The organism is Niabella sp. (assembly GCF_030150205.1).
In the GTDB taxonomy this organism is placed as follows: Bacteria; Bacteroidota; Bacteroidia; order Chitinophagales; family Chitinophagaceae; genus Niabella.
Window position 1 is genome coordinate 115,344 of record NZ_JASLGT010000016.1, and the last position, 57,671, is coordinate 173,014.

38 protein-coding genes and 1 tRNA gene (2 of these 39 cut by a window edge) are annotated in these 57,671 nt (G+C 46.3%); 30 read left to right on the forward strand and 9 right to left on the reverse strand.

Translation table 11 applies throughout. The features are described from left to right. The 16 genes from Q1V85_RS13540 to Q1V85_RS13615 form a co-directional block, all read left to right on the forward strand. On the forward strand, positions 1–981 hold the end of the coding sequence (locus Q1V85_RS13540) for a two-component regulator propeller domain-containing protein (RefSeq protein ID WP_300600780.1). 3,129 nt of this gene lie to the left of the window's left edge; 981 of the gene's 4,110 nt are visible here — the last part of the coding sequence; the start codon falls outside the window, past its left edge; it ends in the stop codon at positions 979–981. 480 nt (positions 982–1,461) lie between these two features. After that, positions 1,462–4,314, forward strand: coding sequence for a TIM-barrel domain-containing protein (locus tag Q1V85_RS13545; protein ID WP_300600782.1), 2,853 nt, complete (start codon positions 1,462–1,464; stop codon positions 4,312–4,314). A 24-nt stretch (positions 4,315–4,338) separates the two neighbouring features. Continuing rightward, the gene (locus Q1V85_RS13550; protein WP_300600784.1) at positions 4,339–7,461 is read left to right on the forward strand and encodes a TonB-dependent receptor; all 3,123 of its coding nucleotides are present in this window, start codon (positions 4,339–4,341) and stop codon (positions 7,459–7,461) included. Between the two features lie 17 nt (positions 7,462–7,478). Further along, positions 7,479–9,098 carry a RagB/SusD family nutrient uptake outer membrane protein gene (locus Q1V85_RS13555; RefSeq protein WP_300600786.1) on the forward strand — a complete coding sequence of 540 codons (1,620 nt, stop codon included), beginning with the start codon at positions 7,479–7,481 and terminating at the stop codon, positions 9,096–9,098. Positions 9,099–9,125: 27 nt separating this feature from the next. Then, positions 9,126–9,950 (forward strand): hypothetical protein, encoded by an 825-nt coding sequence (locus Q1V85_RS13560; protein WP_300600788.1) that lies wholly within the window; start codon positions 9,126–9,128, stop codon positions 9,948–9,950. 39 nt (positions 9,951–9,989) lie between these two features. Then, positions 9,990–13,160: a TonB-dependent receptor gene (locus tag Q1V85_RS13565; RefSeq protein WP_300600790.1), complete on the forward strand. Its 3,171-nt coding sequence runs from the start codon at positions 9,990–9,992 to the stop codon at positions 13,158–13,160. A 168-nt stretch (positions 13,161–13,328) separates the two neighbouring features. Further along, positions 13,329–14,918 (forward strand): RagB/SusD family nutrient uptake outer membrane protein, encoded by a 1,590-nt coding sequence (locus Q1V85_RS13570; RefSeq protein WP_300600791.1) that lies wholly within the window; start codon positions 13,329–13,331, stop codon positions 14,916–14,918. A gap of 27 nt (positions 14,919–14,945) precedes the next feature. Further along, the gene (locus Q1V85_RS13575) at positions 14,946–16,469 is read left to right on the forward strand and encodes a glycan-binding surface protein (RefSeq protein WP_300600793.1); all 1,524 of its coding nucleotides are present in this window, start codon (positions 14,946–14,948) and stop codon (positions 16,467–16,469) included. Positions 16,470–16,638: 169 nt separating this feature from the next. Continuing rightward, complete coding sequence (locus tag Q1V85_RS13580; protein ID WP_300600795.1) at positions 16,639–18,087, forward strand: cellulase family glycosylhydrolase; 1,449 nt, start codon at positions 16,639–16,641, stop codon at positions 18,085–18,087. Between the two features lie 13 nt (positions 18,088–18,100). Then, a complete protein-coding gene (locus Q1V85_RS13585; protein WP_300600797.1) occupies positions 18,101–19,654 on the forward strand; it encodes a glycoside hydrolase in 1,554 nt (517 codons plus the stop codon). A gap of 130 nt (positions 19,655–19,784) precedes the next feature. After that, positions 19,785–19,952, forward strand: a complete 168-nt coding sequence (locus Q1V85_RS13590; protein WP_300600875.1) for a fibronectin type III-like domain-contianing protein — start codon at positions 19,785–19,787, stop codon at positions 19,950–19,952. A gap of 128 nt (positions 19,953–20,080) precedes the next feature. Next, entirely contained in the window at positions 20,081–21,721 is a 1,641-nt protein-coding gene (locus tag Q1V85_RS13595) for an alpha-L-fucosidase (protein WP_300600799.1), read from the forward strand. Positions 21,722–21,945: 224 nt separating this feature from the next. Further along, positions 21,946–23,889 (forward strand): sialate O-acetylesterase, encoded by a 1,944-nt coding sequence (locus Q1V85_RS13600; protein WP_300600801.1) that lies wholly within the window; start codon positions 21,946–21,948, stop codon positions 23,887–23,889. Between the two features lie 470 nt (positions 23,890–24,359). Continuing rightward, positions 24,360–26,294: a glycoside hydrolase family 97 protein gene (locus tag Q1V85_RS13605; protein WP_300600803.1), complete on the forward strand. Its 1,935-nt coding sequence runs from the start codon at positions 24,360–24,362 to the stop codon at positions 26,292–26,294. Between the two features lie 384 nt (positions 26,295–26,678). Then, positions 26,679–28,250 carry a carboxylesterase family protein gene (locus Q1V85_RS13610; RefSeq protein WP_300600804.1) on the forward strand — a complete coding sequence of 524 codons (1,572 nt, stop codon included), beginning with the start codon at positions 26,679–26,681 and terminating at the stop codon, positions 28,248–28,250. A 130-nt stretch (positions 28,251–28,380) separates the two neighbouring features. After that, positions 28,381–30,465, forward strand: a complete 2,085-nt coding sequence (locus Q1V85_RS13615; protein ID WP_300600806.1) for a beta-galactosidase — start codon at positions 28,381–28,383, stop codon at positions 30,463–30,465. A 605-nt stretch (positions 30,466–31,070) separates the two neighbouring features. Here the strand turns inward: Q1V85_RS13615 and Q1V85_RS13620 are convergent. The 4 genes from Q1V85_RS13620 to Q1V85_RS13635 form a co-directional block, all read right to left on the reverse strand. Then, a tRNA-Met gene (locus Q1V85_RS13620) sits at positions 31,071–31,144 on the reverse strand. A gap of 112 nt (positions 31,145–31,256) precedes the next feature. Continuing rightward, positions 31,257–31,586 (reverse strand): bacillithiol system redox-active protein YtxJ, encoded by a 330-nt coding sequence (gene ytxJ / locus Q1V85_RS13625; protein WP_300600808.1) that lies wholly within the window; start codon positions 31,584–31,586, stop codon positions 31,257–31,259. Between the two features lie 15 nt (positions 31,587–31,601). Continuing rightward, on the reverse strand, positions 31,602–32,324 hold the full coding sequence (locus Q1V85_RS13630; RefSeq protein ID WP_300600810.1) for a YebC/PmpR family DNA-binding transcriptional regulator: 723 nt from the start codon (positions 32,322–32,324) through the stop codon (positions 31,602–31,604). A gap of 121 nt (positions 32,325–32,445) precedes the next feature. Further along, entirely contained in the window at positions 32,446–34,128 is a 1,683-nt protein-coding gene (locus tag Q1V85_RS13635) for an amino acid permease (RefSeq protein WP_300600812.1), read from the reverse strand. 175 nt (positions 34,129–34,303) lie between these two features. On the opposite strand from Q1V85_RS13635, the gene Q1V85_RS13640 reads away from it, so the two are divergent. From Q1V85_RS13640 to Q1V85_RS13650, 3 genes are all read left to right on the forward strand, one after another. Next, a complete protein-coding gene (locus tag Q1V85_RS13640) occupies positions 34,304–35,776 on the forward strand; it encodes a cation:dicarboxylase symporter family transporter (RefSeq protein ID WP_300600814.1) in 1,473 nt (490 codons plus the stop codon). A 9-nt stretch (positions 35,777–35,785) separates the two neighbouring features. Continuing rightward, positions 35,786–36,577: a VTT domain-containing protein gene (locus Q1V85_RS13645; protein WP_300600816.1), complete on the forward strand. Its 792-nt coding sequence runs from the start codon at positions 35,786–35,788 to the stop codon at positions 36,575–36,577. A gap of 209 nt (positions 36,578–36,786) precedes the next feature. After that, positions 36,787–39,201 carry a glycoside hydrolase family 3 N-terminal domain-containing protein gene (locus Q1V85_RS13650; protein ID WP_300600818.1) on the forward strand — a complete coding sequence of 805 codons (2,415 nt, stop codon included), beginning with the start codon at positions 36,787–36,789 and terminating at the stop codon, positions 39,199–39,201. A 671-nt stretch (positions 39,202–39,872) separates the two neighbouring features. On the opposite strand, the gene Q1V85_RS13655 is transcribed toward Q1V85_RS13650, so the two are convergent. Further along, complete coding sequence (locus Q1V85_RS13655; RefSeq protein WP_300600820.1) at positions 39,873–40,931, reverse strand: RluA family pseudouridine synthase; 1,059 nt, start codon at positions 40,929–40,931, stop codon at positions 39,873–39,875. Positions 40,932–41,031: 100 nt separating this feature from the next. Between Q1V85_RS13655 and lipB the strand changes: the two genes are divergently transcribed. Then, positions 41,032–41,775 (forward strand): lipoyl(octanoyl) transferase LipB, encoded by a 744-nt coding sequence (gene lipB, locus Q1V85_RS13660; protein WP_300600822.1) that lies wholly within the window; start codon positions 41,032–41,034, stop codon positions 41,773–41,775. A 452-nt stretch (positions 41,776–42,227) separates the two neighbouring features. On the opposite strand, the gene Q1V85_RS13665 is transcribed toward lipB, so the two are convergent. Beyond that, the gene (locus Q1V85_RS13665) at positions 42,228–42,836 is read right to left on the reverse strand and encodes a DUF6624 domain-containing protein (protein ID WP_300600824.1); all 609 of its coding nucleotides are present in this window, start codon (positions 42,834–42,836) and stop codon (positions 42,228–42,230) included. A 438-nt stretch (positions 42,837–43,274) separates the two neighbouring features. Next, positions 43,275–44,957, reverse strand: a complete 1,683-nt coding sequence (locus Q1V85_RS13670; RefSeq protein WP_300600825.1) for a hypothetical protein — start codon at positions 44,955–44,957, stop codon at positions 43,275–43,277. A gap of 628 nt (positions 44,958–45,585) precedes the next feature. Here Q1V85_RS13670 and Q1V85_RS13675 point away from each other — a divergent pair. From Q1V85_RS13675 to Q1V85_RS13710, 8 genes are all read left to right on the forward strand, one after another. Further along, positions 45,586–46,440 carry a prephenate dehydratase gene (locus Q1V85_RS13675; protein WP_300600827.1) on the forward strand — a complete coding sequence of 285 codons (855 nt, stop codon included), beginning with the start codon at positions 45,586–45,588 and terminating at the stop codon, positions 46,438–46,440. After that, the gene (locus tag Q1V85_RS13680) at positions 46,431–47,600 is read left to right on the forward strand and encodes an aminotransferase class I/II-fold pyridoxal phosphate-dependent enzyme (RefSeq protein WP_300600829.1); all 1,170 of its coding nucleotides are present in this window, start codon (positions 46,431–46,433) and stop codon (positions 47,598–47,600) included. The genes Q1V85_RS13675 and Q1V85_RS13680 overlap by 10 nt, the downstream gene beginning before the upstream one ends. 61 nt (positions 47,601–47,661) lie before the next feature. Continuing rightward, the gene (locus Q1V85_RS13685; protein WP_300600831.1) at positions 47,662–48,513 is read left to right on the forward strand and encodes a prephenate dehydrogenase; all 852 of its coding nucleotides are present in this window, start codon (positions 47,662–47,664) and stop codon (positions 48,511–48,513) included. 37 nt (positions 48,514–48,550) lie between these two features. Next, a complete protein-coding gene (locus Q1V85_RS13690) occupies positions 48,551–49,642 on the forward strand; it encodes a chorismate mutase (RefSeq protein WP_300600832.1) in 1,092 nt (363 codons plus the stop codon). 97 nt (positions 49,643–49,739) lie between these two features. After that, on the forward strand, positions 49,740–50,756 hold the full coding sequence (gene aroB / locus Q1V85_RS13695; RefSeq protein WP_300600833.1) for a 3-dehydroquinate synthase: 1,017 nt from the start codon (positions 49,740–49,742) through the stop codon (positions 50,754–50,756). A gap of 106 nt (positions 50,757–50,862) precedes the next feature. Next, positions 50,863–52,209 (forward strand): 3-phosphoshikimate 1-carboxyvinyltransferase, encoded by a 1,347-nt coding sequence (aroA, locus tag Q1V85_RS13700; RefSeq protein WP_300600835.1) that lies wholly within the window; start codon positions 50,863–50,865, stop codon positions 52,207–52,209. A 174-nt stretch (positions 52,210–52,383) separates the two neighbouring features. Continuing rightward, the gene (locus Q1V85_RS13705) at positions 52,384–53,382 is read left to right on the forward strand and encodes a chorismate synthase (RefSeq protein WP_300600837.1); all 999 of its coding nucleotides are present in this window, start codon (positions 52,384–52,386) and stop codon (positions 53,380–53,382) included. A 111-nt stretch (positions 53,383–53,493) separates the two neighbouring features. Continuing rightward, entirely contained in the window at positions 53,494–53,760 is a 267-nt protein-coding gene (locus Q1V85_RS13710; RefSeq protein WP_300600839.1) for a GlsB/YeaQ/YmgE family stress response membrane protein, read from the forward strand. Between the two features lie 227 nt (positions 53,761–53,987). Here Q1V85_RS13710 and purU read toward each other — a convergent pair whose 3' ends face one another. Further along, positions 53,988–54,821, reverse strand: coding sequence for a formyltetrahydrofolate deformylase (purU, locus tag Q1V85_RS13715; RefSeq protein ID WP_300600840.1), 834 nt, complete (start codon positions 54,819–54,821; stop codon positions 53,988–53,990). 70 nt (positions 54,822–54,891) lie between these two features. On the opposite strand from purU, the gene bshC reads away from it, so the two are divergent. Beyond that, positions 54,892–56,493 carry a bacillithiol biosynthesis cysteine-adding enzyme BshC gene (gene bshC / locus Q1V85_RS13720; RefSeq protein ID WP_300600842.1) on the forward strand — a complete coding sequence of 534 codons (1,602 nt, stop codon included), beginning with the start codon at positions 54,892–54,894 and terminating at the stop codon, positions 56,491–56,493. A gap of 148 nt (positions 56,494–56,641) precedes the next feature. On the opposite strand, the gene purE is transcribed toward bshC, so the two are convergent. Beyond that, positions 56,642–57,157, reverse strand: coding sequence for a 5-(carboxyamino)imidazole ribonucleotide mutase (gene purE / locus Q1V85_RS13725; protein ID WP_300600844.1), 516 nt, complete (start codon positions 57,155–57,157; stop codon positions 56,642–56,644). A 176-nt stretch (positions 57,158–57,333) separates the two neighbouring features. Between purE and Q1V85_RS13730 the strand changes: the two genes are divergently transcribed. Then, a protein-coding gene (locus Q1V85_RS13730) for a hypothetical protein (RefSeq protein WP_300600846.1) crosses the window boundary here: on the forward strand, positions 57,334–57,671 show its 5' portion. The gene runs 136 nt beyond the window's last position; the window shows 338 of its 474 coding nt (coding positions 1–338); it begins with the start codon at positions 57,334–57,336; its stop codon lies off the right edge, out of view.

Genomic DNA, 57,671 nt, shown 5'->3' on the forward strand with positions numbered 1-57,671 from the left:
TTGGCGATCACAAAGGAATTTGTAAAACTGCATAAGGGCGTGATAACGGTTAAAAGCCTGCCCGGCCAGGGAACCACGTTCACCCTGTTAATTCCGGAGAAAAAAACACCGGATGCTTTTAATGAAGGAAAACCCGCAAGCGCCATTCCTGTGGATACCGAATCTGGTGCAACTGAAAAAGAGCTGAATGAAGCATATAAAAAGAAAGGGAAAAAAACAATACTGATTGCGGAGGATAATGAAGATATGCGCTTTTACCTCAAAGACAACCTTAAAGCGCATTACCAGGTGATAGAAGCGGCAAACGGCAAGGAGGCCTGGGACAAAATAAAAAACCAGGTACCGGATATGGTTGTGAGTGATTTAATGATGCCCGAAATGAATGGATTAGAGCTATCAAAAAAAATAAAAACGGAGAAAGAGACCGCGCATATCCCTGTTATTTTACTCACAGCAGTAGGCAGCGAAGAAAAACAGCTGGAGGGTCTTCAGATAGGGGTGAATGATTATATTACAAAGCCGTTTACATTTGAAATTCTCGCATCCAGGATCAATAATATTATTGCACAGCAGGAGTTACTGCACAAGCGTTTTCAAAAGCAGATAGAGGTAAACCCGAAAGAAATAGCCATTACCTCGGTGGATGAAAAATTTTTGGAAGACGCACTGGCCATTGTAGAAAAAAATATTGCCGATCCGGACTTTTCAGTTGAAAGTCTCAGCCAGGCATTATTTATGAGCAGGGTAACCTTATACCGGAAACTGCTAACACTCACCGGCAAAACACCCATCGACTTTTTAAAAACGATCCGGTTAAAAAAGGCGGCGTTGTTGCTTTCCAAAAGCGGAAAATCGATCGCCGAAATAGCCTATGAAACAGGCTTCAATAATCCCAAAAATTTCACCAAACAATTTAAGGAAGAATTTAATATCCTGCCCTCCCGATATATAAAGCAAGCTGCGGATGATGCCGCGAAATAATGCACGCACAGCCAGGAGTGATGCAAAATAATAGCCCTGGGCTTCGGCCCGGAGCAACAGATATATACAGGATGCGGCCCAGAAAGGGTCGAATGTGTTTGTTGAACGCAGCCGCCTTCCGAAACATTAAATATTCGGCCCCGGTGGCCGCGCGATCTACGCGTCCGTTGCCCCCGGCTGAAAGCCAGGGATATTCGCCTTACGTCCTACAGGCTATGTTTACCTTATTTCAAATGCGTCCACCCTGTTCACTCCCTTTGACTGTCATTAAGTCGCCCTTATTCAACATCTGGAAAAATTACCCACCAGGCCCCCCTGCCTGGATACAATGATGCTGGATAGGAGCAATATCTTCTATGAAAATCCTGTAATTAGTTGGTTTGCAACAAATGAGTACCTAATCTGTAACAAACCGGTACCCCCGTGGCAGGACTTAGACCCTACTTTTGAGCAGTATAAATCTAACGAATTACTTAGGGTATGAAAAAATTATGGCTATTGCTGGTATGGATGATCTTCAATTCTAATGCTGTCATTTTGGCGCAAAATAACGGTGTCTCCAAAACGGATGACGGGGTTATTGTTTATGTTGACCGGCCGGAAGGCGGCCAGCAAGCGATAAAAGCGGAAATAATATCCGACAATATTGTACATATTACTGCAGCGCCGAACAGGGAAATACGCCCTTTCTCCAGCCTGGTTACTTCTTATATAAAGAATAAAAATGTAGCCTGGACATCAGCTGTTGTGAACGGGAAACTGGTGATAAAAACCAAAAACCTGGTTACGGAAATTGACAAAAAAACCGGGGCGGTTTCCTTTTTTAATAAAAACGGAGCGCGGATCCTGGCCGAAAAAAATGTTGGCGGGCGGATTTTTAAACCGGTAATAATAGACGGGAAACCCAATTATCACCTGACCCAATCCTTTCAAACGGCAAACGATGAGGCCATATATGGATTGGGACAGCATCAAAGCGGTATCATCAATTATAAAGGACAGCAGGTTGAGTTTTTTCAAAACAACACAGAAGTTGCCATTCCGTTCCTGGTTTCCAATAAACGTTATGGCATATTGTGGGATAATTATTCACTCACCAAAGCAGGGGATGTGCGCCCGCTGCATCCGCTGGGTGACTACCAGTTGTTTTCAAAAAATGGCGAAGAAGGGTGGCTTACGGCATCTTACGCCAACGATAAAAACAAACCACAGGAAGTTGTCACGGAAAGAGCGGAAAGTAAAATTGATATGGAATTTTTGGGTGATAGTAAAATTCAGTTACCCAAAGAATTTAAACCCGAAACAGGCACCGTTACCTGGCAGGGGAGTATTGCCACCAACCTGTCGGGATTGCACCAGTTAAAGTTTGTATTTGGCGGTACCCTTAAAGTGTGGATCAACAATCAACCCGTACTCAACCGTTGGCGAAAAGCATGGAACCCTGCAACAGCGTTCGTACCGTTCACTGTAAAAAATAACGAAAAAATCCCGATCTGTATTGAATGGACACCGGAAGGAGGGGAATCCTATATCTCTGTAAAATGGCAGGAACCGCTTACAGCCGAAGCGAAAAATACGTTCAGCTTCTCATCCGAGGCAGGCAAACAAATGGACTACTATTTTGTGTACGGCGGTAATAATATGGACAGCGTTATTGCCGGCTACCGCTATCTTACCGGCAAGGCGCCCATTGTGCCCAAATGGGCTTTGGGCTTCTGGCAAAGCCGGGAGCGTTATAAAACGCAGGACGAGATCCTTGCCACGGTACATGAATTCAGGAAAAGACAACTACCGATCGATAATATTGTGCTGGACTGGAGTTACTGGCGCGAGCAGGAATGGGGAAGCCAGGAATTTGACAAAACCCGTTTCCCCTCGCCCGATAGTATGATTGATGCGCTGCATAAACAATATCATACGCAGATAATGATTTCGGTTTGGCCCAAGTTTTATGAAGGCATTACCACCTATAATGATTTTAATAAAAACGGCTGGCTGTATAAACGCAATATTGCCGACCGTCAGCGGGATTGGATCGGGCAAGGCTATACATCTACTTTTTATGATGCATTTAACGCGGATGCCCGGAAAGGTTTCTGGAACCTGATCGATAAAAAACTGTACAGCAAAGGAATCGATGCCTGGTGGATGGATGCCAGCGAGCCCGATATTCTTTCCAACGTCAGTCCCGGAAAAAGAAAGCTGCAAATGACGCCAACGGCCCTGGGCAGTGCGGCGGAATATCTAAATGCGTACCCGTTACAAAATGCAAAAGGGATCTATGAAGGACAACGGTCGGCCCATCCGGATCAGCGGGTGTTTTTATTAACCAGGAGCGCTTTCGCCGGTTCGCAACGGTACGCGGCTACGGTTTGGAGTGGCGATATCGGATCTACCTGGGAGGATATGAAAAACCAGGTAGCAGCAGGGGTTAATTATTCAATGTCGGGCCTGCCTTACTGGACAATGGATATCGGCGGTTTTGTAGTGCCCGAAAAATTTGAAAAACCCGATGCCGCAGCATTGGAAGAATGGCGGGAACTGAATGCCCGCTGGTACCAGTTCGGCGCATTTGTTCCGTTATTCCGGGCGCATGGCCAGTACCCGTATCGCGAAATATTCAATATCGCTCCCGAAGACCACCCCGCATACAAAAGCTTTGTTTTTTACGATCAGCTACGGTACCGGTTGTTGCCCTATATCTATTCCTGTGCCGGGGCCGCATATCATGATAACTACACCATCATGCGTGGTTTGGCAATGGACTTTCCCGATGATGCCTCGGCACACAACATTGCTGATGCATACATGTTTGGGAGTGCATTGCTCATCAATCCGGTATATCAATATAAACAAACCAGCCGGAGCGTGTACTTACCAAAAGGTGCCGGATGGTATGACTTGTATTCAGGCAAATTTTATGCTGCCGGGCAACATATAAATGCCGTTGCGCCTTACGAAAGAATACCTGTATTTGTAAAAGCAGGGTCCATTGTTCCTTTTGGACCTGCATTACAATATACCGCAGAGAAAAAAGCAGACACCATCATCTTAAATGTTTATACGGGTGCCGATGCAAGGTTTCATTTATACGAGGATGAAGGCACCAATTATAATTATGAAAATGGCCGTTATTCCATTATACCGGTTCAATACAATGAAGCGGCACATACGCTGACCTTTGAAGACCGGAAAGGAAGCTTTGAGGGCATGCCGGACAAAAGGGTATTCCTGGTAAATATTATTTCCAGTACACAATCAAAATTGCTGGATTTTAATCGCTACGACAAACTGGTACGGTATGAAGGCAAAAAAACAACCGTACAACTGTAATTTTTTATATAATAAATGCCATATATGAAAAGAATAAAAACGATTCGCTTGCAAATGCTACTGAAAGGTATGCTGTTTGTATGGCTCTTAGCAGGTGGTAGCACGGCAGCTTTTGCGCAAACAAAAATCAGCGGCACGGTTACCCATCAAAACAAGCCCGTTGCCGGTGCTACGGTACAGGTTGTAAAAACGGCCCGCTATACCACTACCAATGATGCAGGTCATTTCAGCATTGAAGCAAAAACGGGCGACCATATCGCGATCACCCGTGTTGGCTATCTGCAAAAGGAAGTAACAGTTACTTCGGATAACCTGGATGTTCAATTGGAAATAGCCGACAACCAATTGGAGAATGTAGTAGTCATCGGTTATGGTTCCCAAAAGAAAAAACTGGTAACCGGGGCAAACGTACAGGTAAAAGGTGAGGATATCCAGAAACAAAGTACTACAGATCCCTTGCAGGCATTGCAGGGCCAGGCTCCCGGTGTTCAGATCACTTCATCGTCTGGTCAGCCGGGATCCGGAATGGTGGTGGTTATCCGCGGTAAAGGAACCATTGGCAGTTTTTCCCCGTTATATGTGGTGGATGGTGTACAGGTGGGTGGCGATATTTCCTACCTGAATCCCAACGATATTGAATCCATAGATGTGTTGAAAGATGCCGCCTCTGCGGCTATCTATGGATCACAGGCGGCCAACGGCGTAATATTGGTGACTACAAAGTCTGGAAAATTAAACCGCAGGCCCCAGGTAACTTTCGATGCGTATTACGGCTGGCAGAATGTGGCGCGAAAAGCGCAATTACTCAATGCCAAAGAATATGCGACCATAGTAAATGAGGCGGCAGTGAACTCGGGAAAGGATCCCTATTTCACCAATGACGTGATCAACAACCTGAAAGTAAACACCAACTGGATGGACCAGATGTTTGCAAAAAATGTACCGACCCAGAATTATGTATTGGGTGTTTCTGGAGGTAGTGCCGCTTCTGTATATTCCTTATCTCTGGGATATACCGGCCAGGGGGGAATCGTAGGCGGGGCTAAGTTCTCCAATTTTGACCGGTATACATTCCGGGTAAACTCCGAGCACAATCTGTATAATAATATTGTAAAGCTCGGTCAGCATCTTACATTTAATTACCAGAACAATCATGGGCTGGCCGTTGGGGGCATTTATGGCAATACCTTGCGCAGCGCCTATAACACGAGCCCGTTCTTGCCCATGTATGATTCAGCGGGGGCTTATTTTAATGCGGCTAATAACGGGTGGTATCCCGGCGACCCGGGCCGGGCCTGGAATACAGGCGAGTCCAATCCTTATGCCGGGATGGATTATACCACGCGCGCTGCCAATAGTAATCAGAAATTATTCGGCGACATATATGCGGTGATCGAGCCCATAAAAGGACTACGATTCCGGAGTGCATTGGGTGTAAATTATACGCCAGGCCAGGCGCATGGTTACCTGCCGCCTTACAAATTGTCGGTTTATGCGTTTAATGATACGGCTACTGTATGGCAGTCGATGAATGCCGGCCTGGGTATTCAATTCGATAACCAGTTAAGTTATGACTTTAAAGTGGAGAGTGGCCATGATTTTAGCGTGATGGCGGGTAGTTCCGCGTTAAAAACGAAAGGGACCAACATATACGGCAGCAATTTCAATTTACGTGTTGCAGATCTGGCGTATGCTTATCTTTCTGTTGCGCAGAATACGACACAGGCAAACAAGATGGGCATCAGCGGCGGCCCGTACGAATCGGCCCTGTTGTCTTATTTTGGAAGGCTTCAATATAATTACCAGGAGAAATATTTGCTGAACCTTACATTCCGCGGCGATGGATCTTCCAATTTTGCCCCTGCGCATCGTTGGGGATATTTCCCGTCCGTTGCTGCGGGGTGGATCGTGTCAAAAGAAAAATTCATGACCGCTGTCAGCGGGATTAACTTTTTAAAGATCCGTGCAACCTGGGGGCGTGTCGGAAACCAGAACGTAGCCCCCTATCAATACCTGGCCCCGATAAGCTTTATAAACGCACGGTATAATTTTGGCAGTACAGAAGGTAACAATGTTGCCGGTGCCTTCCCAAGCCGGCTGGCCAATCCTGATATTAAATGGGAAACCTCCGAACAAAGCAATATCGGCTTTGATGCGCTTATCTTACATAACCTGAATATAACGGTTGACTACTATAATAAAAAGACAAAAGACTGGTTAATTAAAGCGCCCATACTGGCAACAGCGGGTGCGGAAGCTCCCACCATCAACGGTGGAGATGTTACCAATACGGGCTTCGAGGCCTCCTTCTCCTATCACAACACAATCGGTAAGTTACAGTATACGGTTAATGCCAACGGCGCCTATAACAAAAACCAGGTGGGCAATATCCCCACCAGGGATCATATTATTCATGGAAATACCAATGTTTTATTTAATAACGGACCAGAGTTTTACAGGGCCGAGAACGGTTTCCCCATTGGTTATTTCTGGGGGTATAAAACGGCGGGCATCTTTCAGACCGAAGCAGATGTGCTGAATTATAAGAATACGGCCGGCCAGCTCATTCAACCCAATGCACAGCCGGGGGATGTGCGGTATGTGGATCTTAATAACGATGGTATAATCGATGATAAAGATAAAACCCGGATAGGGGATCCGAACCCGCATTATACATTTGGGTTTGGCGTATCGCTCGAATACAAGGGATTTGATTTCCTGGTGCAGGCATCCGGGGTGGCCGGCAACAGCATTGTACAGTCGTGGCACGATCCTGCAGGGCCTTTTGGCAACTGGAGCAAAGACATCTTAAACAGATGGCATGGCGAGAGTACCTCTGACAGGCTACCGCGTGTAACGGAGGATAACCGTAACTGGACGGGCTTTTCAGACCTGTATCTTCAAAAAGGAGATTTTTTAAGGATCAATACGATGACCCTGGGCTATGATCTTTCAAAATCCGTTCGTACAGGCATTTTTAGCAGGGCCCGGGTATATGCTTCGGTGCTCAATGCCTTCACCTTTACCCGGTATAACGGTATGGACCCTGAAATAGGTTTTAATGCGGGCGACTTTACACAAGGTGTGGATGTTGGGTATTATCCGCGCCCCAGAACCCTGCTGGTTGGCGCCAATATTCGTTTGTAAATTTTAAATAATCAGAAATGAACAAGTTCAAACTATATATAACGATTGCTGCGGTATCCGTATTGGCATCCTGCAGCAAATCCTTTCTCGATACAAAGGACGTAACCACTGGTTCAGAAGAAAATTTTTATAAAACACCTGCGGATGCGTTTAAAGCGCTTACCGGTGTGTATGCCGGGTTAAAAACCGCTGTTTCAAATGGAGGAGGAATCGTATCCATGTCGGAAGTGATGTCTGACAATGCCTTCGGCGCTACCGGAAATGGCGATGGATGGGGATGGACAATGGTCGATGAGTTTAATAAGTTGCGCTCTCCCGCCGATATGGATATGTATTCCGGCCCCTGGGCCGATTATTATAAAGCCATTTACCGGGCCAATATGCTGCTGAAAAATATCGGCCAGGTCAACTGGTCGGGCACTGCCGATGCAAGCAACGCCTATATAGCCGAAACCCGGTTTATACGGGCCTATTGCTATTTCGACCTGGTAAGATTGTTTGGCAATATCCCTTTGCTTACGGCACCTTCTGCTGATAATATTCCACAGGCAGGCGCTGATAGTGTTTATAACTTAATAGCGCAGGATTTAAAATATGCCATTGACAATCTTTCTGCAATCAGCTATCCCAGCCAGGATAAAGCTACTTATGGTCGTGCCACTAAATGGGCTGCAGAAGCGTTAATGGCGCGGGTATATCTTTATTACACCGGCTATTATGGCAAGCCTGATCTGGCCGGGGTAATAACCAAAGCCGATGCATTGAAGTATACGGAAGATGTAATTGCCAACAGCGGCCACGGCCTGGTCGACAATTTTGCCAACCTGTGGCCCGCGGCTTCCCTGGACAACTATGCCGGTGAAAATAATAAGGAAACGGTTTTTGGAGTTAAATACACGTTTACCGGCGATTATAATGGAAATACGGATGGTAACCAGTGGATGGTGATGTTTGGCATACGCTATGGTGTAAACAGCCAGATTACACCCTATGGCCAGGGCTGGGGGGGCGCCACCGTTAATCCCAGGCTATGGAACGCATACAGCCTTGTTGATTCGGTAAGACAAAAGGCCACCATTATCTCCATTGCCGGTGAGGAATTGCCCAAAGGAGGCTCCGTATCGGATATCCAGAAAGACCAACGGGAATATACCGGGTACTATTGGAAAAAATATACACCAATGTCTGATGCGGCAGGTAAAAGTTTAGCTGAAAAACTGGGCAGCCCAAGTTTTCAGATAGGACAATACCAGGACTATGTGGCTATCCGGTATGCAGATGTGTTGTTGATGGCGGCAGAATTAGGGTCCGCTAATGCACAAGCCGATTTCGATGCAGTGCGTAAAAGAGCATTGGGTGCCGGCTTTGTTCAAACCCCGGTAAGCCAGGCCGGCATTATGGCCGAAAGAAGACTGGAGTTTGCCGGTGAGGGCATCCGTTACTGGGATCTGCTCCGGCAGGGGGTAGACGCAGCAGCTTCAACGATCGCTGAAACTACAACGCTGCTCAATGGAGGGGCGCCGGCAACCGTAACCATTGCTGCGGATAATATAAAAGCTACAAAGGGACTGTCTCAAATACCCAATAACCAGATCTCATTGTCAAATGGGGTCCTGAAACAAAATGCCGGCTGGTAATTCGTTGAACCAATAAAATTGTTTGTCATGAAAAAAATATCCAGGATATCTCTCTTTTTTTTAGGGCTCATCATGCTGTTTACGGCTTGTAAACCAGATGTTGCAGGCCTGGGCCCTGTATTAAATAAAACGGATCTTAAATTTTCCGTAACACCCGATCCGGCAAATCCCAATAATTTCATTTTACAAAGCCTTACGCCCAATGTAACGCCCTATTGGGTAACCCCAACCGGTAAGTCGATCCGCGTAACAGATACGATGAATTTTCCTTTCCCGGGTACAGATACCATTTATTACAGTGTTGAAAGCGCAGGTGGAATGGTAACCGCAGATCCTTATGTAGTGACTGTTTCCACTATTGATGCCCAAACGGTAAGCGACCCGATGTGGATCAATCTTACCGGGGGGCTGGGAAAATCTAAAACATGGAAGCTGGATGTAAATGCAGCCGGTGCCAGTAAATATTTTAATGGGCCCGTCTATTTTGCAGGAGCGAATTATAGCTGGGAATGGGACGCCAGCTGGTTCGACTGGGTAATGCCTGCGGGTGATTATGGCACCATGACATTTGATTTAATAGGCAATGCCAATTTAAAGGTGAATAATACAATGGCGCCCGCTTTATCAGGAACAGGAAAGTTTATGCTGAATGTCAAAAACAAAACCCTGTCCACTTTTGGCACAGATGTGCTTCATGATCAAAAAAATCAGGGTAACCAAATACCGAACTGGAGAGGTGGTTTGCTGGTTAAATCACTGACGGCTGATCAATTGCAACTGGTTGCTGTCAATAAAGACGGAACCTGGGTGATCTATAACTACATTTCCCAAAACTATTATGATACACATTAGAAAAGCATTTCATTAACCACCATTTCTAAAAGAGCTTGTATGGAAAAAGAAACGATACGCTTGTTAAAACGCCTGCCGGCAGCTATTTTATGCATATTGCTGCTGGTGGGTACCACGGCATTTGCGCAAACAAAGATCAGCGGAACGGTTACCGATAACCTGAAGAAACCCATTGCCAGCGCTACCATTCACGTGGTAAAAACCACGCGTTATACCACAACAGATAGCACCGGTAGCTTCAGTATTGAAGCCGGCAAAGGCGAGGTCATTGTCATCAGCCATATTGGCTATACACAAAAGGAAGTGCCGGTTACCTCGAACAGGCTGAATATTCAGCTGGAAACAACCGATAACCAATTGGAGAATTTAGTGGTAATTGGCTATGGAAAAGTCAGGAGAAAGGATCTTACCGGATCGATTTCTTCCATCTCCGGGGATGAATTGCGCAAAACGCAGCCGTCTACATTCGACCAGGCTTTGCAGGGAAAAGTAGCAGGGGTAATGGTACAGCAGATCTCCGGTCAGCCCGGAGGGGGCGTATCTATACAGATTCACGGCGTTTCATCTGTAAACGGAAACAATTCTCCTTTATATGTGATCGACGGAGTGGTGATTGCACCACCGGGTAATCCGGGTGCTGGTTCAAACCCTTTAAATACAATCAACCCTTCCGAAATTGAATCGATCGATGTATTAAAAGATGCTTCGGCAACGGCCATCTATGGTTCGCAGGCAACCAATGGTGTTGTTGTTATTTCAACAAAACGGGGCAGGTCCGGTCCGCCCACCATCACCTACGATAACTATTTTGGTTATCAGCAATTGCCCAAAAGATTACCGGTGGTTGATCTGCCGCAGTTTGCCTCATTACTGAATGCCAGGGCTGCGGTTTGGGGTTTTGATGCCCGTCCGGAATTTGCCAATCCCAAATATTTAGGAGCCGGCACCGATTGGCAGGAGGCATTATTCCGCAGCGCGCCGATGCAAAATCATAACCTGGCTATAAACGGGGGCGACGCAAGAACGCAATATTTATTATCATTATCCTATTTCAACCAGGATGGCATAGCGCTTGGGTCAAACTTTAAAAGATATTCGGTGCGCCTGAATCTGGATAACAAAACCACCAGCTGGCTTAAAATAGGAACCAGTTTGCAATTGGCGCATATAAACGAAGCGGTATCTACCACATCAAACAGTGTCATCAATACCGCGCTTAGTTTAACACCGGATATTCCCGTAAAAAATCTCGACGGCAGCTGGGGCGGCGTTACCAATACTTCGGGATGGGTAACGCCCGTGCCCAACCCCGTAGGGCTTGCTGCTTTAAATTCGGATAACAGGAGAAGAAACCAGTTGTTTGGTAATGTGTATGCTGAAATCCAGTTTTACAAGGACCTGTCTTTAAGAAATGAGGCGTCCGGTAATTTTGATTTTGCAACTGAAGACATTTTTCATCCAACCTACACGTTTGGAAAAGTACAGAATACCGTTAATTCCGCATCCTATGCTTCCAATCAGAATATTTACACAGTTGTACGAAATTATTTTAACTACAATCATTTATTTAACAAGCGATACAATATAAGCGCCACAGCCGGGCACGAAGCGCAGTTAACGACCTTCGAAAATGTTTCCGCTTCAAGGCAGAATTTTCCTTCCAATAATGTAAAATCCATCAGTGCAGGAGATGCCACTACCGCTGCCAATAGCGGGGTAAAAGGCTCGGGCCCAGCACTGGAATCTTATTTTGGGCGCTTAAGCCTTACGGTGAACGATAAATACCTGCTTACGGGGAACCTGCGTCGTGATGGGTCTTCCAACTTTGCCGAAGGCAGGCGTTGGGTTACCACCTACTCAGGTGCCTTCGCGTGGAAGCTGAATAATGAACGCTTTTTAAAGAGCGTGTCATTTATCAATGAATTAAAACTGCGCTTGGGTTATGGCGTTACCAATAACCAGAACATACCTCCTAATATGTACACCACGTTGCTTACAGCTGTACAAACTGCCTTATCGGGTGCGTCGCAGTTCCAGTCCAATTTAGCCAACCCCTTTATTTCCTGGGAAAAAACAAACAATGCAAATGCCGGGTTAGACGGAACATTTTTAAACTGGAAAATAAATTTTTCGTTAGATGTTTATAACCGTAAAACAGATGGGCTGTTATTAGCACTTCCGTTGCCCTTATTTTCGGGTACTACCACCGGTTGGTCGCCCGGGGCCATGGCTGCGCCTATTGTAAATATCGGTTCAATGAGCAATAAAGGCTTTGATTTCAGAATCGGTACTACCAATATCAGCAGGAAAAACGTTACCTGGAAAACAGATTTTACGCTTTCCTATATTGAGAATAAAGTAGTCAGCTTAGGCTCCGGTGGCACTTCGGCCAATATCCCCCAGTCTTTAAACGGTTATGTTTTTGGCAAAACGGTTGTGGGAAAACCGATGGGCGCATTTTACGGCTACAGGTTTGACGGGGTGTTTGCTAAGCCGGAAGATTTTAAAACGCATGCCCTGCCGGTAGATCAAAGCGGCAATCCTTACCCGGTGTCTCCAAATGGTGGCGGTATCTGGTATGGCGACCGCATGTATAAGGATCTGAATGGCGATGGCGTTATTGATACCAAAGATCAAACCTATCTGGGGTCTCCTTTGCCTAAATATCAGTTTGGGTTTAATAATACGTTGAACTATAAAAATTTTGACTTTAATATATTCTTTACCGCCAGCGTAGGCAATAAGGTGTTGAACCAGCTGAAGATTTCGCAAAACAATCCCCAAAACAATACGTCTTATTTCACGCCGGTATTGGATTATGCCGTTGTTGCCATGAAAGATCCCAATGGATCAACAACCGATTATACTAATTTCTATGTTAAAAACCCGGATACATGGATCGTTGGCCTGCGTAATGATAATACCAATGAAAACAGCCGCCCTTCCGATCTGTTTATAGAAGACGGGTCATTTATCCGCTGCAAAACGATGTCGTTAGGATACCGGTTTTCCGAAAAACTGCTGTCCAGGGTACATGTAAATACCTGCCGGGTATACGCCACGGTATCCAATGCTTTTATGATTACAAAGTATAGCGGCATGGATCCTGAAATCGGATCCTGGAACCCATTACAGGCAGGATGGGATAACGGCTATTATCCGCAACCAAGGGTGTTTACTGTTGGGGTTAATATTGGTTTAAATAAATAAGCGTCTGTTTAAACTTTAATAAAATGACTTATTGTAAACAGTATAGGACTAAAATAACCATTAAGGAATTAAGAATCATAAAGCAATAGGCAGACTTAACTATTCTTAATGTCTTAATGGTTTTCAAAAATAAATTTTTAAACAAGTGCTGAATTAAAATTGAACACAATGAAACATATATATAGATTCATTTTGGTTATGTTCGCCACTGTCGCATTGGGGGCTTGCAGCAAGAGTTTTCTCGACCGGCCATCCCAATCGCAGATCAGTGCGGATAATTTTTACAAAACCACAGCTGACTTGCGCCTGGCAACCGCCAGCTTATATGGCGGCCCTACCTGGGGCATATGGCATCACGCTGCCTTTTTACCGCTGGGCGATATTTTAAGCGGGAATGCTTATTTTCCCTGGAATGGTGATTGGGTACAACTGTACACCCGTACCATAACAGCCGGCAACAGTGTGATGCAGGGCGGGTGGACAGGGCTCTACAATATCATTGGCCAATGCAATACCACGATTAATGCCATTCAACAAAAAGCGGATGCGTCTATCAGTCTTTCAGATAAAAATGCGGCAATTGGCGAAGCAAAATTTATCCGGGGTGTTGCTTATTATTACCTCGCTATGTTGTGGGGTGCCGTGCCCATTATTGAAGATAACAGCAAGCTGATACAACAACCGCTGCTGAACCGCAATATTGTTGGCGATGTCTATAAGTTTATTGCCAGGGACCTGACGTTTGCAGCACAGGCCCTGCCTGTAACGGATGCCACGGGCAGGGTAACCACCTGGTCGGCGCAGGGGATGCTGGGAAAAGTATATCTGACCATGGCAGGGTTAGGGCAATCCGGTGGAACGCGCAACCAGGCCTTATTAGACAGCGCGGCAAAATACGCCGGCAATGTTTGTAAAAACAGCGGGCTTGGTTTACTGCCCAATTATTATAACCTGTTTCGCACCCAGTACAATGATAATCCGGAATCATTATTTGCGTTGCAATGGGCAACAGGGCCGGCTGTATCCTGGCAGGCAGGTAATCTACTGCTTACGTATTCGCCCTCCAATGATATCAACCCGCAGCAGAATGGCGCCTGGACGCCGTTGCAGCCTACCTATGATCTGTATCTGAATTATACCGCGGATGATAGTATAAGAAGAAAAGCAAGCTTTATGCTTAACAAGGATTTTTATCCCGAATTAAATGCTGCCGGTGGCGGATTCACTGCTAACGGGCAATACATGAAAAAGCATATCATCGGCAATGAAAAAGATAACAATGCGCCAACCATGACCTTTACGGCGTCTATAGAGCACGATGCATTGCTGCGCTTAGCCGATGTGTACCTGGTTTACGCCGAAGCCAGATTGGGCAATAATGCGGCCACCGCCGATGCGGATGCCCTGCATTATTTTAACGAGGTAAGGACCCGGGCAGGTATAAGCCTGGTGACAACCATAAACATGGATAGTATCATTAAGGAAAGAAGGATCGAGTTTGCTTTTGAAGGCCAGTTTTGGTTAGACCTGGTGCGGCTTTCATACTGGAACCCGGTTAAAGCGGTGAACTTTATCAATAACCAGCAGCGTGTTACCATTACCGACAGCAGCGGGGTGATGACCCCCACGCCTGCAGGTCAAACCGGCGGACCAACGCCGATTGTTCCGGCAACCATTTCAGCATTTACCTTACAACTGCCGGCATCGGAAGTGGCTACCGATCCTAAATTGTTAGACCCACCGGTACCGTATTATTAATTCATGTGATCAATAAAAAATAATAGTATGCAAAATAGATTAAACCCGGGCTTCCTGCTTTGCTGCCTTTCAGCGGCGTTTATTTTCCTGTTGCCGGCCTGTAAAAAAACAGCCACATCGGAATCTGCCCCTGTAATCACAGCTGTAAGAAATTATGCCGCTTCCCCGGCGGATACCATGCTGAATAGCCTGGCCGCCAATGGTCAATGGGTGGTTATTACCGGCCGGCACCTGCAGAACGCTGTAAACATTCGTTTTAACGGGGTGCCCGCATCTTTCAATAGCGCGTTACTGGCGCAGGATAATGCCGTAGTACAGATCCCCGCTATTTCATTTACAACAATGGATACCAGCAAGCTTTATACCATCGAGTACACAACAACCGCGGGTACCACCATCTTTAATTTTAAGTTAGGACCGGCGGCGCCTGTGATTACGGCCATCTCAAATGTATTTGCCAACCCGGGCGATTCCGTGTTTCTTTACGGTACGGATCTTGTTTTAGGCCAGCATTTATCTTATGGTGGCGCAACGATTACATCCTTCAGGTCCAATCTGGAGGGCACATCGCTTGGTTTCATTATGCCCAACCCTGCACCCATCTCGGGGAATGTGATATTTACCGGCAAAAGCGGCACCGTTGATTTTAAAATTTTAGCATTGCCCACCATCACCGGCCTGTCGAATGCAAATGCCCGGGCCGGCGATTCCGTTTATATTTATGGAACCTATCTTAAAGGGATACAAACGCTAAGTTTTGCAGGTACCCATATTGCGGCATACGCTTCAGCAGACGATGGTAGCGCCGTTGGTTTTATAATGCCCGCCATTGCGCAGGAGGGCCCGGTTTCCGTTACCACAAGTTTTGGCACCGCTACTACGGTGTATCATGTGAATACGGTTGCCAGCGGATCCACCACGGGGTTATTGGCCAATATGGAATGGGGTGATTATTTTGGCTGGGGCTGGTGGGGTGGTGTGGCGCTGACCAGTGGCGATGCAAATTCCGGATGGCCTCCCTACAGCGCAGATTTTAATGGTGTACTGGGTTCAAACACCAGTATGTTTGCAGCCTATAATACCGGAGCCATGCAGAGCGGTGACGGAACGGCAGGGGATGGCAAGTATAATTTCCCCATTGGTGAAAATCAATGGGTGCCCGCAGCAAATCTTTCTGATCCGGTGGATAGCTGGGCGCTCCAATTCGAAATAAGCGTTGCACATCCCTGGAATGGCGGTACCCTATGCTTTGCGAATGGATTTGCCGGTAACTACATCGCCCGTTATGAACCCTGGCAGGTTGCTCCTTCGCGTACCGCTCCATTCTCAACCCGGGGCTGGATCACCGTTACCCTTCCTTTAACCGCATTCCGTGCCGCCGACCCAACCCTTGGCGTGGGAAAAGGTGCTCCGGCAACGGGTTTAACCAATCTCCTGGGCAGCAGCGGCAAAACAAGCCTGAGTATTTACCTGCATAATTTCAGTGGTGCAGCTACCTCAACCGGTTTTTATGCGGCATTGGATAATATCAGGGTCGTAAAAATTAAATAACAAGCAGTCAAAATAGGGCAAGGGGTTTCTACCCCATGTCCCTTTTAAAAAAACAAGAAGATGAACAACATGAAATGAGCATAAAAAATTAGCGGGTTAAATTATATTCAAAACGATGATAATTTTTATGCGAATTCCATCTGACCATTAAAAAATAAAAAACGTACAGATGAATAAACTCATTCTAAATGCTGCAGTATTGATCACAGCGGCAACGGCAATCATTTCCTGCAGTAAAACAGCAGCTGCACCTCAGCTTACACTAACCAATCATACCGATACCATCGCCGCAACGGGGGGCATCAAAACCATTTCTTTTACCAGCAGCGATAAATGGAGTATCGATACAACCGGCCTGGGATGGTTGAAGATCAGCCCTGTTTCCGGAAACGCAGGCAATGCAACGGTACAAATAACGGTTACAGATGCCAACGCTACCGGGGCTTCCCGTTCAAAGCTGGTGTATGTAAGCGCAGATAACGGGCAGGCAAGGAGGGGGGTCATTTATCAGCATGCGCTTATTTATCCATCTTACAATACCAGCCCCAAAGCGCCCGATTCAACGGGGATGAGCACCGCGGTGCAACTGGCTGCCAAATTCAAACTGGGCTGGAACATCGGTAACACGATGGAAGCTCCGAATGGTGAAACCGGTTGGGGCAATCCCCAGGTAACAGCGTCCTATGTAAAGTTTGTAAAACAGCAGGGCTTTACAGCGATCCGCCTTCCATGCGCGTGGAACTGGACCCATCTGAGCGATGAAAAGACCGCAAAGATAGATCCCAACTGGCTCAACCGGGTAAAAGAAATTGTGGGGTATTGTGTAAACAATGACGTGTACGTTATGCTCAATATTCACTGGGACGGTGGCTGGCTGGAAAATAACATCACGAAAGCAAAGCAGGATTCTGTTAATGCAAAACAAAAAGCATTCTGGGAACAAATAGCCACCGCTATGCGCGATTTTGATGAGCACCTGATGTTTGCCAGCGCTAATGAGCCGGCCGCCAATGATGCTGCGGCCATGGAAGTGCTGGCATCCTATCACCAAACCTTTGTGAGTGCCGTTCGCGCCACCGGCGGAAAAAACAGCCACAGGGTGCTTATTGTGCAGGGACCCAATACCAACAGCGAATTGACCTACAACATCATGAATACACTCCCTGCAGACCCTACACCCAATCGCCTGATGGTGGAAGTGCATAACTATCTGCCATCCCAGTTTTGTTTTTTGAATGAAGATGTAAGCTGGGGTAAAATGGCATACTACTGGGGCAAAGGATTCCACTCCACCATTGAGCCGGACCGGAATGCTACGTATGGGGAAGAGGATGCCCATATTGCCGATTACAACAGGATGAAAACAAAATTTGTGGATAAGGGCATACCGGTTATCATGGGAGAGTATGGCGCATACCGGCGTGATCATTCTGCGCATGTTCCCAAAGACCTGGCCCTGCATAACGCTTCAGTAGACTATTGGATAACCTTTACAACCAAAGAAGCATTGGCCCGTGGCATAAAACCGTTTTGGTGGGATACGGGCGGGGCTTTGGACCGGAGCAGTAATACCGTAAAAGACCAGCGAACCATTGATGCGCTGAAGACTGCGCTTTAAAATACCCATACAAATGAAAAAATGGATGATCTTAACCGCTTCGGCTTTTGCTGCACTGTGCTTAAATGCCCAGCGTTTTATCAATATCGATTTCAACAAAACCGCCGGACCGTTCAATACGATGTTTAAAGAATGTGTAGGCGCCGGTCGCGCGCATGAAGGCCTGCGGGCCGACTGGCAGCAGCAACTGGCTTATGTAAGAAAGGAGTGTGGTTTTAAATACATTCGTATGCACGGTTTGTTTACCGATGAAATGGCGGTGTATACGGAAGACAGTCAGGGCCGGCCGGTGTATAACTATATGTATGTGGATGCGCTGTTCGATTATTTATTAAGCATCGGCATGAAGCCCTTTGTGGAGCTGGGTTTTATGCCGAATGCACTGGCCAGTGGCAATAAATCGATCTTTTGGTGGCGCGGAAATGTTACCCCGCCAAAGGATTACAGTAAATGGGAAGCGTTGATAAAAAACCTGGCGCAACATTTTACGGAAAGATATGGAGCGGCCGAGGTGAAGACCTGGTATTTTGAAGTGTGGAATGAACCTAATTTAAAAGACGGTTTCTGGACGGGTACACAGGAGGACTATTTTAAACTGTACGATTATGCCGTAAAGGGCATTAAGGCAGTGGATAAAGCCTATAAAGTGGGCGGACCAGCAACGGCCGGCGCGGCCTGGGTGCCTGAAATGATGGAACATTGTGCAAAAAACAACATCCCCATCGATTTTATCAGCACCCATGCTTACGGCGTGGAACAGGGTTTTTTGGATGAGTATGGCAATGCCGGAACGGTGTTGAGTAAAGACCGTTTTGCGCTGAGTGGTGATGTGCTGAATTCGAGGAAACAAATTTCAGCGTCTGCTTTTCCCCGGCTGGAATTGCATTATACCGAATGGAGCGCATCTTATACCCCTGCGGATCCGATTCACGACAGTTATCATGAAGCCGCTTATATTTTAGAAAAATTAAAGCAGGTGGGCAATGCCGCAAACTCTATGTCGTACTGGGTTTTTACCGATATATTTGAAGAGCCGGGCCCAAGATATACGCCGTTTCACGGGGGCTTTGGCCTGTTAACGATCCAGGGAATTAATAAACCTGCTTTCTATGCCTACCGGTTTTTAAATAAGTTAGGCGAAACAGCGCTGGTTAACAATGACAAACGTTCTTATGCCTGCAAAGATGCGAAAGGCAATGTGCAGTTGCTTTTATGGGATTACACTTACACCCTGCCGGATTCAATCAACAATCAAAATTACTACATTAAAGATCTGCCATCGAAACCTAAGGGTAAAGTGACGATAAATCTTTCGCATGTACCTGCAGGGAAATATAGCATGGAATTGTTTAAAGTGGGCTACCGGCAAAATGATTCCTATACCGGTTATGTGGATATGGGAAGGCCCGGCCAGTTAAGCAAACAACAGGTAGAACAGCTGAAAAATCAAAGCAGTGGCAAACCATTTTTTACCGGTGTCATTGAGATAAAGCCGAATAGCACATGCTCTAAAACCATTGATATAAACGAAAACGATGTGTGTTTTATAAACTTAAAGCCTGTATAAAAAAAACATTAAGAAGTTAAGATGTAATAAGCAAAGTGTTGACTTAACTATTCTTAATGCCTTAATGGTTTAAGAAAAATAAAATTTTAAACAAGCTCGTAGTTAGATTGTAAAAAATGAAAAAAAGAGCATAGCCATTGGTGAAACAAAACTGGTGGAACTGGATGTGAGGGTGTCCGACCTGGCTTTTTATGATGAAAAAATAAAGGATTGGAAGGCAGAAAGCGGTAAGTTTATCCTGCAAATGGGGAATTCTTCACGAAATATTTCGCAGACAGCCACAATTGAAGTGCGGTAAGAAGTATGCCACGAATATACGAATGTGCATCGAATGCATATTCGTGATATTATAATTTCGATATTAAAGCACATGTTTATTCGTGGCAGAAATTTTAAATATCAACCCTATAATTAAAAAATTCAAGTATGAAAAAATTGGTCAGCAGTTGTTTTTTCTTGATTGCTTTAAACCTGCTTTCGTTTGCGCAGGATAAAAAGATCATACAGGTTGCCACCAGCAAAGAGCCGGTTGCCGCCGGCAAATTTCAGCCCACCTGGGAATCGCTGAGTCAATACCAGGCGCCTGAGTGGTTTCGCAATGCCAAATTTGGTATCTGGGCGCATTGGGGGCCGCAATGCCAGCCGGAACAGGGCGACTGGTATGCCAGGGGCATGTATGATGAGGGCAGCGGACAATATAAATCGCATATTGCTCATTATGGGCATCCATCTAAAGCGGGCTTTAAGGAAGTGATCAAAGACTGGAAGGCCGAACACTGGGATCCTGAAAAACTGGTGGCCTTATACAAAAGAGCCGGCGCCCAGTATTTTTTCGCCATGGCAAACCATCACGATAACCTGGACCTGTGGAATAGCAAATACCAGGAATGGAATGCGGTACGTGTGGGCCCCCAAAAAAATATCCTGGACGGATGGGCTGCTGCCGCCCGGAAATTTTCCCTTCCTTTCGGGCTAAGTGTGCATGCTTCCCACGCCTGGACCTGGTTTGAAACGGCGCAACGGTCTGATAAGAATGGCCCTTTGGCCGGCATTCCGTATGATGGCAAATTGACCAAGGCCGATGGAAAAGGAACCTGGTGGGAAGGCCTCGATCCACAGGAATTGTATGCCCAGAATCATGCGCTCAGCAAGGGCAGTGAAGATGTTAGATCGCTGTGGTCCCAGTGGGATTGGAATAATGGTGCATCCATACCATCGCAGGCGTATTGTGAAAAATTTTATAACCGCACAATGGACCTGATCAATCTGTACAAACCCGATCTGCTTTATTTTGATGATACCGGCCTTCCGCTTTACCCGGTAAGCGATGCAGGGTTAAAAATAGCGGCGCATTATTACAATACGAATATGGCCCGGCACCAGGGTAAACTGGAAGCCGTGTTATTTGGCAAAGTACTTACCGATCAGCAAAAAAAATGTATGGTGTGGGATGTGGAAAGGGGCGCTCCCGATAAAATACAGGATAAGCCCTGGCAAACATGCTCCTGTATTGGCGACTGGCATTATAACAGCGCCTTTTTTGACAATGGCTGGTATAAATCTGCCAAAACCGTAATCCAGATGCTGGTGGATATCGTGAGCAAGAACGGGAACCTGTTGCTGAATATACCCGTTCGGGGTGATGGAACGATCGACGAAAAAGAAATAGCTATATTGGAACAGATAGCGGCCTGGATGGATATCAACAAAGAAAGCATTTTTGATACAAGGCCCTGGAAGGTTTACGGAGAAGGCCCGGTAGCCGCATTGAGTAACCCCGTCAATGCCCAGGGATTTAACGAAGGAAAGACAAAGTACACCGATAAAGATATTCGCTTTAACCAAAAAGGAAAGCTGCTGTATGCTACTGTTATGGATGTTCCTGCAACGGCCATCACAATAGAGCTGCTGGGCAAAGAAAAAAATAATGGCCAGGTAAAGCATATATCCTTATTGGGAAGTAAAGAAAAGATCCGGTGGAAACAGGAGGCCGGTTCGTTAGTGATCGAAAAGCCCGGCTTTATTCCTAATAATATTGCATTGGTTTTTAAAATAACAACTGGTTAAAAATGAAACGTAAAAATAATTAATGATAAGCTCCCGCTGAATTCGCAGATTAAAATACAGCGCAGACACGCGCTGAGTACTTTTCCGCGAAAATCAGCGCAAAAAATCGGCGTTCATCTGCGGGAAATGCTTCATGTGGGTCTTTATGAAATTTTTTTAAACTGGCTCCTAATGCTTTTCAAGCATAAATTTTAAACAAGCGCTGCGTTTTTTATTACTCAATTATGAAGAAGATACTATTTACAATATTATCGGTATTGGCATGCCACGCCGATTGCTTTGCGGATATCCGTTTGCCAAAAATATTTGGCGACAATATGGTTTTGCAGAGAGGGATCGAAATCCCGGTTTGGGGCAATGCCAGTCCAGGCGCATTGATTGTTGCAAAATTGGGCGGCAAGCAGGCCACCGCGAAAGCTGATCAATATGGGAAATGGCAGCTCCGGTTCCCGGTATTTAAAGCCGGTGGACCGTATACCCTTGACATTTCCGAATCCGGGAACGCCGCCACCCTTAAACTGAAAGGCATTTTGATCGGCGATGTATGGGTAGCCTCAGGCCAGTCAAATATGGAGATGCAGGTACAGCAATCAAAAGATGCAAAAACAGAAATTGCCCATGCAAACTACCCCGATATCCGCCTGCTGATGGTAGCGCAGGATAAAAAATTATTGCCGCAAACCGATATTCATGGAGGTAAGTGGGAGATCTGTGATACGGATAATGTGAAAGACTGGTCGGCTGTCGCTTATTTTTTCGCGCGGAAAATTCAACGGGATCAGAACGTTCCCATAGGAATTATTCAAAGCACCTGGGGCGGCACGCCGGTAGAAGCCTGGACGAGCCGCGACCGGTTGCTCACTTCACCCATCACCAAAGAACGAACGCTCAGCAATGATACGCTTCGCCCCGACCAGCTCGATCATGCAGCCGATAGTTTGAGCTGGGTACACATCATGAACCTTGTTGACAACCCGCAGCAGAATGCAGATAAAACAGTTCCTGCTCCGGATTATAATGATGCTGATTGGACTGCAATAGAAATGCCCCGCGTGCTAAAAGATTTTGGGATTGGCTCTTACGATGGAATGATCTGGCTGAGAAAGAAGATTACATTGCCGGAATCTTTGGGCAAAAAAGATTTAATCATCAGCCTGGGACATCCTGAAATGAAGTATTCACTTTATTTCAATGGAGCGGAAATTTGCAGGAATATCTGGAATTCCAATCCCACCCATTCATTTACCATTCCGGCACGCCTGGTGCAGTCCGGCGAAAATACAATAGCCGTACGATTGGCTATGTTATGGGGTGGAGGAGGCTTGAATCCGCCTGCAGAAGACCTCTATATTACCGATGGGTCTTCAAAAATTTCTTTAGCGGGGAAATGGGTATATAAAAAGGACCTGGAAACGGCGTTTCCCAAAATACTCAACTACCAGTATCGTCCAACAGTGCTTTTTAACGCCATGATACATCCGCTGATCCCATATGGTATCAAAGGATTCATCTGGTACCAGGGCGAATCCAATGCCTGGGAGGCGTATAATTATCGTACCATGTTTCCGATGCTGATTAACGACTGGCGGCAAAGATGGCAACAGGGAAATCTTCCTTTTTTATTTGTACAGCTTGCCAATTTCATGAAAACAAAACCGCTTCCGGCTGAAAGTGAGTGGGCAGAGTTAAGAGAAGCCCAGGCATTAACTTTGGTTCTGCCCAATACGGGTATGGCATGTGCCATCGATATTGGTGAGAGCAATGATATTCATCCGAAAAATAAGCAGGACGTGGGCCTTCGCCTGGCATTACTGGCCAGCAAAATTGCGTATAAGAAGAATAGCATTGCATCCGGCCCGGTGTACAAAAGCTTTAGAAAAGAGGGGAGCCGCATACGGATCAGTTTTAACAATACCGGTTCCGGTCTTTCAACGAAGGATGGAAAAGAAGTAACGGGCTTTGCGATTGCCGGAAGCGATCAGCAGTTTTATTGGGCAAAAGCCATTGCTGAAGGGAATAGCATCGTGGTTTATTCTGATAAAGTGAGTGACCCGCAGGCGGTCCGGTATGCCTGGGCCGATAATCCTGTATGCAACCTCACAAATGCCGAAGGATTGCCCGCAGCGCCTTTCAGAACGGATCATTGGAAAGAAATTACAAGGAGGTAAATATTTGAATAACCATTAAGAAATTAAGAGGCATTAAGCAATGTGTTGGCTTAACGATTCTTAATGCCTTAATGGTGCAGAAAAATGAATTTTTGAACAGGCTCTTATAGTAAATATTATAGGATTAAAAGAACCATTAAGGAGTTAAGATGCATTAAGAAATAAACAACTTAACGATTCTTAATGTTTTAATGGTGCAGAAAAATGAATTTTTGAACAGGCGCTTATAGTAAATATTATAGGATTAAAAGAACCATTAAGGAGTTAAGATGCATTAGGAAATAAACAACTTAACAATTCTTTGTCTTAATGGTGCAGAAAAATGAATTTTTAAACAGGCGCTTATAGTAAATATTATAGAATTAAAAGAACCATTAAGGAGTTAAGATGCATTAGAAAATAGACAACTTAACAATTCTTAATGTCTTAATGGTTTTCAAAAAAAATCTTATACAAACGTTGAATAGAATATGAAAATTAAGATCATTTTAGTTGCGTGTGTGCTGTTTTGTCGATTGTTGCAGGCACAGCCGGTAGCACGGTTGGAAAGCCCCGGTAAATCTGTTGTACTGCAGGTATTCTTATCGGCCGCAGGCGATATGCAGTACCTCGTGAAAAAGGACGGAATAACCGTTATCGAGCCTTCTGCTTTGGGTGTGGTAATGAAAGACCAGGATTTTGCAGCGGGTATGAAACTGGTTGCTGCCGCTCGTGTTAAACCGGTAACAGATCGGTACCAAACCCAAAATGCGAAAAAGAGTAACATTCTTTATAAGGCCAATCAACAGGTATTGACGTTTTCCAATAAGGCCAACAAAAAGATGGATATCATTTTCCCGGTGTCTGATGATGGCGTGGCATTCCGGTATTACTTTCCCTGGGTAACTAATAATGAAACTATTCTTAAAGAGCAGACGGCTTTTGCGTTTGATAAAACGGCAAGGGCATGGCTGCAGCCCATGAGCGAGGCCAAAACGGGTTGGCAGCAGTGTCATCCTTCTTACGAAGAACATTATTTACAGGATATTCCTGTGGGTACCGTGTCGCCGCTCAAATCCGGCTGGGTATACCCGGCCCTGTTTAAGACAAAGGAACAATGGGTATTGATCACCGAAGCGGGACTTGATGGTACTTATTGCGGTACGCGATTGATCAATGACCCGGGCTCGCCGGTTTATGCAACAGGCTTTGCCGATCCCAGGGAGGTGTTTACAGGTGGGGGATATTTACCGGAAAATAAAAAGGCCTGGTTTACCCCCTGGCGTATTATAACCATCGGGAGTTTAAATACCATTGTGGAGTCAACCCTGGGCACCGACCTGGCGCCGGCAACGGCGTTAAAAGACGCTTCTTTTATAAAGCCCGGGAAAGCCAGCTGGAGCTGGATCAACAGCAAGGATGATAACCTGACTTTTGACGAACAAAAAAAATATATTGACTATGCGGCAGACATGCACTGGCAATACTGTTTGATAGATGCAGACTGGGATACAAAGATCGGGTATGAAAAAATTGCGGAACTGTCGGCCTATGCCCAACAAAAAAACGTGGGACTGATATTGTGGTATAATTCCGCAGGCGACTGGAACACCGTACCGTACCATCCCAAAGATCTGTTGCTGACAAAGGAGAAACGGGAGCAAGAATTTAGCCGGATCCAGGCGATGGGTATCAAGGGGGTAAAGATCGACTTCTTCGGTGGTGATGGCCGGAGTATGATCCGGTACTACATCGACATTTTGAACGACGCTGCTAAATATCAGTTATTGGTAAACTTTCATGGAGCCACCTTGCCGCGGGGCTGGCAACGAACCTACCCGCATTTGATGACAGCCGAAGCCATTTATGGAATGGAAATGGTAACATTCGATCAAAAGGCAGCCGATCTGCAGGCAAATCATTGCGCCATGTTGCCGTTTACCCGGAACGCGTTCGACCCGATGGATTTTACGCCCATGAATCTGACGGGTCTCACATCGTCTAACTGTACCCGGAAAACCAGTCCGGCTTTTGAGTTGGCGCTGTCGGTATTATTTTTATCCGGTATACAGCATTATGCGCAGGCGCCGGAAGGCATGACAAAGGTGCCGGATGAAGTAAAGCAGTTTTTAAAAACGCTTCCGGATTATTGGGATGATGTTAAATTCCTGGATGGTTACCCGGGCAAATACGCGGTCATAGCCCGGCGAAGCGGCAGTCGCTGGTTTATTGCCGGCATTAACGGGGAAAACAGTGAGCGAACCATCAATCTTGATCTTACTGCTTTCAATAAAAAACGCGCAACGGTATTCACGGATGCTGTAACGGACGGACTGTTTTCAAAAAAAGAGCTTGGCGCAGCAGATCAAAAGAAATACGCTGTTACACTAAAGGCAAACGGTGGGTTTGTGATGGTGATGGAATAAATAATAACCACGGTCTGTGTCTCCACCATAGCCGTCAACTTAAGCACTTGTCGAAATAAAGCCGGCATAGCCCGAAGGGCGTAATGTGAATAGCCCCCGGCGCCGCCGGGGGTTAGAAAGCGAAGAAGGCGCGGCCCCAACGGGGTCGAATGTTTAATGTTTCGAAGCTGATAGTATTACTAAAAGTTGAAGTGTGCGACGCAAGGAAGTTGATAGTAGTACTGAAGATGATATTATACATAATTGACTCTTGAAAATCTCTTCATGGGTTCCTGTTGTTTTTATCTTAAGTTGACGGCTATCGTGTCTCCACTGATCGGAAGGAAGCGTTGAAAATATTTATAATAATAATTTCGATACCCGTTCATTGTAAAACCAATATTCATGAAAGCCATCTCGTTGAGGATTTTTATAATGCTATGTAGTTCGCCGCTACTCATACGCGCACAATTGCCAGCGTTTCCGCTGGAGGTAAAGGTAGCGGCCGGATGGCTGAAAGGGTTCGCGGAGAACGGGTTAACCCTATTCAGGGGCGTTCCGTTTGCCGCACCGCCTGTGGCACAGTTAAGATGGAAGGCGCCCCGGCCGGTTATCGCATGGGCAGGAGTAAGGTCTGCAGAACATTTTGCACCATCACCCATGCAGCAGGGAAACCCGGCTGCCGGGAAAAGCGAGGATTGTCTGTATCTGAACATCTGGACACCTGCAAAGGATCAAAAAGAAAGGTTGCCCGTTATGGTCTGGATCTATGGCGGCGGCTTTAGTTCAGGCTCGGCGGCAGACCCCTGGTATGACGGAAGTGCATTGGCGCGGAAGGGTGTTGTTTTTGTAAGTATTGCTTACCGTGTAGGCCCTTTGGGTTTCTTAGCGCATCCGGCATTGAGCGCCGAAAATAAAAATCATGTCTCGGGAAACTATGGTTTGCTTGATCAGATCGCGGCCTTGCAATGGATACAGCATAATATTGCCCGGTTTGGCGGCGATCCCCAAAAAGTTACCATTTTTGGAGAATCGGCAGGAGGCATTTCTGTTAGCATGCTATGCGCGTCACCGTTAGCCAAGGGGCTTTTTCGCGGCGCCATATCGCAAAGTGGCGGATCCTTTGGACCCGCTTCAATTGCATCCATTACTTATCCCGGTGAAAATATGAAGGGTTTAAAACCGGCAGAAGAAGAAGGGGAGCGGTATCTTGAAAAAGCAGGTGTATCAACGATTGAGGGGCTGCGCAATACACCCGCTGATCAATTACCCATGGGCTGGGGTGTGGGGGGCAGTTCCTGGCCTGTTGTTGACGGGTATGTGATTCCTGATGTGCAATATAAATTATATGATAAGGGCCGGTACAATGATGTGCCGGTGATGATAGGTTATAACTCGGATGAGGGCTTAAGTTTTTCGCCGGGAAAAACACCGAAAGACTGTATCGATGCTGTGCATAAACGGTATGGAAAGTTTGCAGATGCGTTGCTCAAAGCCTATCCTGTTGGCGATGCTGTGGTATTACGCTCTGCGCGTAATTTGTCCCGGGATGCTGCTTTTGGCTGGCATAACTATGCATGGGCCAACCTGCAATCCCGCACCGGTAAATCAAAAGTCTTTTATTATTTTTTTGATCAGCACCTGGTCCGTCCCAAAACGGATCCCGAATTTGACCACGGTTCGCCCCATGCTCAGGATGTATCCTATGTTTTTCAGCATTTGGATGCCTCCGATCCGCAAACCAGTAAATCAGATATGGTCATTTCAAAAGCTATGGGTGATTACTGGATAAATTTTGTAAAGTATGGCAGCCCCAATAGCAGCGCATGGCCCCACTGGCCGGCATTTACCGGCAAAAAGCAGGCCGTGATGTATTTTGCTGAAACACCCCATACAGGTCCTGTGCCGGATGCGCCGGCATTAAAAGTGCTGGACCAGTATTTTAAATGGAAAATATATGGCGACAAAACGAATTAAAATGAACCGCAGCGAACAGGAGAAGCAGAGGCTTACGCAGAGATTTGATTTCCCCCTCTGCGAAATACTCAGCGCTCTCAACAACGCTGCGGTTGGCCGCCTCACAATAAAGACAATCAGAAAATAACACATGAAAAGAATACTGGCTTTTATTACGACGGGTTTATGGTTTGTTTCGGTTTATGCACAACCGGCCCGGCAGTTTTTTTCAGATGAGCCGTTAATGATCAGCGGCATCTATTATTATCCCGAGCACTGGGATAAAAGCCAATGGGAACGGGATATCAAAAAGATCGCTGAAATGGGTTATGGGTTTGTGCACCTGGCCGAATTTGCATGGGCCGATTTAGAACCCGAAGAAGGGCAATTTAATTTTGCATGGCTTGATACGGTGGTCAATCTATGTGAGCAACACCATTTAAAAGTGCTGATGTGCACTCAATCGGCGACCATGCCGGCCTGGATGCGGGATAAATATCCCGAAACCTATATGATGTACGGGAATTATATTCGTGGAGAACATGGTACCCGTGGCTTGGGCTCCATTGTCAATCCTAAATACCGGTTCTTTGTAGAGCGGATGACGGCTCAGATAGCCAAACATTACGGGCAAAACAAAAATATTATCGGCTGGCAGCTGGATAATGAGCCCGATGCAAAAACCGATTATAGCCCCTCCTCGCAAAACGCTTTCCGGCAATGGCTGAAAAACAAATACAAAAATATAGGCGCGCTGAATGCCGCCTGGGGCAATGCTTTCTGGAGCCAGCGCTTCAATGATTTTAAACAGGTCCTTATTCCCAATGCTACCCTGGTTAACTGGTGGGGAAACAATCCGCACGCGTTGCTCGATCTGAAAAGATATTCGGCAGACGCGCAGGCTGCATTTCTCGATTTCCAGTCGGCCATTTTAAGAAAATATATTGCTGCACCGCAATTCATCACTACGAATTATACAGCTGTTTGTACGGGTGCCGATCCGCGGCTGACCCGGAAAATGGACTTTGCAACCTATACGGCTTACCCGAATGGGGGCGCTAATAACCTGGGACCTTCAGGGTTCCGGTTAGGCGATGGCAAAACAGTTCTGTTCGCAGCGGAATATTTTAAATCCGTGGGTGGGTTCACCGGCGTTATGGAAATGCAACCGGGACCAACCAATTGGGCCACCCCGGCATCATTGCTTTTGCCCGGCGCTGTGCGGATGTGGCTCTACCACAGTTTTGCAGCCGGTGGAAGGATCGCCTGCTCTTACCGCTTCCGGCAGATTTTGTATGGGGCCGAACAATACCATGCCGGTGTAATCAAAACAGACGGCGTAACCCCATCGCCGGGTGGTGAAGAATACATACAGTTCAACAATGAAATAAAAGAATTGAAGAAATGGTACAAACCCAATCTGCCCCTTCCCGTAAAATTAGCGGCGCGTAAAACCGCTATTGTCTGGAACCTTGAAAATTACTGGACCATCGACCGCCAGCAGCAAACCGGGCACTGGGATACCTGGAATTACCCGGTAAAGTTCCTCGAAATGGCAAAATCCTTCGGTGCACCGGCGGATGTGGTGGATGAAAAAACTGATTTATCAAACTACAAAGTGGTGATCATTCCCGCTTACGAAATGGCGGATGCTGCATTGATAAAAAAATGGGAAGATTATGTGGCGCAGGGTGGGCATTTGATCATTACCTGCCGCACCGCAACAAAAGATCACAACGGGCATTTTTGGGAAGGAGAAACCGCTGCCCCGCTTTCAAACCTGACCGGCACGCGTATTACAGCAACCGATATGCTTCCTTCCAATACCAAAGGCGATATTCTTTCCGGCCAGGACCATTACAGCTGGAACTGCTGGGGCGATCTATTGAAGCCCGGCGATAACGGCACGGTGCTGGCAAGCTACAATGACCAGTTTTATAAAGGCAGTGCAGCAGTTGTAAAAAGGAATATTGGCAGGGGATCGGTAACCTATATCGGTGTGGTTACCGATGATATGAAATTAGAAAAAGAGATATTGAAAAATAATTACCGGGAAGCGGGCGCCGATGTTGAGGATTATCCGCCCGGTGTGTATGTTTACTGGCGGGATGGCTTTTATGTTGCAGTAAACTATTCTTCGGATAACTACCCGGTGAAATTGCCCGGCAACGCTGCTATTCTCATTGGGGAACCAACACTAAAGCCCGCAGGCGTATTGGTGTGGAAGGAAGATTAAAAGCCAGTGGCTTGCCGGATATTGTTCGACTATAAGTTGCCCGTACGCATGAGCCAGGTTTTTCAAAAAGGTTATAACAGGAATGGGGGCTCCAAAAGGGGGAACAGGAAGATGGCCTGATATGTCGTTAGTAATTATTATAAAGGAAGATAATTTCCTAAAGTTGCTGCTTTTAGTATTAACCAAATTTAATCACAACGAATACGGAGGGGATGATTTATGTCACGCCAAACGAGTATTATACTTCAGTTGCGACTGTCAAATAATAAATGGGGGGCTTTTTACCCATTGTTGTAAAATGGCCAGGTAGAATGCGGTGAAGTATCAAAAGCTAATGGGGGGTGTGAAAGCTCAAAAGAATCAAAAACCGGATAGAATATTAGATTAAAATAAAAGAAAAAACAACTGTCACAACTTCAAGAAGCATCTTCGAAATGTTGATATCTGATCAGTGATCCACATGCTATTAATCCGCTAAGTTTTTTCGGCAAAAGTATATATTCACCCCGATCCATAATAAAGTAACCGGGCAATAAAAAACGGCAATCCTATAAAAAATTGCCGTTTCATTTTTTGTGAGAGTTTACTATCTACCAAAAAAATTGTAGCGGGATCGGGAGTTGAACCCGAGACCTTTGGGTTATGAATCCAACGCTCTAACCACCTGAGCTACCCCGCCATTCTGTAAACAAAGTGATTGGTATTGAATCACCAATTTATTTACCGGGCCGCAAAAATAGTCATTCTTTCCGTAATTTGGAAATCAATTTCCGGATTTTCTGAAAAATGTTTTAGCCGGCCGCATCCATAATATCTTCCATATAAACGGCGCTATGACTTTCATCATACACACATTTCCCGTTTTTGATCAGTAAAACCTGCGGCGATTCATGCCGGATCCCGTAACGTTCGGCAATGGCATTGGAAATAGGGCGGTAGGCAATAAGATCCAGGTAGTAAAAATCAACCGCCTCCGGAAGACTTCCTTTATTCAGCCGGCTTTTTATAACGCTGCTGATAGAGCAGCGGGTGCTATGTTTAAATATCAGCTGGGGCCGGCTTGCTGATGCCCGGTCGATCTCCTCCAGCTGTGCTTCATTTTCCAGGGGAATCCAGTTCATCTCGTTTTGTTCAGACTATTGCATATTGTGAAAAACCTTCTGTACATCATCATCCTGCTCCAGGCGCTCGATCAGTTTACTCACTTCTTCGGCCTGCTCATCCGTTACCGGAACGGTAGTACCGGGGATCCATTCTACCTCTGCGCTGATGGGCGTGATATTTCGTTCTTCCAGGGCCTTTTGCATATTGCCGAAATCAGTAAATCCAACCCGTACTACCAATACCTCTTTACCATTTTCGTCGGTGCTTTCACCCAGCTCCTCTAAACCGGCATCGATCAGCTCCAGCTCCAGGTCTTCAGCATTTAATCCTTCAGGATTCAATTTAAATACCCCCATTTTGGTAAACTGGAAGGCCACGCTGCCGCTGTTACCCAGGGTGCCGCCGCCTTTATTAAAATGCGATTTTACGTTGGCTACCGTGCGTACATGGTTATCCGTTGCCGTTTCCACCAGGATGGCCACCCCATGTGGTCCGTATCCTTCATAAAGAATCTCATCATAATTCTCCATTTCCTTGCCCTGCGCCCGCTTAATGGCTGCTTCCACGCGATCCTTGGGCATGTTTACACTTTTGGCGTTCTGCATACAACGGCGCAGGGCCGCGTTGGTGGCGGGATCGGGTCCACCGGCCTTCACAGCAATGGCGATTTCTTTACCGATACGCGTAAATTGTTTTGCCATACGGTCGTAGCGGGCAAACATGCTGGCTTTTCGAACTTCAAATATCCTTCCCATATAAATATCTTTCTACTTACTGTTAATAAGGGTGCAAATTTATGGCTTCTTTGACGAAGTATAAAAAAACAGCCTGTATTTAAAGACAGGCTGTGCTAAATTTTTTATGATTGTTCAGTGATTAGTTTTCGGCTGCAGGTGCTGTTTTTGCCGAGCGGTTGGCCAGGAAAAGGATCAGGTGCAGCACCGCAAAACCAACAGAAAAATAAAATAAGCCCGTGTCCGGAACATTGGTGGTGTAATGATGTGCACAGGCCACGATCGCCAGGATCACCGCCATCACAAGCCCCGTGTTGGAAACGGTCCGGTAACTTTTGCTGTCATGTTTGCCTTTATTCAGAATACTATGTTTGAGTCCGAAAAACAGGTATACATCCATACCAATCAGCATCCATACAATCAAACGGATCCAGGTATCGAATGGAAGGAATGCCATCATACCGAAGCAAACAATAACGCCCAAGATGGGAACCAGGGGAACCATCGGTGTTTTAAATGCCCTGGGAGCGTCGGGATTCGACTTCCGGAGAATGATCACGCCGATACAAACCAGGATGAAGGCAAACAGGGTACCGATGCTGGTCATTTCGCCCACAACCCTTCCTGGAACAAAGGCTGCAAACAAGCTTACAAATAGCATAAAGAACAAATTGGAACGGGCTGGCGTACGGTACTTGGAGTGTACCACCGAAAAGAATTTAGGCAGCAAGCCGTCGCTGCTCATGGAATAGAATACACGGCTTTGGCCAAGCAGCATCACCAGAATCACCGACGCATATCCCAGCAGGATGGCAATGATAATGGTATTGTTCAGCCAGGGATAGGCGGGTTGAATTTTACCGCTGGCATCCGCAACACCCATATGATCAATGGCCGTAGCTACCGGAGCGAGGTGATCACTGGAAGATCCCTGTCCGAATTCGGTATAATGCGCCACACCAACCATCACATAGGCAAAGATGATATACAACACCGTACAGATCAGCAAAGAACCCATGATGCCGATGGGCATGGCCTTTTTTGGGTTTTTTGTTTCCTGGGCGGCAGTGGAAACCGCATCGAAACCGATATAGGCAAAAAAGACGACTGCGGCAGCACGGATGATACCAGACCAGCCAAACTTTCCAAACTCACCCTGGTTTTCCGGGATCAGGGGTTGCAGGTTTTCAGGACGCACATATTTAAAGCCTACAAAAATAAAAGTGAGCACGATGGCCACTTTTAATACTACAATAATCGTATTTACCAACGCAGATTCGCTGGTTCCTTTAATTAATACCAGCGACATCAGTACCACTATAAATACAGCCGGAAGGTTCATAAAGCCATGTGTTCCGTCTGCGGCGGTATCAAAAGGGGTCATCATTAAATGCTGCGGGAGCGAAACCCCGAAGGTGGCAAACAATTTAGAAAGGTAACCGGACCAGCTGGAGGCAACGGTGGCCGCACCGACGGCGTATTCCAATACCAGGTCCCAGCCGATGATCCAGGCAATAAATTCACCCATGGTCGCATAACTATAGGTATAGGCACTACCGGCAACAGGGATCATTGAAGCAAATTCCGCATAGCACAGCCCTGCAAAGGCACAGCCCAGCGCAGCAACTATAAAGGAGATCATAATGGCGGGGCCGGCATAGTTAGCCGCGGCCATCCCGGTAATGGAAAACAGCCCGGCTCCGATAATGGCACCAATCCCCAAAGCCACCAGTGACCATGAGGTGAGTGTTTTTTTCAGCCCTTTTTCAGACTCCTCGGCTTCAGCTAGTAAGGTATGCAATGGTTTTTTTACAAATAATCCCATAAGGCGAAATCTTTAATGAGTAGTTTATTTTTTTAACAAAATATAATATACTAATGAAAAGTAAGCAATAATACGTTTCCCGGAGATAACTTATTCTATTTTTTTAAAAAATTATTAAAAAGGGAACTGCCTTTTTCAGGCTAAACCTTTAGTTTTGGCAAATAACTACTCGACTATGAACAAAAGAAAAGCCGGGTTTCTTTCTATTATACTTTTTACAATTGCTGCTGCTTTTCACCTCATACATGAAGAATGGACCCCGATGCCGGGCGCGTTGCTTTTTGGCCTGCGGTGGATCGTGATCGGTAGCCTGATCCTTTTCGCCGGGTATAAACGGTCGCTCACTACCTGGATCTTTGTGGCCATGGCCATCGGGATCGAGATCGGGGTCGATTTTCCGGCGTTCTCGCAGAACCTTAAATTTCTAAGCACCATCTTCCTGCGGCTGATCAAAACCATTGTGGCGCCCTTATTATTCTCTACGCTGGTGGTGGGTATTGCCAGTCACAGTAATCTCAAACAGGTAGGACGGATGGGGTGGAAGTCTATACTTTATTTTGAGATAGTAACCACTTTCGCCTTGATAATAGGGTTGGTGTTTATAAATATTACCCAGGCAGGAAGCGGTATTAAAGTACCCGAGGCCCTGTTGAAAGACCTTCCCCGTTCCCAGGAAAAAGTGTTGCAGCAAAAAGTGATCACCATTATGGATAGCGCCGGGGTACCGGTGCCGCCGCATTTGATTGATAAACTGCCCGATCCTTCTGAGAAAACATGGCAAGATCATATCGTCGATATCTTCCCGGAAAATATTGTAAAATCAATATATGAGGGAAATGTGCTGCCCATCGTGGTATTCAGCCTCATTTTTGGGATCTCGCTGGCCATGCTTTCCGAACAACGGAAAAAGCCGCTGATCGATTTTACGGAAAGCCTTTCCGAAACCATGTTCAAATTTACCAACCTGATCATGCACTTTGCGCCCTTCGGCGTGGGTGCTGCTATCTCCGTTACGGTGGGGCACCTGGGTATTGATATTTTAAAGAACCTGGGGATGCTGTTGATAACCCTGTATCTGGCACTATTTGCATTTATATTGGTAATATTGGTACCCATTGCCCTGTTTGTGGCGCGCATTCCCCTGCGGCGATTTATACAGGCCATTAAAGAACCGGTTTCCATTGCTTTTGCCACTACCAGTTCAGATTCTGCTTTACCTAAAGCGTTGGCTAACATGGAGAAGTTTGGCGTACCTCGAAAAATAGTTTCGTTCGTGATCCCGACAGGATATACCTTTAACCTGGATGGTACCACCCTTTATTTATCATTGGCGTCGGTATTTGTGGCCCAGGCTGCAGGGATCCATTTGTCCTTTGGGGAGCAGCTGATGATTGGCCTGTCGCTGATGCTGAGCAGCAAAGGTGTGGCTGCGGTACCGCGGGCTTCACTGGTGATCCTGATCGCTACGGCGCATACCTTTAATTTACCCTTATGGCCCATCATGGCTATTTATGGAATTGATGAGCTGATGGATATGGCCCGCACTTCTGTTAATGTTATCGGAAATACCCTGGCAAGTTGTGTAATTGCCCGTTGGGAAGGAGAATTTGATGAACAAAAAGCCTTGAATTTTGTAGAGGATAATTAAAACCAAATAATGATTGAACTTTTAAGCAGTTTTAGCTGGACGGATTTGTTGCAACCGCAATGGTATATTGAGAATGGCGGCTTATGGCTTTTACTTTTTGTGGTGTTTGCAGAAACCGGTCTGTTTGCCGGGTTCTTTCTTCCGGGCGACACCCTTTTATTTATTGCGGGGATCTATGCCCATAAAATTGGAGAGGGCGCCACTGCGGAACCCGGACTAACGCACCAGTTTTTAAAACTCTTTAATTTAGGACATATTCAGAATGAATGGGTAGACCTGGTGGTATTGTGGGCGTTGATCTCTTTTTGTGGGATCATGGGGAATATGCTGGGATATTGGACCGGTCGCAAAGTAGGACCAGCCATGTATCACTGGCGCGAAAATTTCTTCTTCAAACGCCGGTACCTGGAGCAGGCACATGAGTTTTATGAAAAACATGGAGGCGGTGCCATTATTGTTGCACGTTTTCTGCCCTTTATCCGCACATTTGCACCCATCATTGCCGGCATCGTGGGAATGAACCGGGCCAAATTTACCTTTTATAATGTGGTGGGCTGTATTGCCTGGGTGTTCTCCATGTTATTTGCCGGACATTTTCTGCAGAAATGGCTGATGAGTGCCTTCCAGTTCGACCTGAAACAGCATTTGGAATATATTGTACTGGGCATTGTAGTGGTAACCACGGCCCCCGTGATCCTTAAGCTGATGAGTGGCAAGAAAAAAGCCAAAGAAAAAGAAGCTGCTGCAGCCGCGGCAGCCGCAAAAAAGGCGCTGGATGCTGCCGCCGAAAATGTCGAATAATTGAATCTTATAGTATATTAGATAAAGATACAGCCTGCGTCAGCGGGCTGTATTCTTTGGTACAATCTTGTTCCCATCTGTCTGAGTTAATAACGCTCCATAGAGTCCCCCGGTCTCCTGCCCTGATTCGTGTCCTCACGAATCAGAAAGAGAATGGATTTTGTTGCTTACCTGAATTATTTATCTTGCACTACCGCAAATTTGATTGAATGAAATTTATTGTTACGGCCTTTACGATGCTGGCGACATCTGCCACCCTGTTTGCTCAAAAAAGTATTTACCATAAAGACTGGATCGATTTTAATAAAAACGGTAAAAAAGATATTTATGAAGATCCTGCGGCTTCGCTTGAAGCAAGGGTAAAAGACCTGTTGGGGCAGATGACCATCGATGAAAAAACCTGTCAGACAGCCACGCTGTACGGTTTTGGAAGGGTGTTGAAAGATGAGCAACCTACCCCCGGCTGGAAGAACGAAGTATGGAAGGATGGAATTGCCAACATCGATGAAATGCTGAACGGACTGGCGCGTAATAAACGGGCCCAGACAAAATATTCCTATCCCTTTAGTGCCCATGCAACAGCGATCAATAATGTGCAGCGATGGTTTATTGAAGAAACCCGGCTGGGCATTCCGGTAGATTTTACCAATGAAGGGATCCATGGACTCAATCATGATCACGCTACCGCTTTCCCGGCACCCATCGGCATCGGGTCTTCCTGGAACCGGAACCTGGTGCGGCAAATGGGGCAGATCGTAGGCCGGGAGGCCAAGGCCCTGGGGTATACCAATGTGTATGCGCCCATCCTGGATGTGGCCCGTGATCAGCGCTGGGGAAGGGTGGTGGAAACCTATGGCGAGGAACCGTTTTTAATCGGACAGCTGGGTACCGAAATGGCGGCAGGTATCCAGGAAAATGGTGTGGCATCTACTTTAAAGCATTTTGCGGTATATAGCATTCCAAAAGGAGGTCGGGATGGTAATGCCCGCACGGATCCCCATGTGGCTCCGCGGGAAATGCATCAGCTATTCCTGTATCCCTTTAAAAAGGTGATCGCCAATGCGCACCCGATGGGGATCATGAGCAGCTACAACGATTGGGATGGGATACCGGTAACCGCCAGTCATTATTTTTTAACGGAGTTGCTGCGGCAGCAATTTGGGTTTGATGGCTATGTGGTTTCCGACAGCAGGGCGGTGGAATTTGTATCCGAAAAACACCATGTGGCAAAAGATTATAAAGAAGCAGTAAAGATGGTCATAGAAGCAGGACTGAATGTGCGTACCGAATTTGACCCACCCGAAACCTTTATACGGCCATTGCGCGAACTGGTGAAAGAAGGAAGCCTGTCTGTAGAAACGCTCAACCAGCGGGTAGCAGAAGTGCTGCGGGTAAAATTCAGACTGGGATTGTTTGATCAGCCCTATGTAAAGGATCCGAAGAACGCAGACCGTACCGTTGCTACAAAAGAATCGGAGGCCGTAGCATTGCAGCTGAACCGGGAATCGCTGGTATTGCTAAAAAATGCCCCGCCACAGGGACAAACACAACCTTTGCTGCCGCTCTCCGCCAGTCAGTATAAAAAGATCCTGGTAACCGGACCGCTTGCTGATGAAAAAAGTCACGCCATCAGCCGTTATGGTCCTTCAAATAAAGAAGTGATTTCCGTATTGGAAGGCATCCGGAACTATGTGGGCAACGGGGCCACCGTTGCATATGAAAAGGGATGTGAGGTGGCCGATGCTACCTGGCCGGAGAGCGAGATCATCGAAACCCCGCTTACAGAAGTGGAAACGGCCGCGATCGATAAAGCAGTGGAAGCAGCAAAACAAAATGATGTAGTGATTGCCGTGGTAGGCGAAGATGATAAGCGTGTGGGGGAAAGTCTTTCGCGTACGGGGCTAAACCTGCCCGGAAGGCAATTAAAACTACTGCAGGCGTTGAAGAAAACCGGTAAGCCCATTGTAATGATATTGATCAACGGTCAGCCGCTTACGATCAACTGGGAAAACCGTTACCTGGATGCGATCCTGGAAGCCTGGTTCCCCGGACCGCAGGGCGGGATAGCCGTGGCCGAAGCCGTTTTTGGGGCCTATAACCCCGGAGGTAAACTAACGATGACCTTTCCCAAAACCACCGGGCAAATTGAATTGAACTTTCCGTTTAAACCGGCATCGCATGCAGGTCAGCCCGGTGATGGTCCCAACGGTTATGGCCGTACGGCGGTTGTAGGTGCCCTGTATCCGTTTGGTTATGGGTTGAGCTATACCCGTTTTGAATATTCGGATTTGCAGGTATCGCCGGAAAAAGGCAAAACGCAATCGGACATCCAGGTTGCCGTAACCGTAAAAAATACTGGGGTGGTAAAGGGTGATGATGTGGTACAGTTGTACGTGAAGGACCGGGTAAGCAGTGTAACTACCTACGAGTCGGTGCTGCGGGGATTTGAACGGGTATCACTGAATCCCGGAGAGGTAAAAACGGTACATTTTAAATTAACCCCCGAGGATCTTTCCATCCTGGATAAGGACATGCATTTTGTGGTAGAACCCGGCACGTTTGATATCATGATCGGCAGCTCTTCAGAAGATATCCGCCTTAAGAAGAGTATTGAACTGGAATAGTGGAGAAGCCGTTCCAGGTTTCACGTTTAAAGTTCCAGGTTAGATCCGTTTTATACTCGATGTACGATCTCATTTTCAAGTTTCTTCCCGGTTCAACGCTAAATCCGCTTGGCTCTTGATGATCAACTGAAAACTGATGGCTGAAAACTGAGAACAGTTCTAGGTTTAAGGTTTCATGTTGGATCCGTTTTTATACCCGATGTACGATCTCATTTTCAAGTTTCTTCCCGGTTCAACGCTAAATCCGCTTGGATCTTGATGCATCAACTGAAAACTGATAACTGATAACTGATAACTGAGAGCTGAGAGCGGTTCCAGGTTTAAGATTTCACGTTGGATCCATTTTTATACCCGATGTACGATCTCATTTTCAAGTTTCTTTCTGGTTCAACGCTAAATCCGCTTGGCTCGTAATGATTAACTGAAAACTGATGGCTGATAGCTGAGAGCGGTTCCAGGTTAGATCCGTTTTTATACCCGATGTGCGATCTCATTTTCAAGTTTCTTTCCGGTTTAACGCTAAATCCGCTTGGCTCTTGATGATCAACTGAATACTGATGACTGATAACTGAATGCTAAATGCATACTCCAGGTTGGAAACCATTTTATGCACGACGAGCTATTCACCATTACCTCATTCTCCATTCCCACATTCTCAAATTTTCAAATTCCTAAGCCCGGTTTGTATACCGCCGCCACTTCTCAATGACCGCTTCCATATCCTGTGGCAGGGCACTGTCAAATAAAATTTCTTCATTGGTATCCGGGTGTACAAAGCCCAGTGTTTTGGCATGCAGGGCCTGCCGGGGACAAAGCTCAAAACAATTGTCTACAAATTGCTTGTATTTGGCATAAACGGTGCCCTTTACAATCTTATCGCCGCCATAAAAGTCGTCGTTAAACAGCGGGTGCCCGATGTATTTCATATGCACACGGATCTGGTGGGTGCGACCGGTTTCTAAAATGCATTGCACCAGGGTTACATATCCAAAACGCTCCAGTACCCTGTAATGCGTGATGGCTTCTTTTCCGTGGTCACCTTCGGGATAAGCTTCAAACAGCTTCCGGAAACGAAGGTTGCGGCCTACATGAGCAATGATGGTGCCTTCGTCTTCCTCCACATCACCCCAAACCAGGGCAATATATTTCCGGCTTACGGTATGGTCAAAAAACTGTTTGGCAAGCGAACGCATGGCTTTTTCCGTTTTGGCCAGTACCAGTAGCCCGCTGGTATTTTTATCAATACGGTGTACCATACCAAACCGCGGAAGCGTTTCTTTCGTAATGGCCGCATTTTGTTGTTGTAAATGGTAGGCCACAGCATTGATCAGGGTACCATTGGGGTTACCGGATCCGGGATGAACCACCATGCCGGGGTTCTTATTAATAATTAAAACAGCCGCATCTTCATAGGCGATGTTGAGCGGGATATTTTCCGGAACGATCTCATTTTCGTCCGGGGCCATATCCGTATACACAACAACCTCCTGGGCGCCTCTTAACTTATAATTCGGTTTTACCTCCTTGCCATCTACCAGTACCATATTGTTACGGATGGCCTGCTGGATCTTGTTCCGGGTAGCCCCTTCGATCCGGTTCATCAAATATTTGTCGATCCGGAAAGGTTCCTGTCCCTTATCGGTTTTGTATACAAACTTCTGGTACAGTTCGTCACTGCCATCTGCACTTGCCGGAAAATCATCCAGCGCTTCTGTTTCGTCTAGTTTCATTGATAAACAGCGTTTTAATATCCGCGAAAATATTGTTTATAGCTTCCAAACCCTGCAAATGTAAGACATCCGTTTTTCTTGGTACCTTTACAGATCAATTATGAGTCAACAGGAAGTTTGGTTTAAAGATATCGGAGCCATGCGGTATAAAGATGCATGGGATTACCAGGAACAATTATTACAGGAAAATGTAGCCATTAAAACGGCGTTGCGTGAAGCTGAGGACCGGGGTGAAACGTCAACTGTTAACTATCACACCTCAAACCATCTGCTGTTTGTGGAGCATCCGCATGTATATACGCTGGGTAAAAGCGGGCATATGGAAAATGTGCTGCTGAGTGAAGAAAACCTGGCAAAAAGAGGGATCGATTTTTTCCGGATCAACCGGGGAGGAGATATTACCTATCACGGTCCCGGACAGATTGTAGGCTATCCCATTTTTGACCTGGAGCGTTTTTATACCGATATCGGCCGCTACCTGCGGAATATTGAAGAAGTGGTGATCCGTACACTTTCCGATTATGGACTAAAAGGGGAACGGTCGCCGGGAGAAACCGGCGTATGGCTCGATCCTTCTGTAAAAGGCCGGGAGCGGAAGATCTGCGCCATCGGCGTGCGTACCAGCCGCTGGATCACCATGCATGGCTTTGCATTGAATGTAAATACCAATCTCGATTATTTTAATTTCATTATACCCTGCGGTATCCAGAACAAGCAGGTTACCTCCCTGCAAAAAGAACTGGGCCGGGAACTGGATATGGAAGCGGTGAAACAACAACTTAGAAAAAACTTTGAGGAGGTATTTGAGATCCGGCTCCGGTCTGAAGCTGATAAGCTGCAATAAAATCCCGTTGTATTCTGTTTGCCCTGCAACATCAATAGGGTGATGATAAACATGCTTATGGTTATCCCGGGCTGTTCTGGAATCTATTGCTGTTTCAGGAGCCGTTGAGTGATCATATAGATACCTGAAGGAAATTCGGGCTGAACGAAAGTGTAGCTGGTTTTAACGTATAACGTAATCTGTCATTGGCAGATGTCATCCCGGACTTGTTCCGGGATCTATTCCTGTTTCAGGGCTATATGAATGCGATGTAGATGCTGATCCGCCGCGACGGATCAGTATAATTAAAGTATGCATTAGCCTATGTGTCTATATGGTTCATTTGGTGCAAATACGCTGATTGTGCTTGTTCGGCGATATGTTGTGCACGATTAAAGCCGGTGCTCAATCTGCGCATCCGCGGCTTAAAGCAAACGCCATTGATTCAATATGCCACATTTCCTCGTGGCAGATCATGGCTGCTGCATTTTATGCGCATCAAAATAGTCCTTTTTCTTCTTCAGTATAGCTTCACTCTCCGGCAGGTCCCGGTAGTATTGGGCCCATGTCCACGTAGAATCTATCGATACTTTTAAATGATCAATCAGGGGTTCCATGCCGATCTCTTTTCGCCAGCTGTCCACCTTATCCGGGTCGAGGAGCGGGGCCAGTAATGTTTTATGTTTGCTGATCAGGAATTGCTGGGTGCCGTATCGCTGCTTCATACCCTTATCCCCGGCAATCCGGTCCTCCAGGTAGCCCAGGTATTTTGGCGGCAGTTTTTTCTCTGCTACTGCCTGCCTTACCATACCCAGGTATTGTTCCCGTGTATGCAGATCTGCATGCTGAAGTACCGCCCAAACAGTGATGGAACCTTCAATTCCAACCTGCTTGGGATCGGGCCAGCCTTCATGATCCAGGATCTTGCGGACAGCCAGCAAATTGATGGAATCAGCCTGGTGTATCTTTTTAAAGACGGCTTTTAGCTTTGCAGAATCCACCGGCTCCGCATTTACAATCGGTTCAATTTCCAAACGGTACCGCTGATCTTCATAATCAATGGCCGCCAGTTGATCCATCATGGATGAGGATCTGTTGGCCTGAACAGGTATTTCCCGGGGCCTGGTATGTGTGCAGGCTGCTGTGCACCATAAGAGCAAAAGCATTGGAGGCAAATGAAAAATGGAGGTACTTTTTTTCATATGGAATTTAGCAGGAAAGTTAGGAACGAAATTTCATAAGAAGCTGTTATCAATCTTACTTAAGAGAATGAAGAGTGAATAAGAACTAAATTACATTGATATTTAATTGTTGATTTTTATTCTATTACAAAATTTATAAGAATTTTTAAAAGAAGTAAATGCTCGTTCACTGCCCGTCCGGGGAAAATGTAACATACCCCACAAACCATCATACAAGGAATGTTTACGCTCCCTGCATCTTACAACTTCTTTCCATAGGGGCCAAAAAAAATCCCCGCCCAAAATGGGCAGGGACGTATTTGTTATAGCAAAAAGTGACTATTTTTTGCGAAGGTTCGGGTGCGGAGGAGCGATTGTATTCGGTCCGTCTTCGCCCGGTGCAGCTGCACGGATATCTACCGTATTGCAGTCACCACCTTCCTGGCCGGAAGAGAAGATAAAGCGATCTCCGCTGATGCCTTCTTTTTCCTGTAAGTGTGTGATCACTTTATTTACATGATCCCAGCTTAATTGCTGTTGTTTTTTAGTTGCTGCGCAATAACCTACTACCACTACTTTACAGTTGGGGTTTGCTCTTAATTTAGAAGCTACAACCGCTAAAGAAGCAGCAGCATCAGCAGACAGGGTGTTAGAGTTTGCCTTGAAGCTTACACCTGGTAAAGCACCCAGCAGGGTAGCGCACTCCGGCTCAGCTACTTTGCAATCATTAGGGCAGGGGCATTTACCAACGCCATCAGCATTTACCGGCTGGCAATAGGTAGGAGTAACCAGTTCTTTGTCTCTGCAATCAGGAACACCGTCACCATCCGTATCCAGGCTTACACCATGAGAGTCAACCGGGCAACCAGCAGGAGTTTGCTCCTGGTCGAACTGATCGGTTACACCATCGCCATCGGAATCAGGAAGAACGATTTCAGGTACGCGGCGCAGTTCACCGTAAGCGTAATTGGTTGGGTTCAGCCAGTACAGCGGTTCAACTCTTCTCTTTTTAGAACCGATGTTATAGTTGATACCCAAAGTAAGATAGTTCATGAAATCTTTATCCGGAGTCAGGGTACCCTGATCGGTCCAGCGCTGACCATCCATCAGGTCAGATCCGTTATAGATGATGCGGTCTTCCAGTGCAATGTTGAAGCGTGGGCTTAAACGGAGCGCCAGACCCATACCTCCAGTAACAGACGGTGCGATAGAACCGGCAAACAGGTGCGAGTAACGGATGCTTGGATCAGCTTCGATCGGAGTATCGTACATATCATCCTGCAGGTCTTTCAATTGTTTCAGAATGTCTTTCTTTCCGGTAGCTGTAATTTTACTGTAGTCGTAAGCGGCACTTTCTGCATCACCTCTTACTTCATGCATCGCATTTACACGGCCATCCCAGGTAGTAACACCCACACCTCCCAAAACATAGAAGGTTGCGCCTGTTTGAGGCTTGTAAAAGCGGATGTTATGAATATTGGCAATCAATTGCAGGCTCAACTCCTGTACCGTGGTTTTGTAGTTATAATACACCTGGGGGAAGTTGATGGGGTTCCATACAGTTCCACCCGGCAGTACGCTGTTACGCTGGTAACGGTAGTACCAGGGATTGGCCATGCCGGCAAATTTATATCCGGAAGAAGGGCGCCAGTCCTGTCCTTTAGCAATGCCGTACATATACTCCAAACGCAGCGACAATGTGTGTCCCAGCGATTTCCGTACATGTAAACCAAAACCCGGGCTGATCATTTCAGAACGTACATCTCCGTTCACGCTGAACAAACCACCTTTGATACCAATTTCCCACATATCCCGGGGTTTTGGCGGAAAGTCGGTACGCCCGTTTACAAAATCACGGAATTGCTGCTGCTTTTTGCTGGAATAATATTGAGAGTCAGTAACAGAAGCCGGCCCATAGATTGCATGAGGGGCTTTGTAAGGATGTGTTTCGCTAACCTGTGCACGCGAGCTGCCAAAAGAGCAGATAGCTAAGGCTAGGAGAACGGTTTTGGAATGGTTCATATATTTTAGGTTTTGATATATTCGTCAGTTTGCCACTGCTGTACCGGCTTAGGAATACAGGAACAGTGGTAAATATATAGTGACGTGCAAATATATGATTTGCCGGGGATTTGTTAAAAAATAATTAAGGGGCAAAATAAAATTTTTTCGAGGTGGAAATTTCAAAGGCAGAAGCACGGGAGTGCACATGGCGGCTCATTTCGGATATCCGTTTTTTTTGATCATAAAAATAAAAAAAATCCGGTGGCGTTGCGGGCCGTACCGCGCGCCTGTTTCCGCTATAAACGGGGCATTGGTGTTGCGCAGATCAGATGCAATGCACAGCTTATGTAGAAGGTGCCGCCGGTTATATGTATTTAAAAGTAGTAACGGTTAAAATGAATTTTACTTAAAAACTAGCGTTAGTTTTAAAATATTTTTGAAATATTTATTTTGAAATTTAGAATTTCGTTTTATATTTGGGCCTCAATTATGAGAGCAGCAAAATTTTTTACCTGGTTTTATTTTAGCTTTTTCTTTTTTAGCGGAAAGCCGGGTGCGTTTTTGTTGAAATAAATTTGTAACAACATATTCAACATAAAGGATCCCGGCAGAAGAGGCCGGGATTTTTTTGTAATTAACGAAAAAAATGACAAAGGGAACAACGCAGGCAGATACCGTACACATGGCCATACAGGGGTATGAAGGAAGCTTTCACCAGGAAGCGGCAAACCTCTTCTTTAAGAAAAAGGTAACGGTGGAATGTTGCGATACCTTTAAGGAGGTGATTGCTGCGGCGAAGGACCCCAACCGTACAGACGGCTGTCTGATGGCCATCGAAAACTCCATTGCCGGGAGTATTCTTCCCAATTATAATTTATTACAGGCGAGTGATTTGAGTATTGTAGGTGAAGTATATATGCAGATCAACCAGAATCTGCTGGTAAACCATGACGTGGAGCTGGAAGATATCAAGGAAGTACATTCCCATACCATGGCCCTGCAGCAGTGTTATGAATACCTGGATCAGTTCCGGTGGAAACTGGTAGATGCAGAGGATACCGCACTGAGCGCCCGGCACATTGCACAACACAAGGCCCGGCATATTGCGGCCATTGCCAGCAAACTGGCGGCAGAGCTTTATGGGCTTAAGATCATAGCCCCCAAGATTCAGACATTAAAAAATAACTATACGCGTTTTTTAGTACTGCGCCGGAAAGAAGACCTGGCAGAAGGTATGGAAGGCAATAAAGCGTCCATTAATTTTCATACCGATCATTCCAAGGGAAGCCTGGCTCGGGTATTATCCATTATTTCAAAGGAAGAAGTAAACCTTACCAAACTTCAAAGCTTTCCCATCCCGGGAACAGAATTCCGGTACCAGTTTCATGCGGATATGGAGTTTGAACAGCTTAGTGATTTTGAAAAAGTAATGGGAAAAATAAAACCGGTAACCACGGGTTTAAAAATTTACGGTATTTATAAAAGAGGTTCATGGAAATAGCAAAAAGACTACAGGGGGTGGGAGAGTATTATTTCTCCAAAAAACTGAGGGAGATCGACGAGCTGAACAAACAGGGAAAGAACATTATCAACCTGGGTATCGGAAGCCCAGACCTGCCTCCGCACCCGGAAGTGGTAAAAACGCTTCAGGAGGAAGCCCAGAAACCCAATGTGCACGGCTATCAGAACTATAAAGGAAGCCCGGTGTTGCGGGAGGCTTTCGCCGGTTGGTACCGGCGGTGGTATGGCGTGGCACTGGATCCGGAAACGGAAGTATTGCCGCTGATCGGCAGCAAAGAAGGCATTATGCACATTTGCATGACCTATCTGAATGAAGGCGATGCCGCGCTTGTGCCCAATCCCGGGTACCCAACCTACCGGAGCAATGTAACCATTGCCGGTGGTGTATGCATCGATTATGAATTAAAAGAAGCAAACGGTTATCAGCCGGATCTGGAAGCCATAGAAGCAGGCGACCTCTCCAGGGTAAAACTGATGTTTGTAAATTATCCGCAGATGCCAACCGGGCAGCAGCCGGATATGGAAGTATTAAAGAACCTGGTTGCGTTTGCAAAAAGACACGGGATCTTGCTGGTGCACGATAATCCGTACAGTTTTATTCTTAATGAACACCCTGCCAGTATCCTGAGCATTGAAGGCGCTAAAGAAGTAGCCGTAGAACTCAATTCGCTTAGCAAATCGCACAATATGGCCGGCTGGCGGGTAGGCGTGCTTTGCGGAGCCGCCGCACGAATTGATGAAGTATTGCGTTTTAAGAGCAATATGGACAGTGGCATGTTCCTGCCGGTGCAGCTGGCAGCCGCTACAGCCCTGAGTTTGGGCAACGACTGGCATGAAGAAGTAAATGCGATTTATAGCGCAAGAAGGAAAAAAGTATACGACCTGCTGGATCTGCTGGGATGCCGTTATTCCAAAGAACAGGTAGGCCTGTTTGTTTGGGCCGCCATCCCGGATGGGTATAAAGATGGATATGAGCTGGCAGATGCGGTGTTGTATAATGCCCATGTGTTTATAACGCCGGGGGGAATTTTTGGTAATGCCGGCGACCGTTATATCCGGATCAGTCTATGCGGGTCGGTACAGCGGTTTGATGAGGCCATCACCCGGGTAAACGAACAAATTACAAAGATCCGGAGCTGAGTACCGGGAAGCAACCAGCACCTGGTATCCGGAACCTAACATTTGAAGTACAAAAAAGCAAATGAGCAATCGCAAAAGAATCGCAATTATAGGAGTGGGACTCATCGGAGGATCGATCGCCCTGCAATTGCACGAAAAGAAGCTTTCTTCCAAACTGGTTGGAGTAGAATCCAGCAGTGAACATGCCGAACAGGCATTGGAATATGAACTGGTGGATGAGATCTGCGAACTGGATGAAGCCATTGCGGAGGCAGAAGTGATTGTACTGGCCATACCGGTAAACAAAATGGTACATTTGCTGCCGCAGATCATGGATAAGGTAACGGATCAGATTGTGATGGACATGGGCTCAACAAAAGCATCGGTTATTGATGTGTTAAAGGATCATCCCAGGCGGGGGCGCTTTGTAGCCACGCATCCCATGTGGGGTACGGAGTACAGTGGCCCCAAATCGGCGGTGCGCGGAGCCTTTGAAGGAAAGGCGGTGATCATCTGCAACCCGGATGAATCGGATGCAGATGCCCTGGATTGGGTAAAAAAAATGTATGCCAAGATCGGTATGCGGGTGGTGGAAATGGAAGCAAAGGCGCATGACCTGCACGTGGCCTACGTAAGTCATATCAGTCATATTACGTCCTTTGCACTGGCCAATACGGTACTGGAAAAAGAAAAAGTAGAAAGTGCCATTTTTGAGATCGCTTCGGCGGGTTTTGAAAGTACGGTACGTTTGGCAAAAAGTAACCCGGATATGTGGGTACCCATTTTTTTGCAGAATAAAGACAATATCATCGACGTATTAACAGAGCATATCGATCAGCTTACCCGGTTTAAGGAATCCATACAGGGAAATGATCCCGGCCGCTTACAGGCACTGATCGCAGATGCCAATAAGATCCGCCGCATCATCAAATAACGATATATAATAACAACTCTAAAAATTCACAGGAAAAATGAAAACTCTTGAAATGACGGATAAAGAAAAAACAAAACAGGTATGGGCAAAGCGCCCGATCATCATCAGCGGGCCCTGCAGCGCTGAAACAGAAGAGCAGGTTGTAGCCACAGCGCAGCGTCTTGCTGCTACCGGCAAAGTAGATGCATTGCGTGCAGGCATCTGGAAACCCAGAACCAAACCCGGTATGTTTGAAGGAATTGGTGCCAAAGGGTTACCCTGGTTGCAGGCTGCAAAAAAAGCCACCGGTCTGCCAACAGCAGTTGAAGTAGCCACAGCCAAGCAGGTAGAAGATGCGCTGACGTTTGATGTAGACATTTTATGGGTTGGCGCACGTACCACAGTAAACCCGTTCAGTGTACAGGAAATCGCCGATGCCTTAAGAGGAGTGGATGTACCGGTACTGGTAAAAAACCCCATTAACCCGGACCTGGAACTGTGGAGTGGCGGTGTGGAGCGTATTTCCCGCGCAGGTATCAAAGATATTGGTTTGATCCATCGTGGATTTTCTTCCTACGGAAATACACAATACCGCAATGCCCCCATGTGGCACCTGGCCATTGAAATGAAATTACGTTTTCCCGAACTGTTGATTATAAATGATCCTTCCCATATCTGCGGTAACCGCGACGGACTGTTTGACGTAGCACAGAAAGCGATTGACCTGGATTATGACGGTGTGATGATCGAGTCGCATATCGATCCGGACAATGCCTGGAGCGATGCCAAGCAACAGGTAACACCGGAGCGTTTGAAAGAAATGCTGGAAGCCATTGTTTGGAGAAAAGAAAACAATGATAACTCTGCCTTGCAGGGCGGACTGGAAAAACTGCGTCAGCAGATTAACCACCTCGATGATGAAATGCTGCAGATCCTTTCCCAGCGGATGAAGATTGCTGATCAGATCGGCCAGTACAAAAAAGAAAACAACCTCACCATCCTGCAAACCAACCGGTGGCAGGAGATCCTGGATAAAATGATGGCAAAAGGAGAAAAACTGGGATTGAGCAAGGACTTTATCATGAAGTACCTGGATGCCGTGCACCTGGAAAGCATCAATCATCAGAAGAATGTAATGGACACTCAATAGTTCATTGTTTATAGATCATAGTTCACGGATCATCGTTCATGGCGTTCCATAAACGATGATCTGTGGACTATTAATCATTCACTATTCATCATCTGGAATGGAAAAAATTATAAAATTTTCAAACGCCTCCACGCATTTTTATTTTGATAGTTCCTTTAAAAAGGTAACAAAGATCACGGATAAAAAATCCCTGGTAGTGATCACGGATGAGCATATTTTTAAAGCACATCCCGCCGCTTTTAAAGGGTTAAATGTTATTGTGCTAAAACCCGGCGAAGCATATAAAGTGCAGGCAACCGTAGATGAAGTGATCGGCACACTGATCAAAATGGAGGCCGACCGGAAGACCGTGCTGGTTGGTGTGGGTGGAGGTGTGATTACAGATCTTACCGGTTACATTGCTTCCATTTACCTTCGGGGGATCCGTTTTGGTTTTGTGCCTACTTCTATACTGGCACTGGTAGATGCCTCCATTGGTGGCAAGAACGGAATTGATGTAGACCGCTACAAGAACCTGGTAGGAATCATCCGGCAGCCTTCTTTTATTTTACATGATGTGTCGTTTTTGCAATCCCTTCCTCAAAGCGAATGGGAAAACGGTTTTGCAGAAATCATCAAACATGCCTGTATCAAAGATGCTGCTATGTTTAAACAGCTGCAGCAGGAATCCCTCACTGCGTATCAAAAAGATAAAAAGAAACTCAGCAGCCTCATCCAGCGCAATGCCCTCATTAAAACGAAAGTGGTGCAAAAAGATGAATTTGAAAAAGCCGATCGCCGGCTGCTGAACCTTGGACATACCATTGGACATGCCCTGGAAAAAGAATATGAACTGATGCACGGGCAGGCCGTGGCCATTGGTACTACTTATGCCTGTCATATTTCCGAACAATTAAGGGGCTTTTCGCAGACAGCAGATGTGGTGGCATTGCTGGAACAATACCAGCTGCCAACCTATGCCGCTTTTGATAAACAAAAGGTCTTTAACGGGCTGAAGATGGACAAAAAGCGGGAGCAAAAAGAAATGAATTTCGTGTTGCTGGATAAAATCGGGAAAGCGGTGGTAACACCCATCCGGATGCAACAGCTGGAAAAAATAATAAATAAACTATAAAGGCTAAACGCTGAAAGCTAAAGGCTGAATGCTGATAGCTGACGGCTGATAACTGAAAGCTGAAAACTGATAACTGATAACTGAAAGCTAGTAACTCAACGCTCAAATGAATATAACCATACATCCTTCAAAATTATCCGGCAATATTTACGCCGCAGCTTCCAAAAGCTCAATGCAGCGGGCCTGTGCAGCAGCCTTGCTGTCAACACAGAAAGTGATCATTAAGAATCCTGGGCATAGCAATGATGATATTGCTGCCATGGGCATTATAAAGGCGTTGGGTGCAGAGATCACAGAAATCGATAAGGAGACCATTGCAGTAGAAAGCCGCTTTTTAAAGGATTCAGCTCAGATTGTATCAAAAGAAGATGCGGTAAATTGTGGTGAAAGCGGTTTAAGCATCCGGATGTTTACGCCCATTGTGTCGTTGTGCAATAATGAAGTGTTGATTAACGGAGAAGGCAGCCTGGTAACCCGGCCAATGGATTTCTTTGATGAAATACTGCCGCAGTTAGGTGTATCCATTACCTCCAACAATGGCAAATTGCCGTTACAAGTAAACGGGCCGTTACAGCCAAAAAATATTACGATCGATGGTTCGTTAAGTTCACAGTTCCTTACCGGGCTGTTGATGGCATTTGCCGCAGCCCCGGTTGCAGAACCTGTAACCATCCGGGTAAACGACCTGAAAAGCCGGCCCTATATTGATCTTACGCTGAACGTAATGAAACAATTTGGATTACAGGTACCCGAAAACAAGAATTACGAAACGTTTACATTTTCCGGAGAAAAACCTGGAACTTCAAACCTGAAACCTGAAACAATCAATTATACCGTTGAGGGCGATTGGAGCGGGGGCGCCTTTTTGCTGGTTGCCGGGGCGATTGCCGGCGATATTCATGTACGGGGCTTGCAACAAACGAGCACGCAGGCCGATAAAAAGATCCTGGAAGCGCTGATGGCGGCCAATGCAGGCATTGCCATGGATGCAAAGGGCATTACCCTGCATGCAGCGCCCATGACGGCCTTTGAGTTTGATGCCACGGATTGTCCGGACCTGTTTCCGCCGTTGGTGGCCCTGGCTGCCAATTGTAAAGGTGTTACCGTAATTAAAGGTGTGAGCCGGCTGGCCCATAAAGAAAGCGACAGGGGACTGACGCTCCAGGAAGAGTTTGGAAAAATGGGGATCCGCGTAGAACTCGACGGGGATCTGATGCGGGTACAGGGCGGCCCGGTTAAGGGAGTCCTGGTTCATTCCCGGCACGATCACCGCATCGCCATGGCTTGCGCTACTGCCGCTTTAAAAGCGGATGGCCCTGTAACCATTGAAGAGGCAGAAGCCATCAATAAATCCTACCCCGATTTCTATGATCATTTAAAAGAACTGGGCGCAACGGTTACCGGTGGATTGGAATACCGGAATGCGCTGAATGAGATTTATTCAGGGGAGTAGGCAATAGGCAATGGTGAATAGGTAATAGTGAATAGGGAGTGGTAAATAGTGAATGGTAAACAGGGAGTGATGAACGGCTTGCCTGGTAAATTCATACCTGAAAATTGATCGCTGAACACTGATCGCTAATAGCTGAAAACTGATGACTGATAACTGATAACTATAACAACAACAATGAACGCATTCGGACAATTATTCAGGGTACAGATCTTTGGGGAATCGCATGGTGAATGCGTGGGCGTAGTGGTGGATGGCATTCCTGCGGGACTGGATATACCGGTGGAAGATTTTCTTCCGGATATGGAACGCCGGAAAGGAGGGAACCAAAAAGGTGCTACCCCAAGAAAGGAAGACGATATCCCGTTCTTTAAGAGCGGTGTATTTAACGGCAAAACCACCGGCTTCCCGGTAATGATCTATTTTGAAAATAAGAACACCCGTAGTGGTGATTACGAGAAATTAAGAAGCTTTCCCCGGCCGGGGCATGCCGATTTTGTAGCCCATAAAAAGTTTGGCGGGTTTGAGGATTACCGCGGGGGCGGACATTTCAGCGCGCGGCTGACCACCGGTTTGGTCGCTGTTGGCGTGATCGCTAAAAAATTACTCCGGGATATTTCCATTGAAGCAAAGATCACGGAAATCGGCGGAGATCCGGATCCGGAGCGGGGATTACAGAAAGCTATTGAGGCCAAGGATTCCGTAGGAGGGTTGATCGAATGCCGCGTAAACGGACTGCCGGTAGGTTTAGGTGAGCCCTATTTTGATTCGGTTGAATCGGTATTGGCACAGCTCCTGTTTACCATTCCTGCTGTAAAAGGCGTGGAATTCGGGGCAGGCTTTGCCGCTGCAAAAATGTTTGGTTCACAGCACAACGACCCCATTGAAAACAACGAAGGCAAAACGACAACCAATAATGCCGGTGGCATTGTAGGTGGAATAACCAATGGCAACGAGCTGGTTTTTCGCATCGCCATAAAACCAACGGCTTCCACACCCAAACCCCAGCACAGCCTGAATTGGGAAACCGGGCAGATGGAAGATTTTTCCGTAAAGGGGCGTCACGATCTTTGCGTGGCCCTTCGGGCACCGGTGATTGTAGAGGCTGTTACCGCCATTGCGCTGGTCGATTTAATGATGCAGGCGGGAAAAATAAGCCGGGTTATTGGTGAATAACCGGTTGATAACGATGACCTTCCTTAACGGTAAATTGTTTTTTTGGCATGTTTTTTTGTATTAACTTTAAAGGACGAAAACTTTATTTCACCTTGTTAAAACAAAAAAACTATGGGTAGTATTTTATCGTGGATCATTTTTGGATTGATAGCAGGTGCTATTGCTAAAGCCTTACACCCCGGTAAAGATCCCGGCGGGTGGATCGTGACCATTATCATAGGTATTGCCGGAGCCTTTGTGGGCGGATGGATCGGCACACAGGTACTGGGCATGTCTATTAATGGCAACTGGTCCTTCAAAGGATTTGCTTTTGCCATTTTGGGAGCTGTTATTTTACTATGGCTCTATGGGATGATCACCCGGAAAAAAGGAGTCTGATAAGGTTGCCCTCTTTTAACAATATAGATCCCGCTTTCAAAGCGGGATTTTTTTTGCAAGTGTATCCGGCGACCAGGCTAACAGTAAGGCAGCATAGGATGTTCTCCCGGATTCGCACAGACGGCTATTGTTAAGTTGCCCGTACTTAAGTCTTTGTACATCCGTGAAATCTGTGAGCAAATAACATCTATGAGAAGATCAGCAGGAAAACGCCCCCCAGGCGCGGCTTAATTTTCAAATACTACCGTTTTATTCCCATCCACAATCACCCGGTCCTGCAATACCAGTTGCAACGCCTTTGCTAAAACCGATTCTTCAATTTCCTTTCCCAGGGTCACCAAATCCTTAACAGAGTGGGCATGATTAACCGGAATGATCTGCTGGGCGATGATGGGACCTTCATCTAATACATCCGTGACAAAATGGGCTGTTGCACCAATCAGTTTTACCCCCCGCTCATGTGCCTGCCGGTAAGGACTGGCCCCCACAAAGGCTGGTAAAAAAGAGTGATGAATATTGATGATCCGGTGCGGATAGGCCGCCACAAACCCGGAAGAAAGGATCCGCATAAATTTTGCAAGGATGATATAGTCGAATTGGTAGTTGTGCAGTACTCCAGATACGGCCGCCTCAAATGCCTCCTTTGTACGGTCCTGGTGATCGATATAATGAAAAGGAATGTCAAATTTATCAGTGAGCGACCGCAGGGTTTCATGGTTGCCGATCACGCATTCCACGGAAGCTCCCAGGGTGTTGAAATAATTCCGGAGCAGGATATCCCCTAAACAATGATATTCTTTTGTAACCAGCACGACCACCTTTTTTTTAACAGCCGTATGAATAAAGATCGAACAGTTCGGCGGCAGTACTTTTAGCAACTGCGCTTCTACATCAGCGGCATCAAAATTTCCTTCCGTTATTTCCAGCCGGAGGTAAAAACGGTTCACCTCTACATTCACATATTCCCGCATGGAGATGATATTGAGATCGGCATCGGCCATTACTTTAGAAATCGCAGCTACCAGACCTACCTGGTCGGTACATTGTATTAAGATGATCATTCGCTAAAAATAAAACTATTTCACTTTAAAAATGTTATTGTATTTTCATTTTGGATTGCAATATCAATGTATGGACTGTAAGACCCAACATCTTTCTTACGAGGAAACCGGTTTTTTTAGCAAACTGGTATCAGACTATTTAAATGAAGAAGCCCGGCTGAAACCTTTTTATGAGGAGTTCCCTTCAATGGCAGCCATTGGAGCGGCTATCGGACGCAGGAAAAAAGTGTCAACCAACCGGGCATCGCTGGTGCGTGCATTGCAACAGCAATACAGTGCGGTTCCGGTTTCGGATAAGGTAGCTGCCAACCTTGCCTTATTGGAAAAGGAAACCACTTTTACCACCATAACTGCGCATCAGCCCAATATTTTTACCGGTCCCTTTTATTTTATTTATAAGATCCTGCACGCCATACGGCTTGCGGAGCAAAGCAAAGAACAATATCCCCAATATGATTTTGTGCCGGTTTATTATATGGGAAGCGAAGATGCCGACCTTGATGAACTGGGCCACCTCTTTATTGATGGACAAAAAATGGTCTGGAACACAAACCAAACCGGTGCTGTTGGAAGAATGAAGGTGGATAAAGCCCTGCTGGAACTACTGGACCGCATTGAGGCACAAACCGGCGTTGGACCTTATGGCGGCGAAATCGGCCAGGCCTTGCGAGCCTGTTATAAACCGGGTGTTTCGATACAGGATGCTACATTCGGCCTGGTACATTTTCTGTTTGCCCGTTATGGCCTGGTGGTGGTTATACCCGACAATGCCGGCTTAAAATCAATGGCCGCCGGGTTGTTTAAAGATGAATTGCGGAATGGACGGTCTGCAGGCATGGCGGCGGCCACTGCGATTCAATTAACGGATGCCGGTTATAAGGTACAGGCCCATAGCCGCGAGATCAACCTGTTCTATTTAACCGACCAGGGACGTCACCGGATCGAGCGTTCCGGAGATCGATGGAAGGTGGTAGACACATCTTATCTGTTTACAGAAGCGGAACTGATGGCTGAGGTGGATGAACACCCCGAACGTTTCAGTCCCAATGTGATCCTGCGCCCGGTGTTTCAGGAAATGATCCTGCCCAACCTGATGTTCGTAGGTGGAGGTGGCGAACTGGCCTATTGGACCCAGTTAAAAAAGATATTTGAATATTACGAAGTCCCTTATCCATTACTGGTGTTGCGGAATTCGTTTTTGTTGATCAACCGGAAACAGGCGGCATTGGTACAAAAGCTGGGTTATAAACCCGTTCAGTTATTCCGGTCGCTTCATGATCTTAAAAATGATTGGGTACGGGCACATTCCGAGCAAAAACTGGAGGTGGGAGCGGCGCTGGATCGCATCCGGCAGACGTATAGGGCTTTGAAGGAGCAAGCGGTTCCCATTGATGGCACCCTGCTGCAACATATTGATGCATTGGAAACCCATACTACAAAGCGGATTACTGAATTGGGCAAGAAAATGCTGCGGGCAGAAAAGCGCAATCACCAGGATGCTATGAACCAGGTAACAAAATTAAAAACGCAGCTGTTTCCATTAAACAATCTGCAGGAACGCATTGAAAACTTCATCCCGTTTTATGCGCAATACGGACCGGTATTGATCGATACACTGTACCAGTATTCATTAGGATTGGAGCAGGAGTTTGTGGTACTGGAAGCGGAGTAGCTTATTTCAAAGTGCTGAAAGCGCACCGCTAAAGGGCAAAAGCCTGTTTCAAGTTGAACGTTTAAAGTTTCAGGTTATACCGTTTTATACCCAATGCCCTGAAAACTGATAACTAAAAACTGAAAACTAAAAACTGATATTTCAAGCCTCAGGAATCAAATGTATTCGGTTGTCCGGATCCCTTTAACCGCGCTACTTTCTGCAGTACTTCAGCTTCCATTTCCTGTTTGTAATGTACCATCTTCTGATAAACGGCATCATCCGAAGTTCCGATGATCTGTGCGGCAAGGAGACCGGCATTTTTTGCGGCGTTAAGGGCCACGGTTGCCACGGGCACGCCATTGGGCATTTGTAAGATACTCAATACCGAATCCCATCCATCGATCGAATTGCTCGATTTTACCGGAACGCCGATCACCGGCAGGGCTGTAACAGAAGCCACCATTCCGGGAAGGTGCGCCGCGCCGCCCGCACCGGCAATGATCACTTTTAATCCCCGTTCCTTTGCCTTTTGCGCATAGCTGATCATGCGCAGGGGCGTGCGATGTGCCGATACCACCGTTACTTCGTAATCGATGCCCAATGCTTTTAAAACAGCTGCCGCCGGCTCCATTACCGGTAAATCACTGTCGCTGCCCATAATAATGCCTACTTGTATTGCCATGCTGCAAAGAACGGTAAAAAGCAGATACCGCGTAAACAGGCAGGGAGATTTTTGAGTTAGGGATACCTGGTTTTAGCCTTCAGCACTCAGCCTTTAGTTTTTAGCGTTAAGTGTCAGCGATAACATCATTGTTGATTAAAACTTTACAATTTATGTAAAGTTTTGTACATTTGTACATGGCTTTGGTTGAAGTAAAGACCAGGAAAAAGAAAAGGGTACGCATAACGCCAGTTGAGGATAAAGACTACAAAAAGTTGAGCAAGGGGCGGTATTATTTTTCGTGGAAGCCATTCAGATCTCTTACCGGAGTAATCGTATATAAACTCCAAATTGTTGACGAGGACGAGATACTTGGTGTAATGGCGCTGGTTGACGTTTCCAATGAAAGCCGGATTGAAATCCATTTATTAGCCTGCGCTAAAGAACATGTTGGCAAACATAAAGTTTATGATGGCATTGCCGGTCATCTTATAGCATTTGCCTGTCGCCTGGCTCTTAAACAATATGGAAGCAG

Coding starts and splice junctions, on each gene's coding strand:
- Q1V85_RS13545 (WP_300600782.1), top strand. CDS start 1,462: ATGAAAAAATTATGGCTATTGCTGGTATGGATGATCTTCAATTCTAAT.
- Q1V85_RS13550 (WP_300600784.1), top strand. CDS start 4,339: ATGAAAAGAATAAAAACGATTCGCTTGCAAATGCTACTGAAAGGTATG.
- Q1V85_RS13555 (WP_300600786.1), top strand. CDS start 7,479: ATGAACAAGTTCAAACTATATATAACGATTGCTGCGGTATCCGTATTG.
- Q1V85_RS13560 (WP_300600788.1), top strand. CDS start 9,126: ATGAAAAAAATATCCAGGATATCTCTCTTTTTTTTAGGGCTCATCATG.
- Q1V85_RS13565 (WP_300600790.1), top strand. CDS start 9,990: ATGGAAAAAGAAACGATACGCTTGTTAAAACGCCTGCCGGCAGCTATT.
- Q1V85_RS13570 (WP_300600791.1), top strand. CDS start 13,329: ATGAAACATATATATAGATTCATTTTGGTTATGTTCGCCACTGTCGCA.
- Q1V85_RS13575 (WP_300600793.1), top strand. CDS start 14,946: ATGCAAAATAGATTAAACCCGGGCTTCCTGCTTTGCTGCCTTTCAGCG.
- Q1V85_RS13580 (WP_300600795.1), top strand. CDS start 16,639: ATGAATAAACTCATTCTAAATGCTGCAGTATTGATCACAGCGGCAACG.
- Q1V85_RS13585 (WP_300600797.1), top strand. CDS start 18,101: ATGAAAAAATGGATGATCTTAACCGCTTCGGCTTTTGCTGCACTGTGC.
- Q1V85_RS13595 (WP_300600799.1), top strand. CDS start 20,081: ATGAAAAAATTGGTCAGCAGTTGTTTTTTCTTGATTGCTTTAAACCTG.
- Q1V85_RS13600 (WP_300600801.1), top strand. CDS start 21,946: ATGAAGAAGATACTATTTACAATATTATCGGTATTGGCATGCCACGCC.
- Q1V85_RS13605 (WP_300600803.1), top strand. CDS start 24,360: ATGAAAATTAAGATCATTTTAGTTGCGTGTGTGCTGTTTTGTCGATTG.
- Q1V85_RS13610 (WP_300600804.1), top strand. CDS start 26,679: ATGAAAGCCATCTCGTTGAGGATTTTTATAATGCTATGTAGTTCGCCG.
- Q1V85_RS13615 (WP_300600806.1), top strand. CDS start 28,381: ATGAAAAGAATACTGGCTTTTATTACGACGGGTTTATGGTTTGTTTCG.
- ytxJ (WP_300600808.1), bottom strand. CDS start 31,586: ATGAACTGGATTCCCCTGGAAAATGAAGCACAGCTGGAGGAGATCGAC.
- Q1V85_RS13630 (WP_300600810.1), bottom strand. CDS start 32,324: ATGGGAAGGATATTTGAAGTTCGAAAAGCCAGCATGTTTGCCCGCTAC.
- Q1V85_RS13635 (WP_300600812.1), bottom strand. CDS start 34,128: ATGGGATTATTTGTAAAAAAACCATTGCATACCTTACTAGCTGAAGCC.
- Q1V85_RS13640 (WP_300600814.1), top strand. CDS start 34,304: ATGAACAAAAGAAAAGCCGGGTTTCTTTCTATTATACTTTTTACAATT.
- Q1V85_RS13645 (WP_300600816.1), top strand. CDS start 35,786: ATGATTGAACTTTTAAGCAGTTTTAGCTGGACGGATTTGTTGCAACCG.
- Q1V85_RS13650 (WP_300600818.1), top strand. CDS start 36,787: ATGAAATTTATTGTTACGGCCTTTACGATGCTGGCGACATCTGCCACC.
- Q1V85_RS13655 (WP_300600820.1), bottom strand. CDS start 40,931: ATGAAACTAGACGAAACAGAAGCGCTGGATGATTTTCCGGCAAGTGCA.
- lipB (WP_300600822.1), top strand. CDS start 41,032: ATGAGTCAACAGGAAGTTTGGTTTAAAGATATCGGAGCCATGCGGTAT.
- Q1V85_RS13665 (WP_300600824.1), bottom strand. CDS start 42,836: ATGATGGATCAACTGGCGGCCATTGATTATGAAGATCAGCGGTACCGT.
- Q1V85_RS13670 (WP_300600825.1), bottom strand. CDS start 44,957: ATGAACCATTCCAAAACCGTTCTCCTAGCCTTAGCTATCTGCTCTTTT.
- Q1V85_RS13675 (WP_300600827.1), top strand. CDS start 45,586: ATGACAAAGGGAACAACGCAGGCAGATACCGTACACATGGCCATACAG.
- Q1V85_RS13680 (WP_300600829.1), top strand. CDS start 46,431: ATGGAAATAGCAAAAAGACTACAGGGGGTGGGAGAGTATTATTTCTCC.
- Q1V85_RS13685 (WP_300600831.1), top strand. CDS start 47,662: ATGAGCAATCGCAAAAGAATCGCAATTATAGGAGTGGGACTCATCGGA.
- Q1V85_RS13690 (WP_300600832.1), top strand. CDS start 48,551: ATGAAAACTCTTGAAATGACGGATAAAGAAAAAACAAAACAGGTATGG.
- aroB (WP_300600833.1), top strand. CDS start 49,740: ATGGAAAAAATTATAAAATTTTCAAACGCCTCCACGCATTTTTATTTT.
- aroA (WP_300600835.1), top strand. CDS start 50,863: ATGAATATAACCATACATCCTTCAAAATTATCCGGCAATATTTACGCC.
- Q1V85_RS13705 (WP_300600837.1), top strand. CDS start 52,384: ATGAACGCATTCGGACAATTATTCAGGGTACAGATCTTTGGGGAATCG.
- Q1V85_RS13710 (WP_300600839.1), top strand. CDS start 53,494: ATGGGTAGTATTTTATCGTGGATCATTTTTGGATTGATAGCAGGTGCT.
- purU (WP_300600840.1), bottom strand. CDS start 54,821: ATGATCATCTTAATACAATGTACCGACCAGGTAGGTCTGGTAGCTGCG.
- bshC (WP_300600842.1), top strand. CDS start 54,892: ATGGACTGTAAGACCCAACATCTTTCTTACGAGGAAACCGGTTTTTTT.
- purE (WP_300600844.1), bottom strand. CDS start 57,157: ATGGCAATACAAGTAGGCATTATTATGGGCAGCGACAGTGATTTACCG.